This is a genomic window from Candidatus Binatia bacterium (genome assembly GCA_023150935.1).
GTDB lineage: Bacteria > Desulfobacterota > Binatia > HRBIN30 > HRBIN30 > JAKLJW01.
Genome location: JAKLJW010000037.1, coordinates 1 through 53915 on the forward strand (window position 1 = coordinate 1; position 53915 = coordinate 53915).

A 53915-nucleotide genomic window follows, 5' to 3' on the forward strand; every position below is an offset into this window, starting at 1 on the left:
GTCCCGCAGAGCCCACCACCAGTGGCGCATCGCCCGCTGAGCGCGTCGAACGCGCCGTGCGCGACGCTGCTCACCCCCTCAGCCTCCCCGAACTGCGCGCGGCCTGTCGGATGCGCACCGCAACCCTGTGTGACACCCTCACCGAACTCATCGCCGCCGGTCGCCTGCGCAAGACCGCCGACGGCTATGAACTGACCGACGTTTCCCGTTTCCCAGCTCTATAGAGATGCGGGGAAACGGAAACGGGAAACGCCAGCGCTTCCGTGATGATCCCCTCCTGCCTGAGCAGGAGGGGCTGAGCCTTCAGCCCCATAACCGCTCCGCAGCACCGGCGGCTGAGCGGGTCAAGGGCGGCGACCATCGGGAGCCGAGCGCAGCGATCCCTTGACGCGCTCAGACGTCCGGTGCTACCGCCCGCGCATGCGTGTGACCCTCAAAGATCGTGGAGGCCACGCCATCAAATTGCGCGGACGTGCTCACGGTGCCAAAGCCCCGCTTTAGCGATCCCTCTTCCAGGATGCCTGTGGGGACGGGCGGATTGGATTTTGCGCCTGTGGCGAGAGAGATGGGATGATGGATGAGAGGCAGGTGAAGATCCGGCGGCCGCGTGGGTGGCTCGCTCCGGTCCTTGCTCTGGCGCTGTTTGCGGTCGGGGTTGTGGCGGTCGGGCGCATGGTGCGCCCGGAGCAACACCGGGTCACGCTGATGGCGGGAGACCCAGCGACCCAGCGCGCGCTGTTCGGCCATATGCTGAAGGCCACTTTGGGCAAGCGTGGCATCGACATAAGAATCGTGAAACCGACACCGGTAGAAGTCGCACTGGGCGAGCTGGATGCCGGTACCATCGACCTCGCTTTGGCCCCGAGCGCATTGAGCTTCGATGGCTTCCCCAACTTGCGCGAAGTCACGCCGCTCTACTTCGAGGCGCTGCAACTGGTCGTGCGCCCGGAGCTGGCGCTTGCCGCAACGGAGGACCTCGGCGCGCTGCGCGGCCATACGGTCGACATCGGTCCCGCGGAATCCGGCGCGGCGAAACTCGCCCACGCGGTACTGCGCTTCGCCCAGGTCGCGGATGGTCCTGACGGCGTCGTTATTCACCACCTCCAACCGGTGGAAGCGAAAGCACTGGTCGAGGGGGGCGACCGAGCGGCACTTCCAGACGCTTTCTTTGTGCTCTCGCTCGTGCCCTCGCCGCCGGTTCTGCGCCTGGTGAGGGATGTCGGCTACCGGCTCGTGCCGCTGGCGTTTGCCGACGCCTTTCGCCTCCAGGGTATCCTGCTCGGGGGCGATGACGCGGGTACGCATGCGGTGGAGCGCTCCGACGTGTACGAGACCTATGTTCCACCGTTCGTTTACGAAACCACACCGCCGGTACCGGCCGAGGAGCTGCCGACGCTCGGCACCCGCTTGCTGTTGCTGACTAACGATCGAGTCCCGGCGCCAACGGTCACTGCAATCCTTGAAGCGATCTTCACTTCGGCGTTCGCCCGACTCAGCCATCCACCACTCGACGACAGCGTGCTGGCCCATCCGACCAGGCTTACCCTCCACCCGGGCACGGAGGCCTACCTGGCCCGCAACCGGCCGTTCGTCACGGACGAGCGGGTGGATGTGCTGAGCAACACGGTTAGCATTATCGGTGCGCTGGGGGGCAGTGCCCTCTTCCTCTGGCAGTGGCGTCGGAGACTGGCACAGCGGGCGCGCGACGAGCTGTTCGGAACCTACCTGCGCCGGCTTGCCGATGTCTCACGGCGCGTTGCCGACGTGGAACTCGCCGCGGACCTCGAGTTGGAGCCGCTTGCCGCTGCGCAGCGGCAACTCTTGGAGCTCAAAGCCGAGGTCCTCGACGGGGTCGTTGCCGGCACCCTGAGCGAAACCGAAGCCCTGCCGGCACTGGTGATGCCAATCAATGCCGCCGTCGAACACGTCGCCGGCCTTATCCTGCACGTTCGCGAGAACGTAGAAGAGAAAGCGCAGGAACAGGGCCGCAGCGTGGAGGCTTTGTGGGCAGAGGCTCTGGAAGGCGGTGAAGGTACGAAAACACCGCCTCCGGCTGGCTGAGTATCTCCGCTAACGCATGCTTACTGCTTCCATCCGCGGGGATTCGCGAAGAAGTCGCGCTCCCAGTGCTCGATCGTCGCACGGATGCGCGACGCGTTCTCCGGGTGGCGAGCGATAACGTTGTAGGACTCGTTGCTGTCGGCGCGGACGTCGAACAAGAGCGGGTCGTGCGTAATCAAATGCGCAGTCTGGCCGGTCTGGGGGTCGGTGTACGTGTAGCGGTGCGCCGATCTCCCCGCGACGGTATTGACCTTGTCGAGCGGCACCGGCCACGTATACAGGTTTACCCACCGGTAGTACTTCCATGGGCCGCTGCGGGCTCCGTCGATGACGTTCGCGTTGAAGAAGAATAACGCCTCGTGTGGGCTTGCGGTTTCGCGCCCGCTGAGCAGGCCCCAGATGTCCCGGCCATCGATGATCCGGTCCCGCGGCAAGTCCAGGCCGGCAAGTCGGAGAATGGTCGGGAAGAGATCGATGTTCATCGCCGGAGCGCCGGTCACCGCACCGGTGGGTATCTGCCCCGGCCAGTGGGCAATCGCCGGGACACGCTGTCCGCCTTCCATCGGCTGCCCCTTGCGGCCGCGCAGCATGCCGGGGTTACCCAGGTGCCATGGGCCGTTGTCGCTCGTGAAGAAGACGAACGTTTCCTCCAACAGACCGCGACTGGCGAGCGCGCGCATGACCTCGCCGACGCTCGCGTCGAGTTCTTCGACCGAGTCGCCATACGGGCCGGCAGCCGACTTGCCCTCGAACTCCACCGCGGGCACCAGCGGCGTGTGGACGTTCTTGTGCGCCAGGTAGAGGAAGAACGGCCGGGTCTTGTTGGTCTCGATGAACTCGATTGCGTCGCGCGTCAGCGCCGCCGTCACACCCCCCTGGCGCAGTCCGAGGTCTTCCTCGACCACGCTGTAGTTCTTCCAGTACTGGTACGGGAAATTGTCGTTCGAGTACGGCACTCCCGCGTAGAAGTCGAAGCCGTGCTTCGAAGGGTGGTATTCGGGAAAGACGCGAAAGTCGCCGAGGTGCCATTTGCCGACAAGCGCCGTCGCGTAACCGGCGAGCCGTAACGCTTCGGCGATGGTTATCTCCGACAGTGGTAGGCCGGGTGTTGCCGATTCGGCGGTCTGTACCATGTCCGATGTGCCGAGATCGGCCGCCCACTCTCCCACCAGGCGGTTTGCCCTCTTTATCAAAGAGTCGTCGCCGGGCTGGATCGGGAAATTGATGCCGCTGCGCAGCGGGTAGCGGCCGGTCAACATCCCCGCGCGCGACGGCGAGCAGTTCGAATGACTGGCGTAGAAGTCGGTAAAGCGCATCCCGCCCTGCGCCAGTCGATCGATGTTGGGTGTTCGCAGGACCGTGTTCCCGTACGCACCTAGATCTCCGTAGCCGAGATCGTCGGCCATGATCACAACGACATTGGGCAGGCGCGACGGCGCCGTTCCCGTCGGCTTGACGACATCGCTCACGGGTTGGGCGTCCTTGGCCGGATCCTTGTAGACAGACGTGTCGAGCACCGCGGCGCCTTCGCGCACCCGCGGGCCGCTTCGGGTCCAGAGGAAGACCGCGGTAACCAGGACGATGACGACCACCACGATCCACTTCTTCATGGGCAACTCCCGCAGCTCGCTCGCTGCCTCGTAGCACAGTTGCGCCGCGCGCGGCTATCCACGCCGGACGTGGAGGTGCCGGCGGCTCGGTCTGATGGCCTGCCGGGGACCCGGAAACGGCGACGCCGACCCGGAGGGGTCGGCGTCGTTTCGGAGCGATGCAGCGCGCGCTGCGCCGTCAGGACCGGCGGCGGCCAAGAAGCCATCCGCCACCGGCGGCCATGAAAGAACCCAGCACTGCCATGGCCGCCAGAGACATCGATGGTACCGGCGCCGCCACCGCCGGCGGCAGCGGTTCGCCGAATACGGCCAAACCGAAGGTCCCCCCTCCGGACGAGAAGTCGATTATTACCGCGCCGGTCGCGATGTCGAACCGGTATATCTGACCGTTGTTGATATTTGCGCTCCAGAAAGACGTGCCGTCGGGATCGATGTTCATCGCAAACCAGGCGTCCTCGCCTGCCGCGTCGTAGGTGTTGACCACGTTTCCGCTACTGTCCAGCCTGTAGATCAGGGGCGCGCAAGCGACCAGTGCCCCTCCCGGGATCAATCGCAGCGCATAGCACGGTCGCTGCAAACCCGTGGCAAAGTCCGCCATCTGAGTGTCGGTGCAGACGTTGTAGCGCAGCACCTTACTCCCTTCCGACGTGTAGTACATCGTGCAACCGTCGCCCGCGAGTTGGATCCAGTCGCTGCCACGATCCTCGGTGGCGACGTCGAAGGCATCGAGCAGATTTCCCGCGGCGTCGAACTTGCGGATATCGCGTCCGCCGTCGGCCTGACCGACATAGAACTCGCCGGCGGAGTTGAAGGAGATCGATTCGGGCGCGGCGTTGAAGCCGGACACGAACCGTGCCTCCAGCAACGTTCCGTTAATGTCGAATCTACTTACCGAATTGTCCGAGAAGTTCGTGGCCAGCAGGTTGCTGGCGCTGTCGAAAGCCATACCGGTCGTGAAGCCCCCGACCGTGGTGGTCAGGGTGCCGAGGAGATTGCCGGCGGAATCGTAGCGTTTGACGATACCCGACTGTGCCGCGAACACGTCGCCGGTTTGAAACTGCGCCACCGCCGGCGTGGCCACCAGCCCGGCGACCGACACGGCTGCCACCAGCAGGCGTGTCTCGAACCAACCCCCCCGACCGTCCACTGCCCCAGCAGCTATCTTCCTCATCTTTCCCTCCCGGTTGCAAGCTGAACGCAAGACGGTCAGTTATATGCCAAAACCGGATGACAAGGTCAAACCGTCCAGCTGTCTTATTTCTTGACGGTCGCCCGCCCGTAACGATCGAACGCCGGGGCGCAGCCGCCCCGGCGCATCGCGTACCCCCTTCGCAATCGTCGAAGATGAAAACAGATCGAACTGCCTGATAACTAGCGCCCCTCGACTTCTACTGTCAAGAAATTTTTGGCGTGGGCCGGCAACATTGGCCGGCGCCGACGGGTGTACCTCGGCACGCAAGCTCTCGACCTGCGCCGGCGGGCCTGGGCCCCCCGGCTCTCTCCCTCCCGTTGCCGCGCAGTTCCCGGCGGGTCAGAATGAGGCAGTCCGCAAAATACTGGCCGGCGACCGGACGCAGACCGAAGGAGTCGAGTATGGACCGAACGCAGTGGCGCACGCTGGTTATCGGCGTGCTGGTGGCGGGGCTGTTCCTCTTTCTGGCCTTTCGTAATGTTCCGCTCGCCGATCTTGCGGCGGCCTTCGGGCGCTTCGACGCCAGGTGGTTGATTCCGGGATTCGCCCTCAGTCTGCTGCTGATGGTCTTCCGCGCCTGGCGATGGCAGCTCGAACTGCTGCCGCTGACCCGCATCGGGCTCGGACTCCTCTGGGTCGTGTGCAGCGTCGCCTATATGGCGATCAACGTGCTGCCGGTGCGACTCGGCGAGGTCGTCCGGCCCTGGTTGCTGTCGCGGCGGTCACGGGTGTCGTTCTCGAACGTAGTAGGCACCCTGGTCGTCGAGAAGACAATGGATTCGATATGTATCGTCTTTTACATCTTGCTCGGCTTGTTGACTGCGACCGCGCTGCCGGCGTGGGTGCGGCGGGGCGCGCTGTTTCCGGCCGCGGCGGCCTTCCTGCTGGCGGCGACGGTCGTGCTGGTGTGGTGGAAGGGAGAGCCGCTCGTGCGGCGCGCGATCGCACGGTTCTTGCCGGAGCGGTTCGAGCAAGGGCTCATGCGAATCACCCGAGCGATTATCGACGGCATGCGGGTGTTGCCGAACCCGCGGCTACTGGCGGCCGTTTTCTCGGTTTCCCTGGCTTTGTGGTGCCTGCCGATCCTGTCGAGCTACATCATGTTGATCGCCTTCGGCTTCGATGTGCCGTTCAATGCCGCGCTGATAGTCTTCATTTTCATTGGCTTCGGGACGGCATTGCCCAACGCGCCGGGAATGATCGGTACCTATCAATACGCCTGCATTCTCGCCCTGGAGTTGTTCGGCGTCGACAAGGCGGATGCACTGGCTTACGGCCTGGTGCTGAACGCCCTGCAGTTGCTGTCGATCGTCGCCCAGGGAATCGTCGCGCTGCCGCTTGCCGGTGTGACCGTCGGCGACTTCAGCCGCGCCCGCCGCGAAGCCGCGGCGGGCGAGAGGGTGGCCTCCTAATGCTGCCTGGGGCTGGAGACGAGCGTGCGGTGATCCCTGCGCGCTTGCCGCTTTCGACCGTCCGCTACCGCCGCACATGCGGCGGGCGGATAGGACGTGGGGGACGCACCGGTCGGAAAGGACGGCTCGGGCGATCTCTGACGCACGCGCAGGACACCTCCGAAAAGCGGTAGCCGCTACGACACTCGACGCTTCGGGTGCAGCCTTCTGCCGACTGCATCGTGCACCGCCCCTGCACGCACGCGGCACGCTGGTTCATGCAGGGATCGGCGAAGCACCGTACGCCCGGAAGGCCGCAGGCGGGCTCGCTCTCGAATCGGCTCAGCGCACGGCAATCGCACCCGGTGCAATAGTCCGAGAACAACGCGCAATCGGAGTCCTTACGGCACAGCTCGCCATCGTCGTCCGCGACGCAGGCGCAACGCTCCGTAGACCAGCGAAAACGAGGCTTGCAGAGAGCGCGCGCAGTACAAGGTCCGGTCCCGGGGTCGCAGTACTGTTGCGTGCACGCACCGCCGGGCGGGGTACAGATGCCGCAGCTCTCGTTACAGCAGACGTCGCCGTTCTGGCACGTGGTGTCGCCGCACGGGGTCACTCCGGGCGGGCAGATCAGCCGACAGGGACGCAGTTGACACGGCTCGCCGGGCTCGCAGGGCGGCGGGCAGTCGACGACGCAACCGGCGCTCAGGGCGGCGGTCGCCGCACGGCTGCCCTCGATCTCGCCCGCATCGTTCGGTCCACAGCCCGTTGCCACAAAGCCCAGGAGCAACAGCGGCAAGGCACAGCACCTCGCTACCGGATGTCTGCTCTTTCGTTGCACCATCATCAAGACCTCAGTCCTAGTTCTAGGAGCCCCCCCACATCCGCTGACGGAGGCGTCCGGCGATTCCCGACAATCGGGCTATAGGCCGCGCTGTCATCGACAATCAAGCATTTTCGGAATCGATGTTGCGCCATGTGACCGGGGTAATCGAAGGGCCGCCGGCGTCGAGTTGCCAACACCGAACCGCCTCTATAGCCTGCGCGTCGGCTGACGCTCGCTAAGGTGCTGTTCGAGAAGTCCTGGTTGTACCTCAAGCTCTAGGGACGGGTCGGAGTCTCCTCCGGTGCACCCCCGGGGTTCAGGGCACGCTCTCGACCGCCCGGCAGTTTGGCGAGCAGCAGGGTTGGCGTGCGGTCCCAGCGCACGTTTGCGACTCGCGTGCCCGGAAACAGGCCCGGGCGGGCATCGCCGACCGGTACGCCCCCGTCCCGGGCCCGTGCCGCCGCACCGTCGCAGTCGGCAACACCGTAAGCGATTCCCCAAAACTGCTGCGGGCGACGTGGGCCGCTGCCGTCGGTGCGCATGATGAGCTCGAGCACGACGTCGCCGAGCCCGAGACCCACGTTGCGCGTGCCGCGCTCGGGAAAGTCCCGGCGCCACGCCACGTGGAGGCCGAGCGCCTCCGTCCACAGCCGCTCTGCGCTCTCGATGTCCCGGGTGAAAAGAACGACGTGATCGATCCGTTCGCACGCGGTTCCGTTGCCGCTGGTGTCGGGTGCGAGCGGCAACGTCTCCGGCGTGGTCGTGTGCCGAATGATCAGCAGTCGCAGACCGCCGGCCGTGTCGCGGTCGACGAGAGCACTGCTCCAGGTTCGCCCGCGGCCCCCGGCGTCGTCTGCTCCGTGTCCGTCCATCGGGTCGGTAACAACGAGCCCTTTCCCGCGCAGGTTCGCGATCGCTCTATCGAGATCGGGCGTCCGCAACGCCAGGGCGAGCGGTCGTTCCTTGCGTCCGGACAGAGCCTGACCGACAAAGCCGGCCGTACCGGGTTGTGCGTCTGCCAGGAGTTCCAGGTACGCGTTGTCCAGCCGAAAGAGCGTGTTGCGCGTGCCGAGGTCCGGATGTCTGCCGTGCCACGACGGCGCCCGGCCGAGCAGGGCACCGTACGCGGCCGTGGCGGTGTCCAGGTCGGCAACGGCGATGACCACATGATCGAGGGTAAACATGGGTCGACAGGGTACAACGGCAGCGCATGACAGGGAAAAGGTCGCATAGAAGGCGGTGCGGCGGGGGATCTGTCCCAAGGCTACATTGTCGGTTTTCCGCCTCGGATAATCGAGGTAAGTTGCGCGCGTGCGTCGTGCCGGCGGGGCCCGTCCTCCCTCGATCGGATGGGGCTCGTGCGGCTTGACGCGCATTACGCTGGCGATGAGGAGGCGGTCGTTATGAGTCCAAACGCAGCACCGTTGAGGAAGCGCTCGGCCTGGGCCGCGCTGGAAGAGCACAAGCGGGCCATGGCCGGTCGACACTTGCGCCAACTGTTCGCCGACGATCCCGGGCGTGGGGAGCGTCTCACCGCCGAGTCCGTCGGGGTCTTCCTCGACTACTCCAAGAACCGCATTTCCGACGAGACTCTCGGTTTACTCCTGCAACTGGCCGACGAGTCGGGCTTGCGCGCTCGAATCGATGCGATGTTCCGCGGCGACAAGATCAACATTACCGAGCGGCGCGCGGTCCTCCACGTGGCGCTGCGGGCGCCGCTGGGGACGGCGATCGTGGTCGACGGCAGGAACGTCGTGCCCGACGTCCATGCCGTGCTCGAAAAGATGGCGGACTTTTGCAACCGGGTGCGCAGCGGGGCTTGGAAAGGACATACCGGTAAACGCATCCGCAATATCGTCAACATCGGCATCGGCGGTTCCGATCTCGGCCCGGTGATGGCCTACGAGGCCCTGCGCCATTACAGCGACCGCGGCCTGACCTGCCGCTTCGTCTCCAATGTCGACGGTACCGACTTCGCCGAGGCCACCCGCGATCTCGACGCAACCGAGACGCTCTTCGTCGTGTCGTCGAAAACCTTCACGACCCTCGAAACCATGACCAACGCTCACAGCGCTCGCGATTGGTCACTCGCCGGTCTGGGCGGCGACCCGAAGTCCGTTGCCAGGCATTTCGTCGCCGTTTCGACCAACGGCGCAAAGGTCGCCGAGTTCGGCATCGACACCGCCAACATGTTCGAGTTCTGGGACTGGGTCGGCGGGCGTTACTCGATGGATTCCGCCATCGGCCTGTCGACCATGCTCGCCATCGGTCCCGAACACTTCCGGGCCATGCTCGATGGCTTCCACCAGATGGACGAGCACTTCCGCTCGACCCCGTTCGACCGCAACCTGCCGGTGCTCATGGGCCTCCTGGCGGTTTGGTACAACGACTTCTTCGGTGCGCAGACCGTTGCCGTGCTGCCCTACGAGCAGTACCTCAAGCGCTTCCCTGCCTATCTCCAGCAACTCACGATGGAGAGCAACGGCAAGCACGTTACACTGCAAGGGACGGAGGTCGACTACGACACCGGACCCATATACTGGGGCGAGCCGGGCACCAACGGCCAGCACTCCTTCTACCAGCTCATTCATCAGGGCACGCGCCTGATTCCCGCCGACTTCATCGTCTTTGCGCAGCCGCTGAACCCGCTTGGCCGGCATCATGACATGCTGGTGGCAAACGTCTTCGCTCAGGCCGAAGCCCTGGCGTTCGGGAAGACCCCCGCAGAGGTGAAGGCCGAGGGCACGCCGGACTGGCTGGTACCCCACCGCGTGTTCGCCGGTAACCGGCCGTCCAACGTGATCGTGATGGACCGACTGACTCCCGCCGCGCTCGGGAAACTCGTGGCGCTCTACGAGCACAGCGTGTTTACGCAGGGAGTCGTCTGGGACATCGATTCGTTCGATCAGTGGGGGGTCGAGCTGGGCAAAGTCCTCGCCCAGCGCATCATCCCCGAGCTGGAGAGCCAGGCGGACCCGTCGCTTGCGCATGACAGCTCGACCAATGGACTCATCCGCCGCTACCGGACACTGAAGAAGGCTGCGGTCTCGGCGTAACCGAGACCGTATCGAGGCCCGGGCCGGGAGCTTCCCGGCAGCCCGATCGGATCGCGAGGTGGAGGAAGTCCGATGACGAACGAAGAACTCGATCTACTGTCGATCAACACGATCCGCACACTGTCGATGGACGCGGTGCAACAGGCCAGATCCGGACATCCGGGTACACCGATGGCGCTTGCGCCGCTCGTGTACACGATTTGGAACCGGGTCCTGCGCTTCGATCCGCAGAACCCGATCTGGCCCAATCGCGACCGCTTCGTTCTGTCGAACGGCCACGCCTCGATGCTGCTGTGGTCCGTCCTCTATCTCGCCGGGGTGCAGGCGGTTAACGCGGATTACGAGACCGTGGGCAAACCTTCGGTAACGCTGGACGATATTCGGCGGTTCCGTCAGCTCGACAGCAAGGCGCCCGGGCATCCCGAGTACCATTGGGTCTCCGGCGTAGAGACCACGACCGGCCCGCTTGGACAGGGTATCGCCACCAGCGTCGGCATGGCGATAGCCCAGAAGTGGTTGGCCGCGCGCTACAACCAGCCCGGCTTCGAGATTTTCGACTACTGCATTTACGCCGTGTGCGGCGACGGCTGCCTGATGGAGGGCGTTGGCGCCGAGGCGGCCTCGTTGGCGGGGCATCTCTGCCTCGACAATCTCTGCTGGGTCTACGACAACAACCACATCACCATCGAAGGGCGCACCAGCATCACGTTTACCGAAGACGTGGCCGCGCGTTTCCTCGGGTATGGGTGGAACGTTCTGCGCGTCGGCGATGCCAACGACGTCGACCGCATCCAGCACGCGCTGGAGGTCTTCAGACAGACGCGCGGGCGGCCGACCATCGTCGTTCTCGACAGCCACATCGGCTACGGCGCACCGCACAAGCAGGACACTTCAGCCGCGCACGGCGAGCCGCTAGGCGACGACGAGGTCCGGCTTACCAAGCGCGGTTATGGCTGGCCCGAGGACGCAAAGTTCATGGTGCCCGACGGTGTGCAGGGGCACTTCCGGGCCGGGATCGGTGCGCGCGGTGCCGAACTGCGTTCGGCATGGACAGCGTTGTTCGGGGCATACCGGACCCGGTTTCCCGAGCTGGCGACCGAAATCGAACAGATGCAGCGCCGCGATCTGCCCGCGGGGTGGGATCGCAACTTGCCGGTGTTTCCCGCCGATCCGAAGGGAATGGCCGGACGGGATGCCTCGGGGAAGGTGCTCAACGTTCTGGCTCAGAACGTCCCGTGGCTGCTCGGCGGATCGGCGGACCTCGGACCGTCGAATAAGACGTTGCTGACTTTCTCGGGCGCGGGCGATTTCCAGCCCGATAGCCGCGGTGGCCGGAATCTGCACTTCGGCATCCGCGAGCACGCGATGGCGGCGATCGTAAACGGCCTGTCGTTGTCCAAGCTGCGGGCCTTCGGGGCGACGTTCTTTATCTTCAGCGATTACGCGCGTCCGGCGATTCGGCTCTCGGCACTCATGGAGTTGCCGGCGATCTTCGTCTTTACGCACGACGCCATGGGCGACGGCGAAGACGGGCCGACGCACCAGCCGGTGGAGCAACTGCTGTCGTTGCGGGCGATTCCGGGTTTGACGACGCTGCGGCCGGGCGACGCGAACGAGGTCGTCGAGGCGTACCGTTACGTCATGCAGTTGCGGCACCAACCCGCCGTGCTGGCGCTGTCGCGGCAGCCGTTGCCGACGCTGGACCGGACGAAGTACGCACCGGCGTCGGGCGTGGCGCGGGGTGCGTACGTGCTGGCGGACGCCGCGGGTGGCAGTCCGGAAGTTATCGTCGTTGCTACCGGCAGCGAACTCAGCCTCGCGGTCGAGGCGCACGAGCAACTCGTTGCGGAGGGGGTGCGGTCGCGGGTCGTGTCGATGCCGTCCTGGGAAATCTTCGATCACCAACCGCAGGCGTACCGCGACGAGGTGCTGCCACCGGCGGTCAAGGCCCGCGTCGCGGTGGAGCAGGGGTCGACACTCGGATGGGAGCGCTACGTCGGCGAATCCGGTGCCGTCATCGGCATGAACACCTTCGGCGCCTCGGCGCCATTAAAGGAGTTGCAGCGCAAGTTCGGCTTCGAGCCGGGGAACGTCGTGGCAGCCGCGAGGGCGCAGATCGCCCGCCGGCGGTAAGTTTTGGTCTCGTTCGTGCGCTTGCCGGCATGCGGGACCGCGGAACGGGCGATTGGGGCGCGTGCCTGCCCCTCGCTGCCGTTTCCGGAGGAACCAACAAGAACGACTGCCCACTAGTTCGCTGAAGGGAAGCGCTCGGGAAGGAGGCTGGGTATGGCGGCGAATACTGCGGAGGCGGGACTCGCAGATGCGGCATCGGTAGGCGGCGAGGAGCTCGAGAAGATCCCGGTCGAAGAGGTCCTGTCCCGTCTGGCGGTGCAACCCGACCGCGGCCTCGGCGGTGCGGAAGCCGAGCGGCGTCTGGCGCGTTACGGTCCCAACGCGATCGTCGAGAAGGAGCGGAGTCTCGTCGCCCGGATCCTCGGTTACTTCACCGGTCCGATCGCCTTCATGATCGAAGCTGCGGCCGTGGTCTCGGCGCTGATCGGGCACTGGGACGACTTTGCGATCATCGTCGCCTTACTCCTGTTCAATGCCGGGCTCGAGCTCTGGCAGGATCGCAAGGCGTCGAACGCCCTGGCTGCCCTCAAGAAGGGTCTGGCGCCGGAGGCTACCGCGTTGCGCGACGGTGCGTGGCGAGTCGTGCCGGCGGCGACACTGGTTCCCGGCGACATCGTTAAGATCCGTCTCGGCGTCATTGTGCCAGCAGACCTGCGCATGGTGCGGGGCGAGTACGCCGCTATCGATCAGGCGGCACTGACGGGCGAATCGTTGCCGGTGTCGAAAAAGCCCGGCGACGAGGCCTACTCGGGTAGCGTCGTGAAGCAGGGCGAAATGGAGGGCGTGGTCATCGGCACCGGCGCCAACACGTTCTTCGGCAGAACGGCGACGCTGGTGGCGGGCGCCGGTGCGGTGAGCCACGCGCAGAAGGCGATGTTTCAGATCGGCAACTTCCTCATCGTGGTCGCCCTCGTCCTCGCCATCGTTCTGGTGGGAACCAGGGTTTACCACGACATCGTAATCGCCGACGACTGGAGCGTTGCCGACGCGCTCCGCATTCTGCAATTTGTCCTCGTGCTGCTCGTCGCCTCGATCCCGGTGGCGATGCCGGCGGTCTTTTCGATCACCATGGCGCTCGGCGCGCTCGAGCTGTCGAAGCAAAAAGCTATCGTCTCGAAATTGTCGGCGATCGAGGAGATGGCGGGGGTCGACATTCTGTGTTCGGACAAGACCGGGACGCTCACCAAGAATCAGCTCTCGGTTGCCGAGCCGATCTTGTTCGGCACGGCTGATCCGCAGGAATGCGTTCTGGCCGCTGCGCTGGCGTCGAAAATCGAGGATCGCGATGCCATCGACACGGCGGTCATCGGCGCGTTGCGCGACCAGAGCGTCCTGGCCGGATGGAAGCAGACCGGGTTCGTGCCTTTCGATCCGGTGACCAAGCGCACCGCAGCGACCGTAACCGACCATGTCGGCGCGACCTTCATGGTGACCAAAGGAGCGCCACAGGTGATCGTCGAACTCGCCAGGCCGGCGGCCGACGTCGCGCAGAAGGCCAAAGATGCCGTCGACGCACTGGCGGCCAAGGGCTCGCGGGCGCTCGGCGTTGCCCGCTCGGCTGACGGCGGCGCCACGTGGTCGCTGCTGGGTATCCTGCCGATGTTCGATCCGCCGCGGGACGACTCCAGGGCGACGATCGAGATGGCGAAAGGGAAGGGCGTCCGTATCAAGATGATCACCGGCGACGATACGGCCATCGCGATCGAGACGGCCCGGCAACTGGGTATGGGAACGCGGATCGTGGCGGCTGCGGATGCCTTCCCGAAGGACCTCGACCCGAACAACGTGCCGCCGGCGGTGGTCGACGCGATCGAGAAGGCGGACGGGTTCGCCCGGGTGTTCCCGGAACACAAGTACGCCATCGTCAAGGCGCTGCAGGCGCGCGGTCATATCGTGGCGATGACGGGTGACGGCGTTAACGACGCGCCGGCGCTCAAGCAGGCCGACTGCGGCACCGCGGTGGCCGGCGCGACCGACGCCGCGCGCGGCGCCGCCGCATTGATACTCACCGCGCCCGGTCTCTCGGTGATCAACAGCGCCATCGACGAAGCGCGACGCATATTCGGCAGGATCACGAGCTACACGCTCTATCGCGTTGCCCTGACCACGGACATCATGTTCCTGGTCGTTCTCGCGACCGTGCTGCTCCAGTTCACGCCGCTCACGGCCATCATGATCGTTATCATGTCGCTGCTCGACGACTTGCCGATCATGACCATCGCCTACGACAACACTCCGGTGAGCCCGACGCCGATTCGCTGGCAGATGCCGCGAATTCTTGGCGTGTCGGCGATCCTCGGTCTGTTCTCGGTTGCCGAGTCGTTTGGCTTGCTGCTCATGGGCATCCGGACCCTGGCGTACCCTCACCTACAGGAATACTTCGGTCTGGCGACGCAAGCCCAGCTTCAGACGGTGATGTTCCTCCAACTCGTGGCGGGTGGTCATCTGTTGCTCTTCGTTACGCGAACGGAGCGCTGGTTCTTCCTGCCGCCGTATCCGGCGGCGCCGCTGTTTCTCGCGATCTTGCTGACTCAGACCGTGGCGGTCGCGATGTGCGCCCTTGGGTGGCTGGTGGAGCCGATTCCGTGGCGTCTCGTCGGCTGGGTGTGGGTGTACAACATCGTCTGGATGTTCGTGCTGGGCGCGGTGCGGATCGTTACCGAGCGCTTCGCCGTCTATCGCACGGTGCGCCACGTCAAGAGCACGGCGCTGGTGAACCGGTCGTTGCAGGCGCATCCGGCGTGAGAGGGCGCGGGCTACCTTGGGTACGCCCGCGGGCAGATCGCGCCCGCTGCGGGGCAGGAATCCGTGTTCTCGGACAGTCCGCCGGAGGATACTCGGCTTCCGCTCTCGTGTGCGGATGCGCGGTAGCCTTACCGTCGCGTCGCTGTGGCCGGGGTCGGGATCGGCGGCGGCAGCTGGCGTAGCGCCGTGGCGATTTCGCCGCTGAGCTCGCCGAGGAGCGTACTCATGACCGCGACGGCTGCCGGGGTGTCGTTCGGGGACACGGCCCCCGTAAGGGCGGTCTCCCGGAGCATGACGTAGCGGTTCTGGCGAGCGTCCTTGATCGCCCAGCGCGCCAGCAGTTGCGCCTGACCGGAGGTGTCCGTGTCGAAGTGATTGAAGCCGATTTCCACCTGATAGGTAACGTCAGCGTCGCGCGGCCAGGGGAAGAGGACGACCCTGGCCGTTCCGAGCAGGTTGGCCAGGTCTTGTTGGAGCACGGCGGCGACGTTGGTGGGAAGCTGCTCCGCCCAGAGATCGGTTTCGCCATAGCGGACTTCGGTCGGCGAGATGCGGATGGCGATCTCGTTGCGATCGAGGTAGGCCGGCAAGGTGACCGGACCGAGACCGTAGACGACGACGGGCCCGCGCGCGGTCGGAGCGCCGCCGGAATCCATCGGGGTGCCTTGCACTGCCGTCAGCGTAAAGAAGCGGTTGTGGGTCTCTACCGGCGCCAGAATGGAACAACCGGCGATCACCAGACCCAAGGCGAGAAACGTCGGATTGTGGCGCATAGCGTACCTCACCTCGTCTAGTCTTTCGATGCGCCGTCGGCGGCGCGCCCGCGCACCAGTGCGCTTGGATTACGTTCGAGGTAGTCGGCCAGCAGGCGCACCGAACGGGAGGCGTTGCGGAATTCCTCGAGAGTGGCGAGGAGTTCGACCACCAGCGGCGCGCTGGGGTCGACCATATGGTCGAGCCGCGCCAGGGTCTCTCGCGCCCGATCCAGCGTTGCCGTCGTGACATCGGCGGTGGCGCCGATGTTCTTGACGAGGGGGGCGACGCCGCGATCGATATTGGCCATGGTCTCGCGAGCGGTACGGAGCGCGTCGTTCACGTTGGTCACCGTCGCGGGCAGCGCGGCGATCGTTTGCTGCAGCCCCGGAGCTTGCAGCAGGGCGTTGACGCTGTCTGCCGCGCTCGTGGCCGACGCTACAAGCTTGTCGATTTCGAGGTCTTCGATCTTCCTGACCAGCTCCTCGGCGGCCGATTGTACCAGCTCCAGTTGGGTCGGGATCGTGGGAATCTCCTGCGGCGAGCCGTCGGGCGGCAACATGAAGGTGGCCGGTGCGTCGGGGTGGAAGTCGAGCTGCACGGCGAGCAGGCCGGTCACGAAACTCTGCGCAATCAATTGCGCGCGCAGGCCGAGATCGATCAGCTTCTTCATCGATTCGCGATCGAGTCCGGCGCGGGCACCCTCGGCGCTCAACTGATCGTTGTCGATCTCGATGATCACCGGGATACGAATCCCTTTCGCAATCAGTTCGGGAGTGAGGTTGGCGGTTTCGTTGCCGAGACGTATGCTGACATCCTGCACATCGCCGATCTTCACGCCCTTGAAGACGACCGGTGCGCCGACCGCGAGGCCGTTGACGTCGCCGGTGAAAAAACACACGAAGCTGGTGCTCTGTTTGAAGAACTTGCCGGAGCCGAAGACGATCAACCCGGCCACCGCGAGAGCGACCGCCCCGATGACGAAGACCCCGATCGCTACCGGGTTGGCTCTATTCCCCATGCGCTCCCTCCGGCTTGCCGTTGGCTGCGCCCCGCGTGAGGAAGCGGCGCACGTTGACGTTGGGCGAATGCAGCAATTCCTGCGGCGGACCAAGTCCTGTCATGGTACGGGTCTCCACGTCCAGATACGCGCAATTGGTCGCGATAGCGAAGATGCTCGGCAACTCGTGGGTGACGACAACGATGGTGGCGCCGAGGTTGTCGCGGAGCTCGAGAATGAGATCGTCGAGGAGCTTCGAGCTGACGGGGTCGAGGCCGGCAGAAGGCTCGTCGAAGAAGAGGATGTCCGGATCCAGCGCCATGGCCCGGGCAAGGCCGGCGCGCTTCTGCATGCCGCCGCTGATCTGCGACGGGTAGAAGTCCTCGAAACCCTTCAGGCCGACCAGCGCGAGCTTGAGCGCGGCAACCTCGCGAATCTGAGCCGGCGTCAGGTCGGTATACTCGCCGAGGGGCAGGCCGACGTTTTCCGCGAGGGTCATGGAACTCCACAGAGCGCCGCTCTGGTAGAGAACTCCGAAGCGGCGCAGCATTTCCTGGCGGCGGTCGGGCGAGGCGGCGGTGAAGTTCTCGCTGCCGTACCAGATCTCGCCCGCGGCTGGCTGGTTGAGTCCGATCAGATGGCGCAGCAAGGTGCTCTTGCCGCAGCCGCTGCCGCCCATGATGACGAAGACGTCGTTGCGCCTGACCGCAAAAGTCAGGTCACGCATGAGCACGAAGCTCCCATAAGCCATCGTCAGATCGCGCACGACGATATGCGCGTCGGATGCGGTGGGCGATTGGGGCATCGGCGGCGGCTCACAACCCGAGGACGTAGAAGACCACTGCAAACACCCCGCAGGCGCTGACGATTGCGACGATGCCGGTGACCACGGCGCTGGTGGCGGCATCGCCGACTGCAGAAGAGCTGTTGCCGCACTGCATGCCGCGCAGGCAGCCGGCGATGGCGACCAGTACGCCGTACACCGACGCCTTGAAGACCCCACCGACCAGGTCGCCGATCTGCACCGCGCCGGCGGTCTGGTCGTAATAGACGCGCATCGGCAGGTCGAGCATCGTGACGCCGACGGCGGCGCCGCCCAGGATGCCCATGAGGTCGGAGTAGAGGCAGAGCAGCGGCATCATCAGGCAGAGCGCAATCATGCGCGGCAGGACGAGAAAGTCGAGGGGCGAGATGCCCATCGTGGAGAGGGCGTCGATTTCCTGGGTGACTTTCATCGTGCCGAGCTGGGCGGCGTAGGCCGCGCCTGTGCGTCCGGCCATGACGATACCGGTCATCATCGCGCCCATTTCCCGCACCATGGCGATGCCGACCAGGTTGGCGACGTAGATCGCGGCGCCGAACTGCTGCAATTGCACCGCACCGACGAAAGCGAGAATCAGACCGACGAGGAAACTGATGAGCGTGATGATGCCCAGCGCCTGCGCACCGGCCTGTTGAATCAGAAGGGCAAGATCGACCATGCGGAAGCGGGCCTTGCCGCGAACCAGGCGGCCGAGCGCCTGCGCGATCTCGCCCACGAAAGCCAGCATCGCCACGACGGGTTCGCGAGCGTTGAGCACGCGAAGGCCGACCCGTGCCAGCCACGACGGGCGCGCCCCGTCCTGACGCGCCCCCTTGCGTTCGGGCACGGCCTCCGCGAGCGCAAGCAGCCGGCGCAGGCCGGACGGCAGACTGTCGCGGTCGACCGTCGTGTTGTGCTCGGCGCAAAGCGCACTCACGGCGGTGAGGAACGTCAGCAGGCTGCTGTCCCACGCCGAGAGTTGGGCGGTGTCGAAGGTGACCCGCTTCGGCGTTGTGGAAGCGAGTTCGCGCCGCACGGTGTCCGCGTCGGGCATGGTGCGCTGCAGGTGCCACGGCCCCGCCAGGCGAATGGTGAGCGTGGCGTCGCCGGCACGGCTCAGGGTGAGCTCGGGCTGGTCCATTTCAGTCAAGGAAGCTGTGTGACGCAATTGGGCCGGCGATTCAAGCGACATGTGGTCCTTTCACCTGGCCGCCCGCGACGACTATTCTCCGGACACCTGAATGTAAGAGCGCACCGAGACGACCCCCGCAACCGCCCGTGCGTCGTCGATGAACTTCCGCGCCGTCGCCGAGTCGTCCACGACACCGATGAGCGCAACGTGGCCCCCATAAGCTACCGCGGATACCTGACTCGACTGGAGGCTCGGGTCCCCCACGAAGGCAGCCTTGATCCTGGCTTCGATCGCCATGTCGTCGGTGACCGAACGTTCCGATCGCACGAAGAACGTCTCGACGCGGACCACCTGTTCCGTGGATCTCGCGATCCGTACTGCCTCCTTGCCGGCGGCCCCTCCCGGCGGCACCACGCCGGTGAGCACCACGACGCCACGGCGACTGAACACCTTGATGCTGCCGGTGCCCGACACCGGAGACGCCAGGAGAGCCGCCTTGATCTTCGCCTCGATCTCGCTGTCATCGACCTGCGTGCCAACCGTGCGTCGATCGGTGGCGGCGTCGTAGGTCCGGTACGCGACTGAGGCGGCGGTGACATAGGGGTTGCAGCCGGCGCCAGCCGCGGCGAGTGCAAGTGCCTTCAACGCGAACACCCGAACCGATATCTTCGGTGTCGCCATGTCGTTCGCCCTCCACAAGCGGCATGCCGTGCGGTCGACCGCGCGGTCGGGGACGTGTCCGGAAATCGCCTTGCGTGACGCTCTTAGTGCCATACTTCCTGGCGGGTTGCCATCGGACTCGTTGTGGTGAGATGAATATGGTGTGCGCGTGCGCGACGAACGACACGCCCGGCCGTGGGCCTGGCTGCTGCGGGGCACCACGGGGCGCGACCTGCTCCTGGGGCGGTTTACTGGCCTGACCGTCGTTCTGGTCGTCATCTTCTTCGCCGCTGCGATTTCCGAACGCAGCCGCGTGCACGTGGTGATGATCGACATCGGGCTGTCGGCCATGCTGGGGCTCTCGATCTGGACCGTGGGACCGCGGCTGCGCGTGCTGGCGTGGGCGCTGGCTCTTCCGACGTTCCTCGGCCAGTGGGCGCTGACGGTAACGGCACCGGTGGCCGCGCAACAGGCCGTACTGGCGATGACGACGCTGTTTCTGGGTTTCGTCGCCGTGGTCGTCCTCGGCGAAGTGCTGGCGGACGAGGCCGTTACGGTCGATACGATCATGGGTGCGGTTGCCGTCTACTTCCTTCTGGGGTTGATCTTCGGCTGCGCGTACGCGTGGGTGGCGATTGGCAATCCCGCGGCGTTTTCCATTTCGGCGGCGCTGCAGGAACACGCGGGGTCCGAGGACCGCTTTTCACCGTTGCCGCCGCTGATGCAGTACTACAGCTTCGTGACCCTCTCGACGGTGGGCTTCGGCGACATCACGCCGGTCAGTCCGGTGGTGCGCTCGCTGTCGATGATCGAGGCGTTCACGGGCCAGCTCTATCTGGCGGTGCTGGTAGCGCGGCTCGTCGGGATTCACGGGGCGCGGAGCCGATCGGGCCAATGACCGTACGCGCGTCGCGCGGAGGCGATCGGACAAGGGACGGAGATCGCATCGTGGGTTGCATCCACACGACGGAGTATGATTGACGAGGAGAAGGCGGCACCGCGATGCACTTCCACGACGTTGCCCCGTGGGCACACAACCATAACTACCTGACCGCGGCGCACGTTCGTAGCGAGCGTCGGACGTGGCAGGTGATTGCCCTGACCGGGGCGATGATGGTCGTGGAAATTGCCGCCGGGTCGGTTTTTCACTCGATGGCGTTGCTCGCCGATGGCTGGCACATGGCAAGCCATACCTCGGCGCTCGGCATCGCTGCGTTTGCCTACGCATTCGCGCGGCGCCACGTCGACGACCCGCGTTATTCGTTCGGCACCTGGAAGGTGAGCGTCCTCGGCGGGTTCGCCAGCGCCGTTGTTCTCGCGGTGATCGCCCTGCTGATCGCATGGGAAGCCGGCGGGCGTCTGTGGGCGCCGCAAAGCATCGGCTTCAACGAGGCGATTCTTGTGGCGGTGCTCGGCCTCGGGGTGAATGTCGCCTCGGCGTATCTATTGAGGGAAGACGGCGCGAGGGAAGATGGCGCAGCGGATGAGGTGGACGGCGGTGGCCACGGCAGCCACGACCGGCTGTACTCGCCCCCAGCTCTCAGACCCTCAGAACCTCAAGCCCTCAAGCCCTCAAGCCCTCAAGCCGTCCGGACCCCAGCCCCCCACGCCCATTCCCACGACCACAACCTGCGTGCCGCCTATCTGCATGTTCTTGCCGACGCGCTCACTTCCGTGTTGGCTATCGCGGCGCTCCTGGGCGGCAAGTTCGCCGGCTGGGTATGGATGGACCCGGCTGTAGGTTTGATTGGCGCGGTCATCATCGGCCGCTGGTCGTTCGGCCTGTTGGGCGATACGTCACGGGTGCTGCTGGATGGCGACGTCGAACCGACCACGGCGCGCGCGGTGCGCGATGCCATCGAGGCCGACGGTCAGACCCGCGTCGCCGACGTGCACCTGTGGCGAGTCGGCCCGCGCGACCTGTCGGCCATCGTGTCCGTCGTAACGCACGATCCGCAGATTCCGGATCACTACAAGGCCGCCCTCGCGCGACGTTTCGCGTTCCGCCACGTGACGGTAGAGGTCAATGTCTGCCCGAGCGAGGAGTGCGGCCCAGAGGCGGGTGGATCTCAACCGCGCCGGCAGTAACTGTCACGGCCTGGCAGCAGCCCTGCCGCCGGACGTAACGCCCCAATATCGGACCTCCGATCTCTGCTCTGGTGAACCTGATTCCGGTCGGTTTCACCGCCGGCTTTTCTTCGAGCAGCGGTTCATTGCGGAGTTGAAAGCCGAGGGATGACGGAACACGGAGCACGGACTCGGAACTTGAAGACACGGGGTCTTTTCTGTTCTCCGCGATCCGTGTTCGGTCGGCATCTTCAACCGGCTGCTAATCCCAAGGCCGCCGCCGCGGGAATGCCAGGGTGAGCGGAAAGCGCACGGTGGTCTGCGGCGCCACCGGCGCACGCTGCCGCTGTTAGGCACCCCAATCTCACGCTGTCGCTCGCTGTTCCCGTCGGCCTGTCGCGTCGGGAGGGGCCACTCGAGTGTGTCGATCACTTGCCGGGGCGGATCCGCGTGATCTTCGACCCCTGGATGCCGACGCCGCCCATCAGACCCTTCTGGTTGAAGATGAAGGCGTAGATATCGTGCTGGATCGACGTTGTCGTCAGCGACTTCGCCATGCCGGCGTCGACGACGACGACGCTGGGGCCGGTGCCGATCTCCCAGCCGCCACTCTGGTCGAGGTGGTCGAGCGCGGACTCGGTCATGAAGAATAGCGCGTACCCGAATTGTTGGGCTCCCGCCTGGAAGCCGTACGAGACCGCGGCCGTGTTATAGTAGCCGATGGTCTTGTTGCCCTTGCGGAGCGCGCCGTTGCCGCCCTGGCCACCGATCATGAAGCCCGCTTTCCACACACTCGGGAAGACGAGAATGGCCTTCGCCTTCTGACCGAGCGTTTTCGCGGCGGGATCGCTGGCGTACAAGATCTTCAGAGCGGCCGTCACCTCGGTGTCGATGGCCGACGCGCTGGCTGCGCCGGCGGTGCGGGACGGTATCGCGATCGCGCCGAACAGAAGGACAAACCCAAGCACCGCAATTCTGGTTCGCATCTCCGCATCCTTTCGCTACGTGGTCCCGTTGCTGCCCCTCCGAGCCCTCGGGAGGAGAGCCGCGAAGATCCGACCCGCCGCACCGACTGTACGCTCCGCACAAACGAGTAGTCAACGGGGCCGGTAGCGCCCTCGAGTTCAGGCTTGGCGTTCCCGGCCGCGGAGTGTAGACAGTCGATATGCGACGGACGCCGCTGACGCGGACCCTGTTGGCGGCACTCCGGAGTTCCTGCCTGACCCTGCTGGTGTGTCTGGCCGGCAGCCCGATCGGCTGTGGCACCTACCGTCCGGTCAATCACCCGTTGACACGTTGGGATCCGACCTACGGATATCGGCCGACGCGGGTGCAGGCGGAGCGTCCGATGGGCGATGTGCTACTGATCCTGGCCTTCTCGGGCGGCGGGACGCGCGCCGCGGCCCTCTCGTACGGCGTGCTGCAAGAGTTGCGGGACACGCAGATTGCAGTGGATGGGAAGCCACGGCGGCTCCTGGACGAGGTTGACCTCATCACGGCCGTCTCCGGCGGCAGCTTCACCGCGGCGTACTACGCATTGCGCGGCGACCGGGTGTTCGTCGACTTCGAGGAGCGTTTCCTGCGCCGCAACATCCAGCGCACGCTCATTCTCGATTTGCTCCGCCCCAAGAGCTGGTTTCTGCTCGCGAGCTCCGCGTTCGACCGCAGCGAGCTGGCGATCGAGCGCTATGATCGCGAGATTGTCGAAGGGGCGACCTTTGCCGATATCGAGGCCGCCCGCGGCCCGCTGGTACACATCAACGCCACCGACCTGACGACGGGTAGTGCCTTCACCTTCGTCCAGCCCCAGTTCGACCAGATCTGCTCGGATCTGTCGTCGTTCCCGGTCGCGCGCGCCGTCGCCGCTTCGTCGGCCGTTCCGGGCATCTTTTCCCCAATCCCGCTGCGGAACTATGCGGGGCAGTGCGGCTACCAACCGCCGCGTTGGGTCGCCGCGGCCATCGCCAATCGCGAGGCCTCCGTGCGTCGGTACACCATCGCTCGCACCGCGGCGCGTTACGCCGACCCGGCGTTCGAATACCTGCATCTCCTCGACGGTGGCATCGCCGACAATCTCGGGCTGCGCGGGCCGATCAACACCGTTCTCCTCACTGGCGGGCTGCGCCGGCGATTCGAGTATCTCGGCGCGGCGCGCCCCCGGCGGATCGCGATGATCGTCGTGAACGCAGAAGTGCATCCGACGCCGAAGTTCGCCCGTTCGCCGGCCTCGCCCTCGATGGGGCAGGTGCTGGGCGCGATCAGCGATGTGCAGATCTACAGCTACAATTTCGAGACCCTGGAGCTGGCACGCGACAGCCTGGAGCGCTGGGTTCGCGAGCTGTCCCCCGACGGCGCCGAAAAGCCCGTGCGGCTTTCCTTCGTCGAAGTGGCCTTTCACCAGATCCTTGATCCCGCCGATGCCGCCTACCTCAACGAGCTCCCGACCACGTTCGCCCTGTCCGACGAGCAGGTGGACCGGCTGATCGCGGCCGGCCGCATCCTGCTGCGGCAGTCGCCCGCGTTTCAAGATCTCCTCGCCGACCTCGGAGCCCGTTCAGCGCCGTGAACGACGCGCCTTGACGACCGCCTTCCTCAAGGCCGCCTGTGCCTTCGGCGCCAGCCTGGCGGCCCGCGGATAGTGGCGCTCGATCGCCGGTACATCGATCCGGTCCGCCCTCGTGTGGATGTGCCAAAGCTCCATGATGCGGATAGAATCTTCCTGCGTAACTTCTTTGCGTTTTGCGAACGTGCTTGTCGCTGTCATGCGGCCTCGGCGTACAGGCTAGGGTAGGCGACCTCCCGGAGCTTGATCGCGGCCGCCATCACCCGGCGACCGTTGTGGGAAACCCGCCAGCGACGGGAACGCGGGATCTTCGCAATCAGCTGGTGGATGTGCAGCCGACGTAACAGCCGGGTGACCTGACCAGACTGCCTGGCCGCCTCGGCGGCGAGCGGGAAGCCGACGCGCACCAGATGCTCACGCAGCTCGCGATTGGTGAAGCCGTGTAACGTGTGCTCGCCGCTCATCAGGACCTCGAAGAGCGTGCGCTCCTGGCGAGCCACCGGATTGAAGGGGCGCACCGTGCGGCCATCGGCGGTGGCGTCGCACGCGCCGGCGGATGCGAAACTCCTCCGGGTCGTTGATCACGGTCTCGACCCGCAGCACCACGCCTTCCTTGTTGTACAGCTTCATCCAGTTGCGATTCATCCGATGTTTCACCCGCCGCCCCGGCAACCGCTTGGGCATCTGGCCGAAGTCCAGCTGGTCGGTCACCACATCGCCCTGGAAGTTGCCATTGAGCTTGCGCCCGAGAAAGCTCAGCACGTCGTGCGCCTCGAAGTACAGCGTGCCGTAGTTGAGCAGTCGCGGCATCAACTCCGCGAGGGTCTGGTGGCTGCGGAACAGCACGTCGGTGGAGTATTCGGCCTGGGCCGTCACCCAGTAGTACTGCATCGGTGCCAGCAGGTCGCGCAGCAGGGGATTGACCTGCCGGGCGTAGCGCCCGAGCACGCGCACCCAGTCGACGCTGGCAAACCCGTCGGCAAGTTCCTGCGCCCGATCGAAATCGCTGACGTGCACGAAGACATTGTCGTGCTTGCGGTAGGCAATGCCGTGGCGATCGAGGCGGCGGGCCAGCCACTCGTGGCCGTTGACGTGGACCTGGAGCGGAAACGGAAACCATGTCTGCACCTTGACGTGGATCAGCCCGAGTTGGCGGTCGACGAAGTAGAAGTGGATGTGCAGGCATTTGCGCCAGGCGGGTTGCACGAACGGGTGCGCCTCCTTCCAGACCAGCGAGAACGTCCGGCACAGTCTGACGAGACACCCACCCGCGAGGAGAAAGACGGGACACCCCAGCCACGGCCGTGTGTGCAGGGGGGTCGGGTGCGATCTGCAAGCTGCACCCCACTTACCGCGCATCCTCTACACAATACTTTACTGATCTCTTTACATTGATCGTGCCGACGGGCATGCTCGCGCCCATGCCCGTGCCCCGCTCCCGTCAGGTGAGTCTCGACGCCACCCCCTACTACCACTGCATCAGCCGCTGCGTCCGCCGTGCGTTCCTGTGTGGCGCGGACCCGCTCACCGGCACAAGCTTCGATCACCGCCGCGGATGGATCGTCGAGCGGCTGCGCGAGCTCACCACCATCTTCGCCATCGACGTCTGTGCCTACGGGCTCATGAGTAACCACTTCCATGTCGTGCTTCGGGTCGACCGCGGACGGGCGAACGCCTGGAGCGACGCCGAGGTCGCAGCGCGCTATGGCTGCCTGTTTCCACGTACCGTCCGGCAGGCGGAGCACTTCAACGAGTCGGCCCGGAGCGCCGCCCTGGCGCGCTGGCGGTGCCGCCTGGCGGACCTCAGCTGGTTCATGCGCTGTCTCAACGAGTGGATCGCCCGCCGGGCCAATGCCGAGGATCGATGCACCGGGCGGTTCTGGGAGGGGCGGTTCCGCTCGCAGGCACTACTCGATACGGGAGCGCTGCTGACCTGTATGGCCTACGTCGACCTCAACCCGGTGCGAGCCCGGGTGGCGGTCACCATCGAGGGCTGCGACTGGACGTCGATTCAGGCGCGGGTGGCGGCGGGCCGGCAGGCGACGACGGTCCCGCCCGGGCTGGTCCCGTTCGCCGACCAGCCCACGGGCGGCGTCGAGCCTGTGCCCATGGGGTTTACCGACTATGTCGAGGTGCTGCGCTGGACTGTGACGGCACTGACGGCAGCCACCGGGCAGGCGGCGGCGGAGCCCGCCAGCATGGCGGCGACACTCGCACGCGCGGGTCTGGCCCCGCCCCGATTCGTGCAGGGCGTATCCACGTTTGCCCGGACGTTTTTCACCATGGTCGGGCACGTGCACCTGATCGACCTCGAAAGCCGGCGGCGCGGCTATCGGCGGCGGCCGGGGATCGGAGCCGCGCGGCGCCTCTACGGAGCCCGCGTCGCGTAGCGTCGGCACGCTCTCGGTCAGACCGTTCCCCGGCACAGGTCACCGGTCCCGCCGCCGGCGGCATCGCCGGACAGCCCTCCGTACCCTCCCAGCAGGCCGCCAACCCACAGCCCCGGCGAGATCACCGCCAACCATCCGCCGCCCCTCGGCCCGGCACTCACGCCCGACCGCCACCCTTTTCCCCTACCGGCCCCAGCGCGCCAGCCCTGAACAAGTGGATGTCTCGTCAATTCCCACTGAACAAGTGGATGTCTCGTCAATTCCCCGTCAATTCCGTGGATGTCTCGTCAATTCCCACGTCAATTCCCAGCTTGCTCTTGTCGTCACCGGTTCGGGCCAGTATGGATAGGGCATGCGGACTACCGTTGATGCCGTCTACGAGAACGGAAAGCTTGTGCTCCCCACGCCGCTGTCGTTGCCGGAACGATCGCACGTGCGCGTGACGATCGAGTCCGGTGACACGGAGCGCGAAGCATGGTTGCAGCTTTCCGAGAAGGTCTTGACGAAAGTGTGGGACAACGAAGCCGACGACGTCTTCAATGAGCTGCTCTCGAAATGACGTCGTTCTCCTGCCGATTCCGTTCTCGGACTTGACCAGCCGCAAGGTTCGTCCCGCCATTGTCGTTGGCCGGAAAGGTGGAGACCTTTTCCTTGTGCCGATTACCTCGCAGCTTTCCAATAGCGACTTGGCGCTGAGGGAATGGCGCACCGCAGGGCTCAATGTCCCGTGCGGCATCAAAGCGCAAATCGCTACCGTGGAAGAACGATTAGTTGTGAAGACGGTTGGGACCTTGGGCGCGGCTGACCGGCAAACGCTGGACGAACGGTTGCGATCCTGGTTGCACCTGTGAGTGTCGTGGCTGGAGCGCACCAACTGTAACGCTGCCGCTGACCGGTCTACTCGAAGGCCGTATAAGTGGTCCGTCTGGGATTTTCGCGCGACCGGTCGAAGGGGTGGGAACCTCTGAGTATGGGTCTTATGTCAATTGCCCCGTTTGTGCGGGCTATCCATAGTGAACATCTTCTTTCCGGTCATCGGAACGTTGATCGTGCGGAAGTTCGGGCAGGGGATAGCTCAACTCGTCCTGTGCCTGTTCGCTGGCATGCTGATTCTGACCGGCATCGGCGCCATCATCGGCATTCCGCTGGCGGTAGCGGTCTGGGTGTGGGCGATCGTAAGCGCCGCGACGGCAACGGAACAGCCGGTGCAGGTTGTGGTCGTACAGCGGGACGGCCGTGCGTGAACTACCGGGCAGAGCGCCTTGGCGGGACGCCTCCAGGATTTCCGCGCCGTCCTGTTCAACGCCCACGAGGTTGAGTACCTGGTGGTCGGCTTGATCGCGGCGGGCTTTGCCTCGTGGTACAACCCCACTTGCAATGACCGACCGCAGTGGCGACTGGCTGGCGCAGGCGCGGCGCGACCTTGAACAGGCGGAGGATTCGCGCCAGGCGGCGCGCCACGAATGGGCCTGCTTCGCGGCGCAACAGGCCGCCGAGAAGGCCGTCAAAGCTCTGCACCTCAGCCGCGACCAGGAGGCGTGGGGACACGTCGTCGCGAAGCTCCTGCACGAACTGCCGACCGATATCGCGCCGCCGACCGACCTGATCGACAAGGCCCATGTGCTGGACGGGTTCTACATTCCCGCGCGCTACCCCAACGGCCATCCGGAAGGGGCGCCGGGCGACAACTACGGCGCCCTGCAGAGCGCCCAGGCGATCGAATATGCCCGTGAGATCGTTGCGTTCGTCGATTCTCACATGGCCCAACCGTGCCGCGGTTGAGCGCGCCGTGCGGGACTGGGCCGCCGCGGCCGCGGCGGCGCACCCGGAAACCGTCCGCATTGGCTGCTTCGGCTCCTACGCCCGCGGCGACGCCGGTGTCGGTAGCGACGTCGACCTCATCGTCATCGTCGACCATACCGGTGAGCCGTTCGCATCCCGCGCTCGCCACTGGGACGCTACGATGCTCCCCGTGCCCGCCGACGTGCTCGTGTACACGAGCGCGGAATGGGAGGCGATCCGCTCCCGCCGGTTCGGGGCCACCGTCGGCCGGGAGGTGGTCTGGGTCTACGAACGCCGCAGCGGGTGAGTCCCGCCCACCGTGACTTCGCGGTGTCACGCGGGTCGGACCACGACAACCTGCGGTAATCCCTGGCTTTCGGTGATCAGATCAGGCCGATTTCACGTCCATCGCGTCGTTTTCGAAGGCAAAACCGGGGCGCGGTGCGCCGCGGCCAGCCGCTCGACCTCGATGCGCAGCGCCTCCGCCAGCGCCGGCCGATCGCCGATGCCATAGCGCCGTCGCGACCGCTGGATCTCGTGTAGCCCGCGACCTCCCACTGCGCCGGATGGGCGACGGCCCCTGCCCGGACCATGTTCAGGTCGATCCACACCAGACACCGCCGCCACACCCGGCGGTCACGCGCGAACCGCGGCAAGAACTGCCGGCTGCGACACCGATGCGTGAGGTGCCAGACTTAGCCGCCGAGGTAAGTGCGCGAAGCGCGCGGCATGGCGACCCGCCCTTACCCGCTCGATTCCGAGGCAAACAACGAGTTCATGGGCCGGCATTTGCAACTGGAATAAGCAACTTGTCAAATGACTATCCTTACATGCAGAGGTCCGACCCGCGCGAGGAGTACAGTCGGAAGACGCGCGAGCTGAGGTTTCGAGACTTCGGCTGCCACTCCGTACTCGTACTCGTTCACGTACTCGTACACGGCCACTTCCTCGTGGGCGTGCAATCGCCCGTGGTCCAATTTCATCGCCGCGTGGCCTCAGTCCGTGTACGAGTACGTGTACCGCTTCGCTGAGTACGTGTACGGAGTGGAAGCCGAACTCCTCGATCGTGATCTCGCCGGCCGAAGTGAAGGAATAGGCGAATGAACCGGCTTGGAACGGGCTTCCTGCTGCGCTTAGCGTGGCATTTTCGGGGACAGAAATGCGGCTTCACGCCAACGGGCACCGATCGCCACAGGGAGGTGGGTGACCGCTGGGCCCGCGGTTGGGCCTTCCCCCGTGGGACGAGCGTCGCTGGCTTGCCTGTCGGATATGGCGACAGCGGGAGCCGTTACTCGCCGCCGGCGAGCAGAATGCGCTCGATCAACTGGGGGTGATACCACGTGCCGGCGCCGACGATGTGCTCGATCACTGGGCGGAGCCGGGGGAGCAGGCCGCGCTCCTTTGCCAGCAGCAACAGGCCCAGGCTTCCGGTGACGGAGAGACCCGCGACCAAGGCGGCCTGGCGGGCCTTGGTTTCGTCGACGCAGACGCGGGGGATGCCCTGCTCGAGGGCCAGCTGGATGACGGCTGCTTCCGCGTCGTCCATGGTCGCGCGTGCGACCGGGTCGAGGGGACGGCCGAGGTTGACGACCAGCAGCCAGGTTGGCCGAATCGGTGCCGGGCCGGTCTGCGCCCCTGTGTCCAACTCGGCGCGCACCTGCGGCGGACAGACGATTTCGAAGCCCAGCCCCGCGGCGACGTCGAGCACGCCGCCGCGGGCAAGGTCTGGTGGCCGGTTGGCTGGCATGTAGTTCCGCTCACGGAAGCCGTCTGCGGTGCCGGCCTGGTGTTCGTTGGGCGCCGCGCTCATTTCCGCTCCAGGTGCTCGTACAGGATCCGCCTCACCTCTTCGATGGTCTGCGGGGTCCCTTGCGTCGAATGCCCCGACCGTACGATCAGCTCGGAGGCGACACCGTCGATGTGCGCGCTCGAATACGCGACCACGCCGTCGTCGCCGTCCTCCGGCGGTCCGTCGCCCTGTACGGCGACGATCGAATGCGCCGTCACGCCGGGGGCGATCGGGAGAGGCGCGAGGGTCTGGATGAACGGCTGCGCCCCGTCCATGTTGTCGATCGCCGTCGGCACGCCTACGGCGGTCCGCGCTGCACCGCTCGGGTTGAGCTTGACCACTTCGACGCCCACCTTCGTCAGCGTCGCCGGGAAGCTCACCAGCCGGCGCGCGACTTTGCCAAGCACGTTCTCGGCCAGGAAGCTGCCGCGGTGCGGCGTGGCAATGAAAACCACCTCGGTCACGAACGGCAGCGGCTCGACGAACATGCTACGGCGCAACAGGTCCTTCGTTTCCGGAGAGAGATCCGCTCGTTCGAAGGGTACATCGATGCTCGCATCCCAGAAACGCGTGCCGCTGCTCACGACCGTCATCTTGGTGAGCAACCCACCCTGGCTGTGCCCGATGAGCACCATCCGGCGGAGCGCCGGGTCCGAGCCGGTGGGATCCATCGTGGCAACGACGCGCTGCAGCGCTTCGCGCAGGCGCATGGCCGAGTACGGCACGGGGTTGCCGGTGTTGTAGAGGAAGAACCAGAATTGGTAGCGTTGCCCGAGGACCGGGTCGTTCATCAGCTCGTTGGCCATCTCGGCCCAGCGCACGGGGCTCGACGCTGTGCCATGCACGAACACCACGGGAATGCGGCCGCGGCGGTACGGGTACAGCAGGAACAAATTGTCTTCGCGCTCGACGAAACTGAAATCGCCGCGCCGAAAACCCGCGATCTCGAAGTCCCACGCGGGCGAGTCTTCGAGCTGGTACGCGAGCGCCGCCGTCCGTTCGGATTCCAACGGGACGGTTAGGGTGCCGACCTGGACCGTGGCCGTTCGATCGGGGTCGAACAGGTGGATGGTACCGTGCAACGTGCCCTCGCTCATGCCGCGCCGTGGGTCGTCGAACCGGAGCAACGCGGTGACGGGGACCTTGACATGCGGCCCCAGCCAGGGATCCGCGGGTCCGTCACCCTTCGATACCGAGGCGGCGAGGGGTGCGCCAATGCCCCGGTTGCGGTAGCGGTTCCGCAGGCCGCGGACCCGGAAATCGGCCAGCGAGGTGAGCTGCACGAGCTGATAGCCTCCAAATTCGAAACCGGATGGATCCACGTCAATCTGCAAGACGCCGTAGGGCAGGGCCACGGGGCGTGCGCTCAGGTCGACCGTGTTGTCGTTACCACTGGTCAGGCCCTCGGCGACGCTGCGATTGTACAGGTCCATGGCTGTTCGCAGCCGCGGATCGTAGCCGCTCGGGCGGGCGGCGGGGTCCACCGGGAACAGGAAGGCCCAGGCGTACGCCGCGGCGGCGAGGTAGTACGGCTGACCACCGCCATGCTGGGCGAAAGCGTAGGACAACTCGGCCAGCGCGAACAGGCGGTCGGACTCGTCCGCCTGCCCCAGACCCGAGTGCAGTGTGGCGATCGTCCCGGCCGGATCGTCCCGGTACTTTTCGGAGAGGTTGAGCCGGTAGAGGAACTCCTGCGCCGGCGCCCCCGGCTCTCCGGTCGTCAGCACGCTGGCGGTCAGTTGTCGATTCGCCTCCTCCGACGGAAGCCGTCTTACACCGATCGGCGTCGCGCAGCCGGCGACCAGCACCGTCGTCCCGACGGCGACCACGGCCGCCAGCACCTGGGCTCGCGTCGCGCCGCCAACGTGGACCGACGCGCTCACGTCGACGCCACTCGTGATGCAATCGCGCCTGGGCATAAAGTCCCTTCCGATCTCAACGGAGACCATTGTTCTCAGGCTGCATCCGGCCGCGCGGTCCTGCAAGTACGGTCCTAGCCCAACTTCCACAGTTCGAGGGGTAGGATGCAGGTAAATCAAGGACTTACTCCGGAAGGTCGGCACTACATTTGGCGCATCGGCAGGGGTGGCTGGAGGCGTTCGGGGAGGGTCAGTCCAAGACGGTCGAGCAACGCCGCTTGCGCCTAGTCGGGTCGCACCACGCAGCGCAGGCGGATCTCGCGCTGGGCGTCCTCGCTCAAGGGAAGCACGACATCGGTGCTCTGAATGCGGTTGAGTTCTTCGAGAATGCTGCGCGGACTGTTGCCGAGGCCCGCCAGGCTCTGCCACTTCTCGATCGTCTTCCAGAGCACGTAGGCGAGGAAGCAGACCAGGACGTGCGCTTCGATCCGCGACGCCTTCTGATGCCAGATCGGACGAATCGCCAGATCGCTCTTGCGAATGCGGAAGGCGGCCTCGGCCTCGGTCAGCTGCACGTAGGCGGTCCACAGGGCTTCGGGGGGCCAGTCGGCGATATTGGTGCGCAGGATGTCGGTGCCTTCGCTGTACTGCGCCCACTCTTCCCACTGCTTGCGCACACGCCACTGCAGCCGCACGCCGGCCGCCGCGTGTGGGTCGTCCACAATCTCGATCGGGTACCGGCCCGCGGCGCGCGCGTTACGTTCCAGCAGCCGACCGATCTGGCGTTCCAGCGTGCGCGCCTCCGGGCGCCGACGGCTTTTCTCGATGCGCCGCCCCCTCCTGGCCAGGGCGTCTTCGATGCGCTGGCAGAAGCGCTCGTGCATCGCCTTCTCCTTGGTGGCGCGCTCCGTCGAGCGACACAGCAGGAAGGTCTCGTTGCCGTCAGGCCCGGCGCAGATCTTCACCTCGACACCGTCGCGCACCTGCTGCCAGTTCCCGGTGTCGGCTCGCAAGAAGATACGGGCGAGCCGGTCTGCGATCTCCTTCGCCACGGCGAAAAGGTTCGTCAGCCCGCCGGATCCATGTCTTTCCCTTTGCGAGTTGTTCGTGCGCTCACTCGACGGCCTCGCTGGGCGCCGGCTTCGGCAGGCCGACGCGGATTCGCTGGGAGAAATCCGGCGCCGCGGCGGCGGCCTGCGCGGCCCCGTTTATGTGCGAGCGCCGCTTCAGCTCCTCGAAGGGCAGGCGCGTGTCCAATCGCCCGTGCTCGTACGAATACAGCGGGGCGTAGCCGCTGAGCAGAATCTTCCACGAGTATTGTCGCTTGCCGGGGTTCACCCGGCTGTGCATGAGCACGTTGGTCGTACAGTTCGTCGTCAACGTGTTGTAGAAGACCGGCCGATCCCTGAGTGCGTTTATCTCGCGCAAGTAGCTCAGGAAAACCCGGCGCACGTCCGCCGGCGGCGCGTTCGTGCGGAAGAGGTAGACGTCCTCGGGCGGGTCCTTGCGGTAGTTGCTCCGCAACCCGATCAAGTCCCGCTCGTCACCGACGATGTAGGTCAGCTCGTACTGCCGGAAGAAGCCCTTCAGCGTGTCATAGGACTCGCTGCGTTCCTTGCGGGTTTCGATCGACATCGTCACGAAGTCGCGGTCCGCGAAACCAAAGCTCAGCATGATGTGCGCGATGGCGTCGCCCATCCAGTAGACGGCGATCAGGTCGGCCGAGTCCAACTGCCGCAGGTCGTACGTCTTGTCGTAGTAGCGCGGCGTGTAGTCGGTCTCGGTCCGGTAGTCGAAGTTGCGGACGTTGTGGAGCGTCACCAGGTCACCGGCGAAGGTGGCGTACGGCAGGACCGCCACGTCGGGTTGCCAGTCGCGTTCGTTGGAGGGTTGCACGCCCTGCCAGCGGACCAGGGAGACCACGAAGGCCGCCACAAACACGGCCAGGGGCCACCACCGCAGACGCGGCAAGACGAATGACCCGGCGGCGAGGACGCCCACGGCCACGATGACGAGCGCCCAGCGGGCCGATTGTAGGGGCCCCAGGTACAGTGCCGCCGCCGCCCATGCGGTGAGGCCGAGAATCGCCAGTGCGAGCACCGCGCGGCCCCCCACTTTCAGCGCAGCTCTCATCGGGAGGACCCTCGCCCGCACAATCAGTTCGCTCGCGGCCCGGCCGACGAGGATGCGCTGGTCGCCTCGGGCCGTGGCGGCGGCGCGGTGGCGGCCCGCCGCTCCCCGAGGCCCCGGATGACCACGTAGAACACCGGGGTCAGGAGGAGCCCGAACGCGGTCACGCCGAGCATGCCGCTGAACACGGCCACCCCGAGCGATCGGCGCATTTCCGAACCCGCACCCGCGCCGAGCACCAGCGGCAGCACGCCCAGGGCGAAGGCGAACGAGGTCATAAGAATCGGCCGCAATCGCACCTTGCTGGCCTCGATGGCCGCCGCGAAGCGATCGCGCCCCTCGTCCTGTTTCGCCTTGGCGAACTCGACGACGAGGATCGCGTTCTTGGCGGCGAGACCGATCAACACGACGAACCCGACCTGCGCAAAGATGTTGACGTCCATCTTGGCGAGAATGATGCCGACGATTGCCGCCAACAGGCACATGGGGACAATCAGGATGATCGCCATCGGCAGGCTCCAGCTCTCGTATTGACCGCAGAGCACCAGGAACACCAGCAGCGTCCCGAGCCCGAACACCAGCGGCGCGGTGTTGCCCGCCAGGATCTGCTGCAACGTCAGCTCGGTCCATTCGAATCCCATGCCGCGCGGCAGCTCCTGGTTGGCGACCTCCTCCATCAGCGCGATGGCCTCTCCGGAGCTGGTGCCCGGCGCGGGGCTGCCGTTCACTTCGGCCGACGGGAACATGTTGTAGCGATTGACGAGGACGGGCCCCGTGGTGTCCCGCACTTGGACCAACGTCGCGAGCGGGACCATGTCGCCCTGCGCGTTTCGCACCTTCAGTTTGCCGATGTCCTCCGGACGGATGCGGTAGACCGAGTCGGCCTGCGCGTTCACCTGCCAGTTGCGGCCGAAGCGCGTGAAGTCGTTGACGTAGGCCGAGCCCAGGTAGACCTGCATCGTGCTGAACACGTCATCGAGACTGACGCCGAGCGACTTTGCCTTGACGCGGTCCACATCGACGTACAGCTGCGGTTGCTTGGCGCGAAAGCTGCTGAACAACCCGACGAGACCGGGCTGGGCATTGCCCTTCTCGACGACGTTGCCGACCGCCGCCTGCAAGGCGACCGGGCCGGAATCGGACCGGTCCTGGATCTGCATCTTGAACCCACCGGTCGTTCCCAGCCCTTCCACCGGGGGCGCCCCGAACGCCACCACCTGCGCCTCCAGAACCGTGCGGAAGCGCTGGCGCAGCTCGGCAAGAATCACCGCCGCGGTCCGCTGCTCCGGAATACGTTCCTCGAATGGGTCGAGGATGACGTACATGCCGCCGACGTTGGAAATGTTGTTTCCGGTCAGGATCGAGTAGCCGGGCAACGTCATTGTATGCCGCACCCCCGGCGTGCTGTGGGCGATCGCGTCGACCTTCGCCATCACCGCCTCGGTGCGCTCGAGGCTCGCGCCGTCGGGGAGCTGTGCGTTCACCACCACGTAGCCCTTGTCCTGCTCCGGAATGAAGCCGGTGGGTACCGTCGTGAAGCCCAGGTAGGTCAGTAGCAGCAGGCCGCCATAGACGACGAGAACGACGGCGGTGATGCGCAGCCCGCTCTGCACCAAACGTCCGTAGCCGGCCGTGATGCGGTCGAAGACCCGGTTGAAGCCCCGAAAGAAGCTGCCGAGCGCCCGGTTGATCGCCGGGGCGGCGGCCCAGCCGAGCCCGCTCCCCGCCGCGAAAACCGCCAGGCGGAGGCTCCAGAGGGCCGTCGAACTCGTGGCGTGCTCGGCGCCCTCACCGCTGACGTGTCCCGGCAAGGTCACCCCGAACAGCTGGGCCAGGGCCGGCGTCGCCCAGGAGTACACGACGAACCCGACGATGAGCACGATCGCGACTGGTGGCAGCGCCTCGCCCTCGTCGTGATGGTCGCCGGTGTGCGCCCGCAGCAACTGTGGCGCCCGGGCCGGTGCCATCGTCAAGGCGTTGATGGCAGAGATCATCATCGAGGTCGCGATGGTTAGCGCGAACTGGCGGTAGAACTGGCCGCTGATGCCGGGGATAAAGGCGGCGGGCAGGAACACGGAGCTCAGCACCAGCGTGATCGCGATGACCGGGCCGGTGATCTCGTCGACCGCTTTGACCGTGGCCTCCTTCGGCGACAGGCCCATCGCCATCCAGCGCTCGACGTTCTCGACGACGACGATGGCATCGTCGACGACGATCCCGATGGCCACGACGAGACCGAGCAGCGACACGTTGTTCAGCGAAAACCCCAGCGCGGCCATCACTGCGAAGGTCCCGATCAAAGACACCGGGACGTCGATCATCGGCATCAGGGTCGCACGCCAGTCCTGCAGGAAGACCAGCACGACGATGAACACCAGGACGAACGCTTCGAACAGGGTCTTGTACACCTCGTGTACCGACTCGCTGACGAACACCGTCGTGTCGTAGACGACGCGATACTCGACGCCCCCCGGGAAGCGCGCCTTCTGCCGTTCCATCTCCGCCCGCACCCCTTCGGCGGTGGCCAGGGCGTTCGACCCGGGAAGTTGGAATACCGCGAGGGTCACCGCGGGCACGCCGTCGAGGTAGCTGTTAACGTCCGCATTCTTGGCCGCCAGCTCGACGCGGCCGATGTCGCGGACACGCGTCAGCTGCCCGCGCTCGCCCGTCTTGACGATGATCTCGGCGAATTCCTCCGGCTCGAGGAGCCGGCCGAGCGTGTTGATCGGGTACTGAAAGCTGAGGCCCTGCGGCACCGGCGGCTGCCCGATCCGGCCGGCCGCCACCTGGACGTTTTGCTCCTTGAGGGCTTGCACGACGTCGTTGGCGGTCATGTTGAGTGAGGCCAGGCGCTCCGGGTCGAGCCAGATACGCATGCTGTAGTCGCGCGCGCCGAGCGTGACCACGTCGCCGACCCCGGGCAACCGCGCCAAAGCATCCTTCACCTGGATGGTGGCGTAGTTGCTGAGGTAGAGGACGTCGCGGCTCTTGTCCGGCGAAACCAGGTTCACGCAGAGCAGAATCGATGGGGATTTCTTCTTCGTGGTGACGCCTTGCCGTTGGACTTCCTCCGGCAGCTTGGCCTGGGCGATCGCCACACGATTCTGGGTCAGCACCTGGGCGTCGTCGATGTTCGTGCCGAGCTTGAACGTGACGTCCAGGTACATCTGCCCATCGTTGGTGCTCTTCGACAGCATGTAGAGCATGTTCTCGACGCCGTTCACTTCCTGCTCGATCGGCGCCGCAACGGTGTCGGCGACCACGCTGGCGCTGGCGCCTGGATAGAGGGCGGACACCTGGATCGTCGGCGGGGTGACCTCCGGGTATTGCGCAATCGGCAGCGTCAACAACGCCACGAGGCCGATGACCAGAATGGCGATCGAGATGACCGTTGCCAGGATGGGGCGCTCGACGAAGAAACGCGACATGGTCCGACCTCAGCGCCCGGCGTTCGCCGCCACCGGCGGCGGGATCGGGGCTTCCGGCGCCGCGGCAGGATGGGGAACGACGGTGATCCCGGGGCGGACACGCTGGATGCCGTCGACGATCACCGACTCTCCGGGTTGCAGACCGGTGAGGACCTCGCGCAGCCCTTCGCTCTCCACGCCGAGGGTGACCGGCCGGTACTCGACGACGTTCTGCGTATTCACGGTCAACAGGTACTTGCTGCCCTGGTCGGTGCCGATCGCGCGATCCGGAACGAACAGCGCCTTGTCACGCTGCCCGACCGGCACGCGCACGCGGCCGAACATGCCGGGAGCGAGCACGCCGTCCTGGTTGTCGAACACGCCGCGTGCCTGCATGGTGCCCGTCGCGGGATCGACGCGGTTGTCGACGAAGTCAATCACGCCCCGATGCGGAAAGCCCGTTTCGCCGGCGAGGCCGACCTCCACCGGGATGTCCAGGGCCCGCACATCCCCTTCCCGCGCCCCTCTGCCTTCGCGCCGCCCCCGTCCCCGCAGCCGGAGGACCGTCCGTTCGTCGACGTCGAAGTACACGTGGATCGGCGCCAGCTTGACGATGGTGGTCAGAGGGGCGGTTTCCATCTGTCCCATCGGAAGGATCAGATTGCCCTTCGTGACCGAGGTGCGGCTGGCGCGCCCATCGATGGGTGCGACGATCCGCGCGAACTCGAGGTCGAGCGTGGCGTCGGTCAGGCGGCCTCTGGCGGAGGTGATTTCTGCGAGCGACGACTCCTTTGCTGCGATGGCCTGCTCGAGATCGCGTTCGCTGGCGGCGCCCTTGGGTAGCAGGCGGGTGTTGCGCGCCACGTCCGCTTCGGCTTTGCGCAGTTGCGCCTGCCACTTCTCGACGTCGCCCTCGGCACGCATCACGGCGGCTTCGTACGGACGCGGATCGATCTCGAAGAGCACGTCGCCCGCTTTCACGTCTCGCCCGTCCTGGAAGTTGACCTTCGCCAGGTAGCCGCCCACCCGGGCGCGAACCTCCACCTCCTCGACGGCGGCCACGCGCCCGGTGGCGGTGATGTGCTCGATCGCCGCCTGCTCGACGGGCGGGCTCACCGCCACCTCGGGCGGTGGCACGGAGGCGAGCTGCGGTGGCTCCTTGCAAGCGGCCAACGCGGCGGCCAGTGCAACGACGACACCGAGGAAACCACCGCGGGGGCGATCCTGTCTCCATCTGTTCATCATCCACCTATCGTGCGACCTTGGTCGCGCTACCATTGTGGCCACCACCAGCGCCACCGCCACCAGCCGCGCTCCGACTCCGTACCGGCCGCTGCCTCCCCGGGGGCTTCTTGTTGCTCGGCACTGCTCAGCCGATCTCCCCAATAGGTGCGTTCACGCATCTGTTTGGCGGCCTCCGGGGGCACGAAATCCTTGCCCTCGCGCAACTCCCACCCACCCCCCAGGGCCCGGTACAGCGCCGTCAGATTGAGCGCGACCGCACCCCTGGTTGCGACCAACCGGCCTTGCTCGCTGAGAAGGACCTGTTGGGTGTTGAGCACCCGCGTGTAGTCGGCAGCCCCTTCGCGGTACTGCAGATCGGCGAGCTCGACGGCGTCGCGGGCAGCCTCGACGCTGCGGGCCAGGAAGTCCACCTGCCGCCGCGCGCCCAGGAACGCCGCGATCGCCCGCTCGACCTCGCTCTGCGCCAGGAGCACCGTGTTTTCGTACTCCGACACCAACGCCTGGTACGTGGCGTCCTGCACGCGCACGTTGTTGATGATCCGACCGTAGTTCAGGATCGCCCAACGGAAGCTCGGCCCACCGAAGGCCTGGAAGCTACTCTGGGTGAACAGGTCCGCGACGTCCTGCGACGCCACCCCGATCGACCCGACCAGGATGAAGCGCGGCAGGAGTTCGCTCTTCGCCACGCCGATCTGGGCACTTTGCGCGGCCAGCACGCGTTCCGCGCGGCGGATGTCCGGGCGGCGGCGGAGAAGGTCTGCCGGAATGCCAACCGCCACCTGTGTCGGCGCGGCGGGAATTGGCCGGGTTCCACCCAGGATGTCGTTCAGGTCCTGCGGCGGGAGACCGAGCAACAGGCACAACGTGCTCTGCGTTTGGCGAATGCTCGCTTCGAGGCCGGGAATCAGTGAGCGCGTGTCGTCGAGCAACGACGCCGCTTGCCGCTCGTCGAGCCGCGTGACCGCACCGCCGCGAAACTTCTCCGAGACGATCCCGTAGCTGCCCTCCTGGATCTCGACGTTCGACCGTGCCACGGCCAATTGCTCTTCGAAGGTCCGCAAGCTGATGTAGTTCAACGCGACCTCGGCGACCAGGCTGACCAGGGCGTCGTCGTAGGCCGCGACGGACGCGAGCAGCTGCGCGTCCGCGGACTCGATGCCGCGCCGGAAGCGGCCCCAGACGTCCAGTTCCCAGGCGGCGTCGAGTCCGACGCTCCAGTCGGGAAACGTCGTGTCCACCGTGGGCCCCGACGAGTTCGCCTGATTCCTGCTCGCCCGCGTGTACGTGTACGCGCCGGCCCCCTGTTGCATCTGGGGGTAAAGGGTGCCGATCGCGATGCCGCGAAACGCCTCGGCCGCGAGCACGCGTGCCCCGGCCGCCTGCAACGAGGGGTTCTGGCGATAGGCCGTTTCGACCAGGGCGGTCAACGTCGGATCGTCGAACACCGTCCACCACGCGGTGTAGTCGGCACGCTCTTGTCCGATCGCCGCGTCGCGAGTCTCCAACCACCGCTCGGCTGCCGGGGCGGCGGGACGGTCGTAGTCCGGACCGACCATCATGCAACCCGCCGCACACAGCGTGGCCGCCACGGCCGTAACCAGGCTTCCCGCCAGATGGAGGAGACGCTCGGAGGATTGTTTCATGAGACGCTACACTCTCCAATCGGGATGCCCGTCGCCGGGGGGTGCCTGAGCGCACGACGACCAATGCCCGTGAGACTCTTCTCGGAAGCCGCGCACGAACAACGGAATGCCTTCGCGCCGATCGCGCACCGACGGAACCGGGATGGGGAACACGGTCGGCCGATAGCAGAGGTCCGCGCGGAACCGCCGGGTACGCACCGCCCCGGCCAGATCACGGTGTGTGGCCACCATGATCCGGACGTCGACCGGGATCGGTCGCGGGTTTCCCAACCGCTCGATCGTGCGGTTTCCGAGCACGCGCCGCAGCTTCACCTGCACCTCGGTCGGGAGCTCGCCGATCTCGTCGAGGAACAGTGTCGAGTCGTGGGCCAGCTCGAATTGGACGCGGTCGCTCGGCGCGGTGGGGAAGGGCGATCTCACGGCGCGTCGGACTATAGACACGCACTCGGTACCGATCTAGATGGGGCAGTCGTCGGCCGAGGGCACGCAGTGCCCTGGGCACCTATCGAACGCGCGACCCCAGAATCCGGACTCCCGGGCGGTACCGCCACCTCGGCCTCGAGGTGCTGCGCCGTGCCTACGCGGATAGGCGGTACTAGCCGAGAAGTTGACGTAACGCCCCAATACCGGACCTTCGATCTCTGCTCCGGTGGTCCTGATCCCGGTCGGTTTCACCACCGCTTTGTCTCCGAGCAGCGGTTTGCGCCGGATCGGCGGGCGTGGTCAAAGCTCGGGGGCCGCTTTCCGGACGTAGCTTGGCGACGGCGGCCTGCTTGGCTCCGCGTGGTGTGGTCCGACCGGGCCCAGGCGGCGTCGCTCGACCGTCTTGGAACGGCCCTCTCCAAACGCCTCGAGCCACCCCTGCCGAGGCGCGAAATGTAGTGCCGACTTTCCGGAGAAAGTCCTTGATTTACCTGCGTCCTACCCCTCGAACTGTCGAAGTTGAGCCAGGCCCGAACGATCTACCCCGAAGGACTTGACCTCGCTATGGACACCCCCGCGAACCGATCGCTCGTCGAACGCTTCGTGCGTGCGGCGCTGCTCGATGCGAGCGTATTCGCCGAGGTTAGTGCCGACCGCGCGGCGACGATCCAGGCGTTTCTCGTCGTTGTCCTGGGCGGCGTCTGCAACGCCCTCGGACAAGGACGTCCGCTCGTTGGCGCGGGTGACCCGACGAGCCTTGCCGTCGTGTGGGTGGCGTGGATCTGGTGGACGCTGGTTGTACCTGTCGTCGGGTGGCTGCTGTGGACCCTCGTTGTCCGGGCTGGCGCCCGCGCCTTCGGCCATAGCGCCGGCGATCGCTCGCTCCTGTGCGCCCTCGGCTTTGCCAATGCTCCCGCCGCAGCACTCCTGCTGCGCATCCTCCCGGGCATCGGCACCGCCGTCTACGTCGTCGTATTGCTGTGGCTGCTCGCCGCTTCCGCCGCCGCCGTCGAGGCGGTGTTCGCTATTTCCCGCCGCCGAGCGGTCGTCATCGCCGTCGCCGGGTTCGTCGCATACTGGCTGGTCGGTCTCGGCCTGCAGACGTGGGCGACGGGGTGATCTGCGGCGGAACGGCGGGATACGGAGCACTTTCAACGGCCTCGCGCTGGACTCCGGACGCGGGACTAATGGTTCCGCCGCCCGTCTGCCGCCGCCTTCCCCCATACCGCCCCCGCTGCACCGACCAACGCGATCCCCGATACTGTGTACATCGTCACGTATCCGGCGGTATCGGCGATTGCGCCGAGGATCGGATTGGCGATCGTCACGCCGAGGTCGAACATCGCCGTGAACCAGCTTATCGCGCGGCCGCGATGCGCCGCGGCGACCTGTTCCATGGTCAACACGTTCAAGATCGGGAACGCGTAGCCGTGCCCCGCCCCACACACCGCGCCGACCGCGATGAGCGCGGTACGCCCGTCGGCGTGCGCCACCCATAGCACTCCGGCCGCCGTGACAACTAATGCCGGGATCAGGACGCGCCGCGGCCCGATCCGGTCCGGCAGCCGGCCGCCGAGCACCCGCACCACCACGGCGGCGGACGAATACGCCAGAAAGAAACTGCCGACGCTGCCACGGCCCGTCGACTGCGCGAACGGCGCGAGAAACGTGAACACGCTGTTCACGGCGACTGCAAACACGAACGTGATTGCCAGCGGAAAGAGCAGGGGGCGCATCGACAGGGGAACCGAAGGCCGATCCGCGCGGTGTGCCGCAGAGCGTGCCGGCATGGTCTCGGGCAGTAGAGCCGACAGCAGCAGCGACAGCGCCGCCAGTGCGGTTGCGGTCAGGAAGTACGCGTCGAACCCCGGACCGGCAATCAACCACTCGCCGAGTGCCGGACTGAGCCCGTTGGTCAGCATTCCGAAAACGCCGAACATGGCGATCCCCTCGGTTCGCCGCGCGATCGGCGTAATGTCGCTGGCGTACGTGAAGTACCCCGCGAACAGGGAGCCTGCGGCGAGGCCGTGCAGGATGACCAGAGCCGTGAAGGGCGCGCCGAGGCGATCGATCCACGCGAACCCGGCCCACGATACGACGTGTACGGCGCCGGCCGCCATCAGCACCCGTCGCCGGCCCTGCGTGTCGAGCAAGCGGCCGAGCGGGAAGCGCGCTGCCACGGCGGCCGCTCCGGCGAGCCCCGTGAACGCACCGATGAGGAAGTCGTTACCGCCCAGACTGCGGATGAATAGCGGGAAAAGAATGTACAACGCTCCGGCCAGGGCGCCGGTAAAGTGCACAGCGCACGCCAGCCAGAAGCGCGGTGTGAACAGGGCCACAGGCCCGGGCGGGATGGACGTCGGTGCTGGCGAGACGGCGGCAGTGTGCACGGGGTCCTCGGCGTAGCACCGGACCCGCGTCGATGCCATGCAGTTGCGTCCACGGGCGTTGAAATTCCCCGCCGTCCGCATGTAGGGTCGGCTCCCGTCGGCGCCGCTGATTGCCGGCTGTGCACACCGAGCGCCTGACCCAAGGGAGGTTCACCGTGGCCGGAATCGTCCGATACGGAAGTTACGTGCCCTACTTCCGCCTCACCCGCGCCGCCATCGGCGGTGGCAGGGGCGAACGCGCCGTCGCCAGTTACGACGAAGACGCCGTCTCGATGGCGGTGGAAGCCGCGCGCGACGCCCTGCGCGGCGGTGTTGCCGTCGACACCTTGCTGTTCGCGACGACCAGCCCCCCTTATGCCGAGAAGTTGAATGCGGCCACTATACAGGCCGCCCTCGACCTGCCGGAGACCATCGCTGCCGTCGAGCTTGGCAGCTCCAGTCGCATGGGTCTTGCGGCTCTGCTGCTGGGTCTCGATCTGGCCGAGGCAGGCCGGTCGGCGGTGGTCTGTGCGGGCGATGTTGTAGTCGGCGCGCCGGGCGGGTCGCGGGAGACTCAGGGCGGCGACGCGGCGGCGGCCTTCGTGACCGGGGGCGACGGCGATGCCGTGGCGCGGCTGCTCGGGCGGGCCTCGGCCACCCTCGAGATCCTCGACGTCTGGCGTCTGCCGGACGAGCGCTTTGCCAGGCAGTGGGAGGAACGCTTCAGCGCCGACATGATGGGTCCGGCCGTCGTGGACACTGCGAAGCGGGCGCTGCAGGCGGCGGGGGTCGACCCGGCGTCGTTGAAAGCGGTTGTGCTCGATGGCACCAACCCGCGCAGCCTGGCCGGTTTGCCGAAGGCGCTCGGCCTCGACCCGGCCCAACTCACCGACCCGCTTACGACGACAGTGGGCCGCAGCGGCGCCGCGCACGCGGGCTTACTGCTCGCCCGGGCCCTCGATGGCGCGCGGCCCGGAGACCGCATCCTCGTCGTTTGCGAGGCCGACGGCGCCGACGCCCTTGTCTTCGAAGTGACCGAGAAGATCGCCAGTGTGGCCCGGGGCCGCAAGGTGGATCAGTGGATCGCCTCGAAACGTAACGACCTTGCCTACAACACCTATCTCAAGTGGCGCGGCGTTCTGCCGTTCGAGCCGCCGCGCCGCCCCGATCCCGAACGTCCGGCCGCGCCGCCAATGCGCCGCGCCGAACGCTGGAAGATGGCGTTCGTCGGTTCGCGCTGTACCCAGTGCCAGACCGGCCATCTGCCGCCGCAGCGTGTGTGCGTGAAGTGTGGCGCCGTCGACAAGATGCGCGACGAACGCTTTGCCGACACGTCGTGCCGGATCGCAACGTACACGCTCGACCATCTGGCCTACTCGCTGCAGCCGCCGGTGGTGGCGGCGATCGTGGACTACGAGGGTGGCGGCCGGTTCGGCTGCGAACTCACCGACGTCGATCCGAAGGAAGTCGCCATCGGCAACCATCTGGAGATGAGCTTCCGTCGGCTTTATACGGGTCAGGGAGTGCACAACTACTTCTGGAAGGCGCGCCCGGGCCGCTAGGACGGGCAGGAGGGAATCCACCCATGGCCAGCAGGGGAATCAAGGACCGGGTCGCCATCGTCGGTATGGGCTGCACGCCGTTCGGCGAGCACTGGCGGAAGAGCGCCGACGATCTTCTCGTCGATGCCTTCGGAGATGCGTGCAAGTCCGGGGGCATAGAGTCGGGTCAGGTCGACGCCTACTGGTTGGGTACGTTCGGCAGCGGCATTTCCGGCCTCATGCTCTCCGAGGCTTTGAAGATCCCGTACAAGCCGGTGACGCGCCTCGAGAACATGTGCGCCACCGGCAGCGAGGCGATTCGCAATGCCGCCTACGCGGTTGCCTCCGGGGCGTACGATCTGGTTATGGCCATCGGCGTCGAAAAGCTGAAGGACTCCGGTTACAGCGGCCTGACCGTTGCCGGTCCGCCGAGCGACGGCACGCAATCTAACATGACCGCACCGGCGACGTTTTCGTTACTCGCCCCGGCGTACGCGAAGAAGTACGGCGTGTCGGACGACACGCTGAAGCAGGTGCTGGCGCGCATCGCCTGGAAGAACCACAAGAACGGCGAGCGCAATCCCAAGGCGCAATTCCGCAAGGAGGTGCCGATGGAAACCATCTGCAAGTCGCCGTCGGTGGCCGGCATGCTCGGCATCTTCGATTGCTCCGGCGTCAGCGACGGCGCGGCCGCGGCGATCCTCTGCCGAGCCGAGGACGCGCACCGGTACACGGACGCGCCGATCTTCATCAAGGCGCTCGCCTTCGCGGCGGGCCCGGCCGAGGGTTACTTCTCGCAGGACTACGATTTCACCACCTTTCCGGAGGTGGTCGCGAGCTGCACGGATGCCTATCGGCAAGCCGGTGTGGAGCATCCCCGGGAAGAGGTGAGCATGGCCGAGGTCCACGACTGCTTCACGCCGACCGAGCTGGTCCTCATGGAGGACATGGGCTTCTCGCGACGCGGGCAGGCGTGGAAGGACGTACTCGACGGGCGTTTCGACGGCGACGGGGTGCAGCCGGTCAATCCGGACGGCGGGCTGAAGAGCTTCGGCCATCCGATCGGTGCCAGCGGTCTGCGGATGATGTACGAGATGTGGTTGCAGCTACGGGGCGAAGCCGGTCCGCGTCAGATCAAGGCTCCGAAGCTCGGTCTGACCCACAACCTCGGCGGCGCCCCGGGCCGCTGCGTCAGCTTCGTGTCGCTGGTCGGGCGGTAGTCTCGCGAGGGGGGCCGGAGGTTGGGGGCACCGGAGCTGGGCGTCCGGCATGGCGAGGCTTCATGGCGGACAGGACGCCTGCAAGCCTGCGTCTCCCACCCGCCGGCGTGCGGTTGGAGCCTCCTACTTCCTACCTCGACCGCGCCCCTGGATCACGCACGACGGTTACGTTCGTAAAGGCCGAGGCGGTCTCACCCGAATTGTCGCTGGCCGTGGCGGCGGTCGTGATGGTCGAACCTACCACGGCATCCGTGTTGACCCGCACCGTTAGTTGGACGCCGACCTTTCGCAGCGGCGGGATCTTGCCCAGTCGCCACGTTGCCGTGGCACCGCTCAGTGACGATGGCGCCGGACTGCCGCCGACGAATGACACGCTTGTCGGTATTTCTACGGCCAACGCTACGTCGTTGGCGTCGAACGCCCGGTTGTTCTGCACATTGAACGTGTAACGGATGCGGTTGCCCGGTGCCGCCTTACGGACTGATACCATCGAGACGGACAGGGGAGTTCGCGGCACGGGTGAGCCGCGGACCAGGCCCGACCACTTGCCTTCGGCGAAGTTGCCCAACTCATCCGTGACGCTCACGACGTTTTCGAGGACGGTTCCGCGCTCGGTCGACGGGTCGAGCGCCGTCTGGAGCTGAATCAGTTTTGTCGCGAAACCCTCGATGCGCGGGAACAGCCAGGTGATGCGGTTGTTGGCGACCGTCGTTGGTGCCGGGCTCGATTCGAGGAAGGCGAGACCCGACGGTAGCACGTCGGTGACGGTAACGTTGGTGACGGCATCCGGCGTCTGATTGGTCACCCGCAGGGAGTACACGACGCCGATGTTGGTGCCGAGCTTCGGATTCTTGGGAGCGCCGATCACCTGCACGCCGTAAGGGGGCTTGATGTCTGTGAACACGGTCGCTTCCACGGCGGTGCCGGTGGCGCCGTTGGCGTCGGTAACGATCATCCACACCTGAGGCGTCCAGCCGGGGACCATCGCGGTGCCGTTAGCGTCCAGCGTCAGGTAGATCCGTCCCGCGCTTCGCGCCGGGAGGTTGCCGATCGTCCAGGTGTCGGCGGTTCCAGTATCGGGTGGCGGGTACGCGGAAATGAAATTGAGTTCCGTGTCCCAGATCGCCCTGACGACCACGCCGGTCAGGTCGTCGGGGCTCAGGTTGACGAAACTGAGCGCATAGACCACGGACGAATCCGGTTCAGCCGGATCCGGGTTGTCGTCGAGTGACGCGGTCAGAACGATCGGGTTGGCGACAACCGTGTCCTGGTATACGTTGGCGGCGTTGCCGTCGTCGTCCTCGGCGCGAACGAAGTTCCGCTGGATCGTGCCGGGTATGGATGCGAGATCGACCTCCATCTGAATGGCGATGCGCTTCGCCGCTCCCGGCGGCAGTAGCGGGATGGTCCACTTGTCGGTTGTGCCGGCATCGGCGCTAGGCGCGGCGCTGATTACCCGCATGTCGGGATCGAAGAGCTCGCGTACGACCACGTTGGTGAGGGGTTCCGAACTCCGGTTCGCGACCACCAGAGTGTAGGTGAGGGTCTCGCCCGGGAGTACGGGGTCGGAGCTATCGGCCTTGGTCAGGATTAGCGGCCGATCGACGCGGACACTGGCGGCGAGATCGGGACCCGTCACGGGCAGACTGCTATCCGAGTCGATGTTGTAGCCGGTAAGGATGACGAGGGTGCCGTTGGCGAGTCCTGCATCGATGCGGAGACGCAAGGATACGGCGCCCGAGCCACCGCGAGGCACGTCGGGGAGACTCCAGGTCACGGTCCCACTGCCGCCCATGCCGGGATCGCTCGTGGTTGCCGGGTAGGCCGAATCGAAGGTCGTCCCCGCCGCTGTGGTTGCTGTCAGGATCACGTTAGTGGCTGCACCGCCGGCGTTGGCGTACGAGATGATGTACGTCGCCAACTGGCCCGCCGCGAGCGGGTCCTCGTTGAGCACCGCGCTGACGTAAAGCCGCGGCGTCTCGGTTGGCGTCGCGGTCGGCGTTTCCGTCGGCGTCGCGGTGGGTGTCTGGGTCGGCGTCGCGGTTGGCGTCTCCGTCGATGTGTTCGTTGGCGAAGCGGTTGGGGTATTCGTCGGCGTGGCCGTCGGCGTGTTGGTGGCAGTGCTGGTCGGCGTTGCCGTCGGGGTGCTGGTCGGCGTGCCGCTCGGTACGAAGGTCGGCGTTGGCGAGTCGGTTGGCGTCGAGGTCGGTGTCGACGTCGCCGTGCTGGTGGGGGTCGGTGCAGTCGTAGGGGTATCGGTCGGGGTGCTGGTCGGAGTGTAGCTGAGCAGCGGGGTTGGGGTCGACGTTGGGGTTTCCGTCACCACTACGGTGGGCGTGGCCGTTGGGGTGTCGGTCGCCACTCCGGTTGGTGTCGCGGTGGGTGTCCGAGTTGCCGTGGCGCTGGCAGTGGCGGTCGGCAGCACGAGCGACACGGTAACCAAGCCGTTATTGCCCGTGACTGGCGAGAGATTCGCGCCGGTCGGGTCCTGTGCGATCAAGTTGCCGTTGGTCAGCAAGTAGTTGCCGGGCGGGGTCCCCGCCAGGATCCCGAACGTGCAGGTATACAGCAGGCCGTCGGGGATCGGGTCGCTATTGTAGCCGGGGCCTTGCACGAAGACGCGGACCGTCGTGGTTGTAAACGTGATCGAGACGATACTGGCAACCAGACTCTTGTTCGGGAGCGCCGGGTTGAGCACGCAGTTGCCCGGATTAAGGGTCAGGGCGGTATTCGGGAAAGTGATGTCGTTGCCGGTGCCGGCGACGCTGGTGCCGAGGGAGGAAAGGGTAACGGGGACGGTTACCGTACCGCCGGCGAGGCCGATGCCGGCGCCGACGTCAATGCGCACGCTTATCGTCGGGGTGACGGTTACGGTGGGGGTCGCCGTCGGGGTTACGGTCGGCGTCAGCGTCGGGGTTTCGGTGGCGGTGTCGGTTGGCGTTGGCGTTGCGGTCGGAGTTTCGGTCGGTGTGTCCGTTGCCGTTCCAGTCGGGACCGCGGTCGCGGTGTCAGTCGGAGTTGCGGTGACGGTGTCTGTGGGGGTGATCGTGGGGGTCTGAGTCGGCAGATTCGTCGGAGTCCCGGTCGGGGTGTCGGTCGGAGTGCTCGTGGGCACGCCGGTCGGTGTATCGGTTGGCGTCTGCGTTTGTGTTGCTGTGGGCACGCCGGTTGGGGTGTCAGTCGGCGTCTGCGTTGGCGTTGCCGTGGGCACGCCGGTCGGGGTCCCGGTCGGGGTCTCCGTGGGGGTTTGTGTCGGTACGCTGGTGGGAGTGTCGGTTGGGAATGCGGTCGGCGTGTTGGTCGGTGTGGCAGTGGGGACGGTTGTGGGTGTATCGGTCGGGGCAGGGGTGGCGGAGTCGGTCGGCGTGCTGGTGGGTAACTGGGTTGGGGTGTCGGTGGGCACGGCCGTCGGCGTATCGGTCGGGGCGATGGTCGGCGTTACCGTTGGGGTTTCGGTGGGCGTATCGGTCGGGGTAACGGTTGCCGTTTCGGTCGGGGTTTCGGTCGGTGTGTCCGTTGGCGTTTGGGCCAGAACGGGGCACGAGAAAACCACTACCGTGGCCGCGATAAGGGTGAGGCGTAGGAGGGCTCGCAAGGGGCGTGATGGCATCCGTCTGCACCTGGGTTGGTCGTTGAGGGCTCAGCTCCGCAGCCGCTGGATCGTCCAGGGGACATCCGCGGCGGTGACGGCCCGGGTCAGGCACCCGGAAACGCCGTCGAAGATGCGCGCGATGACCGTCTGCACGTCAAGGTGGTTACGCACGCCGTCACAGTTGTTGTCACCCGGCCCGGCCGGGGTCGGGGTACGGGTCGCCGTGAAGCTGGCTGTGGGGGTAGGCGACCGTCGCGGCGTGCGGGTGACCGTCGGGACGGGTGTGGGGGTGAACGCTGGAGTTGTGCCGTTCAGAACGACGGTGACACTCTGCGCGTCGGGGCCGAAGGTCTGGTCGTCCTGGTTGGGGGTAGCGAAGTCGAGCTTGCCGTCGCCGTTGAAGTCGGCGACCACGAGCGCCACGGGTCCGTTGCCGACGCGTACGGTTTCCAGTGGCTGGAAGGTTGCATCGCCCTGACCGGCCAGGATGGAGACGTCGTTGGACAGGTTGTTCGCGACAGCCAGGTCGAGTTTACCGTCGCCGGTGAGATCTGCGGCCACGATGTCGATGGGCAGCGCGCCGGCGGTGTAGCGCACCGGCTCGGCAAAATTGCGGGGGCTGATCTGCCGGAAAACGTAAACGCTACCGTCTCGCCGGCTGGCGACGGCGATGTCGGGTAGTGCATCCGAGTCGAAGCGGCCGACCGCGACGGCGGTCGGTTCGGCGACGTCGCCGACCGGTGCGGGAGGATCGAAGGTCAGATCGCCGCGGCCGTACAGCACCTGGACGGCATTGCCCGTGCTGCTGAGGACGACGAGGTCGGGTCGTGTTTCGCCGTCGTTATCGACGATAGCCGGCTGGAGCCGACTGGGGACAAGCGCGCCGAGGCCAACGCCTTGCGCGGACGAATACGAGAAGTCGGGGTTGCCACGCGCCAGGGCTACGAGCCCCTGTCCGTCCTCCTCGACGCTGCAAGTTGCGATGTCCAGTATCGCATCGTCGTTCAGGTTGCCGGCCGCTATGCACGTGGGGAAGAAGCCCATTGCAAGCCTGCGGGCGTTGTAGCGGTACGGTTGGCGGCTCTGATACAGGACGGCTACCCCGCTGAGGTCGTCGGTGTCGATGGCCCCAAAGACGAGGTCTGTGATCGGTTCGGCGTTGAACGCGCCGGCCGCGATGCTGGTCGGTGTGTACCGTTCGTCGAGTCCGAGCGGCGAGCCGCGCCTGAATACTCCGGCGCTATCGTTAGCCAGCACGGACACAGTGTTGTCCTCGTTCGCCGTTGCGAGGTCGAGCCCCGGCGAGCCGTCAAAGTCTCCCGCGACCAGACCTACCGGGGAGGTGCCGACCTGGTAATATCGGGGGTCGCCAAAGAGCGGCGCCGCGCCGGCTGGAGCGCCGATAACCGACGCGACCAGAACCGCGCCGGCGAGGTGTGTGAGTAAGGACCAGTTGTCGACTACGGCCCAGCACCAGGGTTTCCTCATAGTCTTTGAAGCTTGAATCGTCCTAAGTCGACGCAAGTTTTGCAATGGAAAACTGAATCTTCCGCTAATTGCGAAGGGTGCGCCGTCTTGCCGTGGCGCGGCGTCTGTGCGATTAGGTGGCGGGCCTTGGTGCACCGTCATGCCGGTGCGCTCCGGACGCAGCGGCCGATCCGGCGGCGTAGCTCAGTTGGTTAGAGCGAGGGTCTCATAATCCCTAGGTCCCCAGTTCGATTCTGGGCGCCGCCATTTCTTCCCCGCCACCTCTCAGCGCGGGCTTCGCCCGCAACCCATTGCGGAATGCGGATTGCGGAACTCATGAATCCGTCGTCCGCAATCCGAAATCCGCATTCCGAAATTCTTCGCACCATGAAACGAACTCGCCAACTAGTGGCTCAGCGCGGGCTGACGCCCGCAACCCAACATATGACCGAACGTGTCCAGGGGGGGGGCCTCGCCCTCCCCCGTCTGAATTTTCCGCGCCTTGACAGCGCCGGCGTTCCGGCGGGAGGATCGCGGCCATGACCGGTTGGCTGCTCGTTCACTTACTCGCGCTCGGAGTCTGGCTCGGTTGCGTCGGCGTCGAAGCCGTTATCGAGACCTTCGCGCATCGCGACGCGGCTTTGCGCGCTGCGGTGGCGCGCATGCACTTCTGGATCGACGCGCTGGTGGAAGTGCCGGCTTTCACGTTGGTTGCCGTGAGCGGGGTGGCGATGCTGCGGCTGGAGCTTCTGCACGGCGCCTACGCGACCATGGTGATCGCGGGAAGTGTCGCCATTGCGGTGAACCTCTGGTGCGTGCTCCCGGTGGTGCGCCGCAAGGTCGCGGCGGACCGCAACGACCCCCACGCGGTCGCGGCGCAGTCGCGCCTGGTCTACGTGGCGTTTGCGGTTGGCGTTCCCTGTGGCCTCCTGGCGCTGGTAAGCGGGGTGCTGCTCGCGTCGTGATCGATGCCTGGGAGCCGTTCCTGCGACGGACGCCTCAACTGAGGTTACGCCGGACCATGTGTGCCGCCCTCGACGTGTCGAGGCCGACGGAGGAGTATGGGTCCACTGTACCCGCCTTCCAACGGCCCGTGCATCTCGCCGGGGATGGAGGGGCCGTGATCCGGATGCGGATAGCCGGCATAAACGCCCTGTTTGCCATGATCCCCATACTCAGACGTTCCCACCCCTGCGAGCGGCCACGTGCAAATCCCGGACGGACCACTTATACGGCACCGTCGTCACCTCGAACACAGGGATCTCGGGAGTCCACATGATACGTCGACGGCGCGAGCCACCGCCGCATCAGACCACCGCCAGCACGTCCGGTTGCCGGTCGCCAACGTACTAGCGCGGTTGCGCACGGCCGTCGCGGATGGGTGTCTCGTCAGTTCTCTCGTCAGTTCGCATGGGTGTCTCGTCGGTTCCTCTCTCGTCGGTTCCTCAATCAGGATGGGCGCTGTAACCTACCGCGGCGTCGCGCAGGTCGTCGACGCCGCCCGGCAGGTCCCGGAATCGGGAGAGGTCCGCGGGGCGAGCACGATGAGCTTGGTGACCCGGCGCTCGACGTGGTAGGGGTAAGCGCGTGAGTCAGCCTGCGCGCTTCGCCCACTACACGTACGAAGACTACCGGCGCTTCGAAGAGGCAACCGACGCGAAGCACGAGTACCTCGACGGCCAGATCTTGGCCATGGCCGGCGGCACTCCTGAACACGCCGCCCTGGCCACCGCGCTGATCGGCCTTCTCGAGCGGGGACTTGCCGGCGGTCCGTGCTACCCGTTTTCATCGGACCTTCGCGTACGCGTGCACGCGACCGGTCTGGCCACCTATCCGGACGTGACCGTCATCTGCGGCGACCTGGATCGGGACCCGGAAGACCCGAACGCAGCGGCGAACCCCACGCTGTTAGCCGAAGTATCGAGTGCCAGCACCGAGGAGTACGACCGCGGCGAGAAGTTCGCGCATTACCGAAAGATCGGCTCCCTCCGCGAGTACCTGATAGTCTCCCACCGCGAGCGCCGCGTCGAGCGCTGGTGGCGCCGCGGGCCAGACGACTGGGGGCGAGAGAGCGCCGGCCGTGGTGAGGTCTTGCGCCTTTCCGCGCTCGGCATCGATCTGGACGTCGACGCAGTCTACGAACGTTCGCCGCTCACGCGAACGATCTGAGCACTGCTTGCGAAGCATACGTGGGTCCGGATCTGCCGTTGTGGCCTGCCTCGACGGTCAGCTGGCGGGGTTTTTCGCCACCCTTACGAGGCGGGCTACACAGACAAGACGCACCAGGCCAGGGGGCGCTTCATCGAGGCGAACTGACCCGTACCGCCGAAAAAGACGAAGACGAAAAAGACGAAGACACCCATGATTGGGGGGAGGCCGTCTGCCGGGAAAAAGACGAAGACACCCATGATTGGGGGGAGGCCGTCTGCCGGGCGCATCCACCAGCTCCGTCATGTAGCGTCGTATAGGGCCTTGACATTAACCCTATACACGTCCACACTCTCTCCGTGCCCAGCCCCCGCTACACGCAGATCGATATCGAGGCGACCCCGTACTACCACTGCATCAGTCGCTGCGTGCGCCGCGCCTTCCTTTGCGGCAGGGACCGCCTGACCGGATCGAACTTCGATCACCGCAAGGACTGGGTCGTCGAGAAGCTCGCCGAGCTCGCCGCCATTTTCGCCATCCGCATCTGCGCCTATGGCGTATTGAGCAATCATTTCCACCTCGTCGTGCGCATCGACAGCGGGCGAGCACGCACCTGGAGCGATATCGAGGTTGTCGAGCGCTACGGCCGGCTGTTTCGCCACCCGGTCGAGTCGTGGGAGCGGCTGCCGCCGGCACAGGCGGCCGACAGGGTCGCGCGCTGGCGGGCCCGGCTCGCCGACCTGAGCTGGTTCATGCGCTGCCTGAACGAGTCGATCGCGCGGCGCGCCAATCGAGAAGACCAGTGTACCGGGCGCTTCTGGGAAGGCCGCTTCCGCAGCCAGGCGCTGCTCGACGAGGCGGGGCTACTGACCTGCATGACCTACGTCGACCTCAACCCGATCCGCGCCGGCATGGCCGC

The 53915-nt window shown here is 66.1% G+C and carries 44 protein-coding genes, 1 tRNA gene and 1 pseudogene; 21 read left to right on the plus strand and 25 right to left on the minus strand.

The genetic code is table 11. The annotated features are described in order from the left end of the window. The coding region (locus L6Q96_17975) for a hypothetical protein (GenBank protein ID MCK6556444.1) at positions 1 to 224 on the plus strand (224 nt) is incomplete at its 5' end. Positions 225 to 588: 364 nt separating this feature from the next. After that, entirely contained in the window at positions 589 to 2061 is a 1473-nt protein-coding gene (locus L6Q96_17980) for a hypothetical protein (protein MCK6556445.1), read from the plus strand. 20 nt (positions 2062 to 2081) lie between these two features. On the opposite strand, the gene L6Q96_17985 is transcribed toward L6Q96_17980, so the two are convergent. Both L6Q96_17985 and L6Q96_17990 read right to left on the minus strand, forming a co-directional pair. Next, positions 2082 to 3671 (minus strand): sulfatase, encoded by a 1590-nt coding sequence (locus tag L6Q96_17985; GenBank protein MCK6556446.1) that lies wholly within the window; start codon positions 3669 to 3671, stop codon positions 2082 to 2084. Between the two features lie 178 nt (positions 3672 to 3849). Beyond that, positions 3850 to 4842 carry a hypothetical protein gene (locus tag L6Q96_17990; protein MCK6556447.1) on the minus strand — a complete coding sequence of 331 codons (993 nt, stop codon included), beginning with the start codon at positions 4840 to 4842 and terminating at the stop codon, positions 3850 to 3852. 422 nt (positions 4843 to 5264) lie between these two features. Here L6Q96_17990 and L6Q96_17995 point away from each other — a divergent pair, with 422 nt between their 5' ends. Beyond that, positions 5265 to 6275 carry a flippase-like domain-containing protein gene (locus tag L6Q96_17995; protein ID MCK6556448.1) on the plus strand — a complete coding sequence of 337 codons (1011 nt, stop codon included), beginning with the start codon at positions 5265 to 5267 and terminating at the stop codon, positions 6273 to 6275. Positions 6276 to 7355: 1080 nt separating this feature from the next. On the opposite strand, the gene L6Q96_18000 is transcribed toward L6Q96_17995, so the two are convergent. Beyond that, positions 7356 to 8264, minus strand: a complete 909-nt coding sequence (locus L6Q96_18000) for a VOC family protein (GenBank protein ID MCK6556449.1) — start codon at positions 8262 to 8264, stop codon at positions 7356 to 7358. A gap of 219 nt (positions 8265 to 8483) precedes the next feature. On the opposite strand from L6Q96_18000, the gene pgi reads away from it, so the two are divergent. From pgi to L6Q96_18015, 3 genes are all read left to right on the plus strand, one after another. After that, positions 8484 to 10136, plus strand: a complete 1653-nt coding sequence (pgi, locus tag L6Q96_18005) for a glucose-6-phosphate isomerase (protein ID MCK6556450.1) — start codon at positions 8484 to 8486, stop codon at positions 10134 to 10136. 72 nt (positions 10137 to 10208) lie between these two features. Beyond that, positions 10209 to 12269, plus strand: coding sequence for a transketolase (gene tkt / locus L6Q96_18010; protein MCK6556451.1), 2061 nt, complete (start codon positions 10209 to 10211; stop codon positions 12267 to 12269). A 153-nt stretch (positions 12270 to 12422) separates the two neighbouring features. Further along, positions 12423 to 15014 (plus strand): plasma-membrane proton-efflux P-type ATPase, encoded by a 2592-nt coding sequence (locus L6Q96_18015; protein MCK6556452.1) that lies wholly within the window; start codon positions 12423 to 12425, stop codon positions 15012 to 15014. 128 nt (positions 15015 to 15142) lie between these two features. Here L6Q96_18015 and L6Q96_18020 read toward each other — a convergent pair whose 3' ends face one another. The 5 genes from L6Q96_18020 to L6Q96_18040 all read right to left on the minus strand — a co-directional run bounded on the left by L6Q96_18020 (position 15143) and on the right by L6Q96_18040 (position 19382). Beyond that, on the minus strand, positions 15143 to 15799 hold the full coding sequence (locus tag L6Q96_18020; GenBank protein MCK6556453.1) for a PqiC family protein: 657 nt from the start codon (positions 15797 to 15799) through the stop codon (positions 15143 to 15145). Between the two features lie 5 nt (positions 15800 to 15804). Further along, positions 15805 to 16788 (minus strand): MlaD family protein, encoded by a 984-nt coding sequence (locus tag L6Q96_18025; protein MCK6556454.1) that lies wholly within the window; start codon positions 16786 to 16788, stop codon positions 15805 to 15807. Continuing rightward, a complete protein-coding gene (locus L6Q96_18030; GenBank protein MCK6556455.1) occupies positions 16778 to 17572 on the minus strand; it encodes an ATP-binding cassette domain-containing protein in 795 nt (264 codons plus the stop codon). The genes L6Q96_18025 and L6Q96_18030 overlap by 11 nt, the downstream gene beginning before the upstream one ends. A gap of 10 nt (positions 17573 to 17582) precedes the next feature. Continuing rightward, positions 17583 to 18710, minus strand: a complete 1128-nt coding sequence (locus tag L6Q96_18035; protein MCK6556456.1) for an ABC transporter permease — start codon at positions 18708 to 18710, stop codon at positions 17583 to 17585. Positions 18711 to 18791: 81 nt separating this feature from the next. After that, positions 18792 to 19382 (minus strand): BON domain-containing protein, encoded by a 591-nt coding sequence (locus L6Q96_18040; protein MCK6556457.1) that lies wholly within the window; start codon positions 19380 to 19382, stop codon positions 18792 to 18794. Positions 19383 to 19530: 148 nt separating this feature from the next. Here L6Q96_18040 and L6Q96_18045 point away from each other — a divergent pair, with 148 nt between their 5' ends. Both L6Q96_18045 and dmeF read left to right on the plus strand, forming a co-directional pair. Then, positions 19531 to 20259, plus strand: coding sequence for an ion channel (locus L6Q96_18045; protein MCK6556458.1), 729 nt, complete (start codon positions 19531 to 19533; stop codon positions 20257 to 20259). A gap of 104 nt (positions 20260 to 20363) precedes the next feature. Further along, on the plus strand, positions 20364 to 21449 hold the full coding sequence (gene dmeF / locus L6Q96_18050; GenBank protein MCK6556459.1) for a CDF family Co(II)/Ni(II) efflux transporter DmeF: 1086 nt from the start codon (positions 20364 to 20366) through the stop codon (positions 21447 to 21449). 407 nt (positions 21450 to 21856) lie between these two features. Here the strand turns inward: dmeF and L6Q96_18055 are convergent, their stop codons facing one another. Then, positions 21857 to 22414, minus strand: a complete 558-nt coding sequence (locus L6Q96_18055) for a lipid-binding SYLF domain-containing protein (protein ID MCK6556460.1) — start codon at positions 22412 to 22414, stop codon at positions 21857 to 21859. Between the two features lie 179 nt (positions 22415 to 22593). On the opposite strand from L6Q96_18055, the gene L6Q96_18060 reads away from it, so the two are divergent. Continuing rightward, positions 22594 to 23994: a patatin-like phospholipase family protein gene (locus tag L6Q96_18060; GenBank protein MCK6556461.1), complete on the plus strand. Its 1401-nt coding sequence runs from the start codon at positions 22594 to 22596 to the stop codon at positions 23992 to 23994. 194 nt (positions 23995 to 24188) lie between these two features. Here the strand turns inward: L6Q96_18060 and L6Q96_18065 are convergent, their stop codons facing one another. Both L6Q96_18065 and L6Q96_18070 read right to left on the minus strand, forming a co-directional pair. Beyond that, positions 24189 to 24455, minus strand: coding sequence for a hypothetical protein (locus L6Q96_18065; protein ID MCK6556462.1), 267 nt, complete (start codon positions 24453 to 24455; stop codon positions 24189 to 24191). Further along, the gene (locus L6Q96_18070) at positions 24406 to 25197 is read right to left on the minus strand and encodes a hypothetical protein (GenBank protein MCK6556463.1); all 792 of its coding nucleotides are present in this window, start codon (positions 25195 to 25197) and stop codon (positions 24406 to 24408) included. The genes L6Q96_18065 and L6Q96_18070 overlap by 50 nt, the downstream gene beginning before the upstream one ends. A 203-nt stretch (positions 25198 to 25400) precedes the next feature. Here L6Q96_18070 and L6Q96_18075 point away from each other — a divergent pair, with 203 nt between their 5' ends. The 5 genes from L6Q96_18075 to L6Q96_18095 all read left to right on the plus strand — a co-directional run bounded on the left by L6Q96_18075 (position 25401) and on the right by L6Q96_18095 (position 28470). After that, on the plus strand, positions 25401 to 26381 hold the full coding sequence (locus L6Q96_18075; GenBank protein MCK6556464.1) for a transposase: 981 nt from the start codon (positions 25401 to 25403) through the stop codon (positions 26379 to 26381). Between the two features lie 352 nt (positions 26382 to 26733). Beyond that, positions 26734 to 26940 (plus strand): antitoxin family protein, encoded by a 207-nt coding sequence (locus L6Q96_18080; protein MCK6556465.1) that lies wholly within the window; start codon positions 26734 to 26736, stop codon positions 26938 to 26940. 454 nt (positions 26941 to 27394) lie between these two features. Then, positions 27395 to 27625, plus strand: a complete 231-nt coding sequence (locus L6Q96_18085; GenBank protein MCK6556466.1) for a hypothetical protein — start codon at positions 27395 to 27397, stop codon at positions 27623 to 27625. 133 nt (positions 27626 to 27758) lie between these two features. Next, positions 27759 to 28163 (plus strand): HEPN domain-containing protein, encoded by a 405-nt coding sequence (locus tag L6Q96_18090; protein ID MCK6556467.1) that lies wholly within the window; start codon positions 27759 to 27761, stop codon positions 28161 to 28163. 7 nt (positions 28164 to 28170) lie between these two features. Next, on the plus strand, positions 28171 to 28470 hold the full coding sequence (locus L6Q96_18095) for a nucleotidyltransferase domain-containing protein (protein MCK6556468.1): 300 nt from the start codon (positions 28171 to 28173) through the stop codon (positions 28468 to 28470). Between the two features lie 161 nt (positions 28471 to 28631). On the opposite strand, the pseudogene L6Q96_18100 reads toward L6Q96_18095, so the two are convergent. The 10 genes and pseudogenes from L6Q96_18100 to L6Q96_18145 form a co-directional block, all read right to left on the minus strand. Beyond that, positions 28632 to 28894: pseudogene (locus L6Q96_18100) on the minus strand (hypothetical protein). Positions 28895 to 28975: 81 nt separating this feature from the next. Further along, positions 28976 to 29146 (minus strand): hypothetical protein, encoded by a 171-nt coding sequence (locus tag L6Q96_18105; GenBank protein MCK6556469.1) that lies wholly within the window; start codon positions 29144 to 29146, stop codon positions 28976 to 28978. 305 nt (positions 29147 to 29451) lie between these two features. After that, positions 29452 to 29973: a DUF3368 domain-containing protein gene (locus L6Q96_18110; protein MCK6556470.1), complete on the minus strand. Its 522-nt coding sequence runs from the start codon at positions 29971 to 29973 to the stop codon at positions 29452 to 29454. After that, on the minus strand, positions 29970 to 31835 hold the full coding sequence (locus L6Q96_18115; protein ID MCK6556471.1) for an alpha/beta hydrolase: 1866 nt from the start codon (positions 31833 to 31835) through the stop codon (positions 29970 to 29972). Before L6Q96_18115 ends, L6Q96_18110 begins: the two co-directional genes overlap by 4 nt. Positions 31836 to 32095: 260 nt before the next feature. Beyond that, positions 32096 to 32863: a hypothetical protein gene (locus L6Q96_18120; GenBank protein MCK6556472.1), complete on the minus strand. Its 768-nt coding sequence runs from the start codon at positions 32861 to 32863 to the stop codon at positions 32096 to 32098. A gap of 61 nt (positions 32864 to 32924) precedes the next feature. Continuing rightward, complete coding sequence (locus L6Q96_18125; GenBank protein MCK6556473.1) at positions 32925 to 33944, minus strand: DUF4105 domain-containing protein; 1020 nt, start codon at positions 33942 to 33944, stop codon at positions 32925 to 32927. Between the two features lie 23 nt (positions 33945 to 33967). After that, on the minus strand, positions 33968 to 37369 hold the full coding sequence (locus tag L6Q96_18130; protein MCK6556474.1) for an efflux RND transporter permease subunit: 3402 nt from the start codon (positions 37367 to 37369) through the stop codon (positions 33968 to 33970). Between the two features lie 9 nt (positions 37370 to 37378). Next, positions 37379 to 38593: an efflux RND transporter periplasmic adaptor subunit gene (locus L6Q96_18135; protein ID MCK6556475.1), complete on the minus strand. Its 1215-nt coding sequence runs from the start codon at positions 38591 to 38593 to the stop codon at positions 37379 to 37381. Positions 38594 to 38619: 26 nt separating this feature from the next. Beyond that, complete coding sequence (locus tag L6Q96_18140) at positions 38620 to 40236, minus strand: efflux transporter outer membrane subunit (protein ID MCK6556476.1); 1617 nt, start codon at positions 40234 to 40236, stop codon at positions 38620 to 38622. A 6-nt stretch (positions 40237 to 40242) separates the two neighbouring features. Continuing rightward, positions 40243 to 40656, minus strand: coding sequence for a sigma 54-interacting transcriptional regulator (locus tag L6Q96_18145; GenBank protein MCK6556477.1), 414 nt, complete (start codon positions 40654 to 40656; stop codon positions 40243 to 40245). 567 nt (positions 40657 to 41223) lie between these two features. Between L6Q96_18145 and L6Q96_18150 the strand changes: the two genes are divergently transcribed. Beyond that, complete coding sequence (locus tag L6Q96_18150; GenBank protein MCK6556478.1) at positions 41224 to 41778, plus strand: hypothetical protein; 555 nt, start codon at positions 41224 to 41226, stop codon at positions 41776 to 41778. 65 nt (positions 41779 to 41843) lie between these two features. On the opposite strand, the gene L6Q96_18155 is transcribed toward L6Q96_18150, so the two are convergent. Beyond that, a complete protein-coding gene (locus tag L6Q96_18155) occupies positions 41844 to 43088 on the minus strand; it encodes an MFS transporter (GenBank protein ID MCK6556479.1) in 1245 nt (414 codons plus the stop codon). A 116-nt stretch (positions 43089 to 43204) separates the two neighbouring features. Between L6Q96_18155 and L6Q96_18160 the strand changes: the two genes are divergently transcribed. Continuing rightward, the gene (locus L6Q96_18160) at positions 43205 to 44590 is read left to right on the plus strand and encodes an OB-fold domain-containing protein (GenBank protein MCK6556480.1); all 1386 of its coding nucleotides are present in this window, start codon (positions 43205 to 43207) and stop codon (positions 44588 to 44590) included. A gap of 23 nt (positions 44591 to 44613) precedes the next feature. Further along, positions 44614 to 45789: an acetyl-CoA acetyltransferase gene (locus L6Q96_18165; GenBank protein ID MCK6556481.1), complete on the plus strand. Its 1176-nt coding sequence runs from the start codon at positions 44614 to 44616 to the stop codon at positions 45787 to 45789. 130 nt (positions 45790 to 45919) lie between these two features. On the opposite strand, the gene L6Q96_18170 is transcribed toward L6Q96_18165, so the two are convergent. Together L6Q96_18170 and L6Q96_18175 are read right to left on the minus strand one after the other, a co-directional pair. Next, the gene (locus L6Q96_18170) at positions 45920 to 49399 is read right to left on the minus strand and encodes a DUF11 domain-containing protein (protein MCK6556482.1); all 3480 of its coding nucleotides are present in this window, start codon (positions 49397 to 49399) and stop codon (positions 45920 to 45922) included. 30 nt (positions 49400 to 49429) lie between these two features. Further along, positions 49430 to 50869 (minus strand): VCBS repeat-containing protein, encoded by a 1440-nt coding sequence (locus L6Q96_18175; GenBank protein MCK6556483.1) that lies wholly within the window; start codon positions 50867 to 50869, stop codon positions 49430 to 49432. Between the two features lie 172 nt (positions 50870 to 51041). On the opposite strand from L6Q96_18175, the gene L6Q96_18180 reads away from it, so the two are divergent. The 3 genes from L6Q96_18180 to L6Q96_18190 all read left to right on the plus strand — a co-directional run bounded on the left by L6Q96_18180 (position 51042) and on the right by L6Q96_18190 (position 53017). Beyond that, a tRNA-Met gene (locus tag L6Q96_18180) sits at positions 51042 to 51115 on the plus strand. Positions 51116 to 51387: 272 nt separating this feature from the next. Further along, on the plus strand, positions 51388 to 51813 hold the full coding sequence (locus tag L6Q96_18185) for a hypothetical protein (protein MCK6556484.1): 426 nt from the start codon (positions 51388 to 51390) through the stop codon (positions 51811 to 51813). A gap of 622 nt (positions 51814 to 52435) precedes the next feature. Next, positions 52436 to 53017 carry a Uma2 family endonuclease gene (locus L6Q96_18190; protein MCK6556485.1) on the plus strand — a complete coding sequence of 194 codons (582 nt, stop codon included), beginning with the start codon at positions 52436 to 52438 and terminating at the stop codon, positions 53015 to 53017. Between the two features lie 95 nt (positions 53018 to 53112). Here L6Q96_18190 and L6Q96_18195 read toward each other — a convergent pair whose 3' ends face one another. Next, positions 53113 to 53286 (minus strand): hypothetical protein, encoded by a 174-nt coding sequence (locus L6Q96_18195; GenBank protein ID MCK6556486.1) that lies wholly within the window; start codon positions 53284 to 53286, stop codon positions 53113 to 53115. A 69-nt stretch (positions 53287 to 53355) separates the two neighbouring features. Between L6Q96_18195 and L6Q96_18200 the strand changes: the two genes are divergently transcribed. Next, positions 53356 to 53915: transposase (locus L6Q96_18200; GenBank protein ID MCK6556487.1), on the plus strand; the 560-nt coding region annotated here is incomplete at its 3' end.

What these genes read in the sequence shown, in the direction of transcription:
- L6Q96_18125 (MCK6556473.1), bottom strand. Translation starts at nt 33,944, where the DNA reads ATGAGAGCTGCGCTGAAAGTGGGGGGCCGCGCGGTGCTCGCACTGGCG.
- L6Q96_18060 (MCK6556461.1), top strand. Translation starts at nt 22,594, where the DNA reads ATGCGACGGACGCCGCTGACGCGGACCCTGTTGGCGGCACTCCGGAGT.
- L6Q96_18195 (MCK6556486.1), bottom strand. Translation starts at nt 53,286, where the DNA reads ATGCGCCCGGCAGACGGCCTCCCCCCAATCATGGGTGTCTTCGTCTTT.
- L6Q96_18030 (MCK6556455.1), bottom strand. Translation starts at nt 17,572, where the DNA reads ATGCCCCAATCGCCCACCGCATCCGACGCGCATATCGTCGTGCGCGAT.
- L6Q96_18175 (MCK6556483.1), bottom strand. Translation starts at nt 50,869, where the DNA reads ATGAGGAAACCCTGGTGCTGGGCCGTAGTCGACAACTGGTCCTTACTC.
- L6Q96_17995 (MCK6556448.1), top strand. Translation starts at nt 5,265, where the DNA reads ATGGACCGAACGCAGTGGCGCACGCTGGTTATCGGCGTGCTGGTGGCG.
- L6Q96_18055 (MCK6556460.1), bottom strand. Translation starts at nt 22,414, where the DNA reads ATGCGAACCAGAATTGCGGTGCTTGGGTTTGTCCTTCTGTTCGGCGCG.
- L6Q96_18135 (MCK6556475.1), bottom strand. Translation starts at nt 38,593, where the DNA reads ATGATGAACAGATGGAGACAGGATCGCCCCCGCGGTGGTTTCCTCGGT.
- L6Q96_18025 (MCK6556454.1), bottom strand. Translation starts at nt 16,788, where the DNA reads ATGGGGAATAGAGCCAACCCGGTAGCGATCGGGGTCTTCGTCATCGGG.
- L6Q96_18105 (MCK6556469.1), bottom strand. Translation starts at nt 29,146, where the DNA reads ATGAAATTGGACCACGGGCGATTGCACGCCCACGAGGAAGTGGCCGTG.
- L6Q96_18075 (MCK6556464.1), top strand. Translation starts at nt 25,401, where the DNA reads ATGCTCGCGCCCATGCCCGTGCCCCGCTCCCGTCAGGTGAGTCTCGAC.
- L6Q96_18155 (MCK6556479.1), bottom strand. Translation starts at nt 43,088, where the DNA reads ATGGCATCGACGCGGGTCCGGTGCTACGCCGAGGACCCCGTGCACACT.
- L6Q96_17990 (MCK6556447.1), bottom strand. Translation starts at nt 4,842, where the DNA reads ATGAGGAAGATAGCTGCTGGGGCAGTGGACGGTCGGGGGGGTTGGTTC.
- tkt (MCK6556451.1), top strand. Translation starts at nt 10,209, where the DNA reads ATGACGAACGAAGAACTCGATCTACTGTCGATCAACACGATCCGCACA.
- L6Q96_18040 (MCK6556457.1), bottom strand. Translation starts at nt 19,382, where the DNA reads ATGGCGACACCGAAGATATCGGTTCGGGTGTTCGCGTTGAAGGCACTT.
- L6Q96_18185 (MCK6556484.1), top strand. Translation starts at nt 51,388, where the DNA reads ATGACCGGTTGGCTGCTCGTTCACTTACTCGCGCTCGGAGTCTGGCTC.
- L6Q96_18065 (MCK6556462.1), bottom strand. Translation starts at nt 24,455, where the DNA reads ATGAGCGGCGAGCACACGTTACACGGCTTCACCAATCGCGAGCTGCGT.
- L6Q96_18000 (MCK6556449.1), bottom strand. Translation starts at nt 8,264, where the DNA reads ATGTTTACCCTCGATCATGTGGTCATCGCCGTTGCCGACCTGGACACC.
- L6Q96_18015 (MCK6556452.1), top strand. Translation starts at nt 12,423, where the DNA reads ATGGCGGCGAATACTGCGGAGGCGGGACTCGCAGATGCGGCATCGGTA.
- L6Q96_18130 (MCK6556474.1), bottom strand. Translation starts at nt 37,369, where the DNA reads ATGTCGCGTTTCTTCGTCGAGCGCCCCATCCTGGCAACGGTCATCTCG.
- pgi (MCK6556450.1), top strand. Translation starts at nt 8,484, where the DNA reads ATGAGTCCAAACGCAGCACCGTTGAGGAAGCGCTCGGCCTGGGCCGCG.
- L6Q96_18165 (MCK6556481.1), top strand. Translation starts at nt 44,614, where the DNA reads ATGGCCAGCAGGGGAATCAAGGACCGGGTCGCCATCGTCGGTATGGGC.
- L6Q96_18170 (MCK6556482.1), bottom strand. Translation starts at nt 49,399, where the DNA reads ATGCCATCACGCCCCTTGCGAGCCCTCCTACGCCTCACCCTTATCGCG.
- L6Q96_18090 (MCK6556467.1), top strand. Translation starts at nt 27,759, where the DNA reads ATGACCGACCGCAGTGGCGACTGGCTGGCGCAGGCGCGGCGCGACCTT.
- L6Q96_18035 (MCK6556456.1), bottom strand. Translation starts at nt 18,710, where the DNA reads ATGGACCAGCCCGAGCTCACCCTGAGCCGTGCCGGCGACGCCACGCTC.
- L6Q96_18150 (MCK6556478.1), top strand. Translation starts at nt 41,224, where the DNA reads ATGGACACCCCCGCGAACCGATCGCTCGTCGAACGCTTCGTGCGTGCG.
- L6Q96_18110 (MCK6556470.1), bottom strand. Translation starts at nt 29,973, where the DNA reads ATGAGCGCGGCGCCCAACGAACACCAGGCCGGCACCGCAGACGGCTTC.
- L6Q96_18140 (MCK6556476.1), bottom strand. Translation starts at nt 40,236, where the DNA reads ATGAAACAATCCTCCGAGCGTCTCCTCCATCTGGCGGGAAGCCTGGTT.
- L6Q96_18080 (MCK6556465.1), top strand. Translation starts at nt 26,734, where the DNA reads ATGCGGACTACCGTTGATGCCGTCTACGAGAACGGAAAGCTTGTGCTC.
- L6Q96_17985 (MCK6556446.1), bottom strand. Translation starts at nt 3,671, where the DNA reads ATGAAGAAGTGGATCGTGGTGGTCGTCATCGTCCTGGTTACCGCGGTC.
- dmeF (MCK6556459.1), top strand. Translation starts at nt 20,364, where the DNA reads ATGCACTTCCACGACGTTGCCCCGTGGGCACACAACCATAACTACCTG.